The organism is uncultured Desulfovibrio sp. (assembly GCF_944324525.1).
In the GTDB taxonomy this organism is placed as follows: domain Bacteria; phylum Desulfobacterota; class Desulfovibrionia; order Desulfovibrionales; family Desulfovibrionaceae; genus Desulfovibrio.
In genome coordinates, this window is record NZ_CALUWS010000019.1 from 1 (window position 1) to 50,470 (window position 50,470).

The window sequence follows — 50,470 nt, forward strand, 5'->3', positions numbered from 1 at the left end:
AAGGGGAACCCCTCCGCCGGCGCGGGAGGGGTTCCCCTTCCCCCCAAGCCCCCCATCCCTTCCCCAGCGCGCTTTTATCAGGGGAAAATGCAGGGACGCGGGACGCATCGCCTTCCAGGGCAGGCGGGATATGTACAGCTTATGTTATTTTATATATTGAAATAATTAGTAAAATTTGAGTTGGCAGGCCCCGGGCGACGCAGGAGCCTTACAGGCATCGACAGCAACACGAGGGGGTTCCCCTTCCCCCCAAACAAAAGCAGATAGCCTCGCAGGCCCTAAGCCGTCTCGCCGCCGCTGTGGAGCAGGTGGACGGCAAGCTGGGTATCGTGCCCGCGCAGGCCGAGCTTGCGCCGGATGTTGCGGCGATGGGTCTGCACGGTCTCCGGCGAGATGTTGAGCAGCCCGGCGATCTCCTTGGAGCTGTGGCCCGCCCGCACCAGCCGGCAGACCTTCAGCTCCGCCAGGGTCAGCTTGTCCAGACCGTCCCGCGCCCGGTCGTCGCCGTCGATCAGGGGCAGCAGGCTGCCGCGCACGAGCTGGATCATGGATCGGCGCGCGGCGGCATCCGGTTCCCTGCCGATCTGTTCGAGGGCGGGCAGCAGCACGCGGCGGATATGGGAGGAAAGCTCGTCGCGGCGGCTGTCCCGCTCGGCATGGATGGTGGACAGCACCGTACGGAGCGTGATGTCCAGTTCTTCCTGGCGGCGTTTCTCTTCCGTCAGGGCGGCGGCATGGCGGCCTATGGCCTCTTCCATCATTTCCCGTTGCAGCACCTGCGGCGTGATGTTGGTCAGCAGCACGAGGTATTCCCCGGCGCTGGCAAGGCTGACCCCGCCCAGCGAGGCGATGGACAGGCGAAAGAACAGGCCGTCCCCGAACGGGCTGACCTCCACGGTCTGCCCGATGGGATAGTAGCGGAAAAATTCCTCCGGACTTTCACCCTCAAGGCCCAGGGCCTCCCAAACGGGCTTGCCCTCGATGCCTTCTCCGGCGTATTGACGCAACGAGCGGTTGGTGGTGGAGATGCGGCAGTTCTCGTCCATCACCAGCACGCCGTCGGACGTGGTGTTGAAAATGTTCTCGAAGCGGCATTTCTCCAGCGTGAGCAGGCGCAGCAGCTCATCCTGCGGCGGGAGGGCCGACGGATGCACGGACTGCCGGGCGGCGGCGGTCTCCCGCAGGCCGGCTTCCGTCCAGAGCACTTCAAAGGCATGGGCATGCAGGCGCAGGAACTCCGTCGCCGCCGGGATATGATCCGCGGGGATGCCGGGACAGAGCCGCGGCAGCAGGGCAAGCGCATCTTCCAGCGCCATGATGAAGGTCTTGAAGCAGCCCAGGTACATGGCCACGGTGACGCCGCGGCGGCAATGGCGCAAGCCGGACTCCAGCAGCGCGTCGGCCCAGCCGCCGGCATTCTCGCGCAGGGTCTCGAAGGTGGGGGGCTGCTCCGCGGCGGCATGCCGCAGCACAGGGTCCAGAAAGGCCCGGCAGGCGGCCACGCAGTCGTCACGCCGGGCCGTGGTGAAGGAAAGATAGCCCGCTGCCTGCATGCTCAGGGTCCAGAATTCCAGGAAGCTGTCCATGCAGACGTCGAAACGGGCCAGTACGGCGGCGGCCTTCCGGCGGGTCTGGGGCTGCGGCACGAAGAGGCCGGAAAAGGCTTCGGAAGACGAAAGATGGCGTCGGCGTGCGGAAGAGGCCTGCGGCATGGCGGATTTTCCAAAAAAGAGTGAGGGAGGTTACGAATGCGTTGTGCACGAACACTGCTGTGCTTGTTTCTTCTTTTTCCCTGGCCTGTCAAGGCCGCGGGTCTGGACGAGGCCCGTTCGGCCGCCGAAGCCGTCCAGGGCACGCGGGCCAGCCTGCCCGCCGAAGCCCGCTGCGGCGAGACCGTACGCCTCACGGCGGAACAGCCGCCCCTGCCCGGCGGCACGGCCTATGCCGGGGTGCAGGTGAGCTGGACGCAGCGGCCGGAAGGCAGGGAACCGGATGTCCTGCCCGGCTTCCCGGAGAGCGACATTTGTTTCCATGTGCCGGGGCGCTATGTCTGTACGGTCTCCGTGGGCTACGTCAGCAAGGGGACCTGCGCCGGGGCCGTCTGGCATGAACGCGGCACGCATACGCTGGAAATACAGGTGCTGCCCGCATCCGCTCCCGCGGAGACGCCTTCCCGCTAGGAGCTGTTTCTAAAAAAGCTGGACATCTTAAATGACTCCTGCTTTCCTGTTTGTCATGAGCAGACATGACATTTCAGATGAAAAGTGGGCGGTCATCGGTCCTATGCTGGAAAAGAAAAAGACTGAAACCAGAGGACGGAAGCGTAAAGATGACCGCCTCATGTTCAATGGTATTTTGTGGATTTTGAAAACTGGAGCACCCTGGAGGGATTTACCTGCGGAATTCGGACCATGGAATACTGTTCATAAACGGTTTCTCGAATGGACGAGACTCGAAGTCTGGGATGATATTTTACGCATGCTGTCCATAAAAGCTGATCGGGATGCCCTCATTATTGATGCGACCTTTGTCAAGGTGCATCAGCACGCCACCGGCGCAAAAGGGGGCACTTCCGACAGGAAATCGGACGTACAAAGGGCGGACTGACAAGCAAAATTCATGCGGTTGTTGACGCTCTTGGAAATCCTTTGCGCATATATCTCACGGCGGGCAACGTAAACGATACGGTACCCGTTGGGGGACTCCTTGCGAATTTGTCCGCGGACAAGCTCCTTGCGGATCGAGCTTATGACAGTGATGCAGTGCTGGAGCAGGCTCGACAACAAAAGATGGAAGTAGTTATTCCCTCCCGAAAGTGCAGACGTCAACAGCGGGAGTATGATGCCCATGTGTACAAGGAACGTCATCTAGTTGAATGTTTTTTTGCAAAGCTCAAGTCATTTCGACGCATTGCAACCCGCTATGACAAATTGGCCGCGACATTCCGGGCAAACGTCATGTTAGCGGCCTGTCTGGTTTGGCTGCAATAAACTTTTTAGAAACAGCCCCTAGGGCCTGTTAACACTATTCGTTACTTGTTTGGGGGGAAGGGGAACCCCTCGCGTTGCTGCCGATGCCCGTAACTTCCTGCGTCGCCTAACAGGCACGGCCTGCGGCCGCCTTTCGGTCGCGCTCTGCTGTCGATGTCCGTAAGGCTCCTTCGTCGCCTAACGGACACGGCCCTCCGGGCCGCCTTTCGGTCGCCGCCGGCGCGGGAGGGCCCAGCCTTTTCGCAGCGGAGCGAGAAAAGGCGTTCTCGCCATCCTTCCCCCAAAGCCCCCCATCCCCTCCCCAGCGCGCTTTTATCAGGCGCAGTGAGAGCGTTCGGGGCGACCCGCATCCAAAACACGCGGCGCGTGTGCGGCTGTTTTTCTTTATCTCTTGAAATAATGTGTAAAATCGTGTCGGCAGACAGACACGGGGCCGTCAGGCGGCTATTTGCCTGAAAAGCCGTGGCCGGCCGAGGAGAGATGCCGCTCCACGGCATTGCGTGCGGCAAGCAGGCAGGCGCGCACCAGCCGTTCCTTGTCCTCATCCAGCCGAAAGGCGGGCATGGAGACGCTGACGGCCGCGTCGACCTGTCCGTCCAGACGGATGGGCAGGGCGAAACAGCGCAGATGTTCGTGGGATTCGTCCACGTCCAGCGCGAACTCTCCCATATGGATGCGGGCCAGCTGCCCGCAAAATTCGTCCATGTCCCGGATGCTGCTCGGCGTCAGCGCGGGGAGCCCGTCCGGGTAGAGGCTCTCCACTTCCTGCCGGGTGCAGTCGCAGAGCAGGGCCTTGCCGATGGCCGTGCAGCTGGCGGGCAGGCTCTTGCCCACGCTGGAGACGAGGCGCAGCGGTTCCGGCGAATCTATCTTGGCGATATAAAAGACGTTGCTGCCTTCGCGTATGCCGAGCTGGCAGGTCTCCGAACAGCGGTCCACCACGCGCTGCATCTCCTGCATGGTCAGGGAATAGATGTCGGTGGTGGCAAAGGCGGCGGAGAGCAGCAGGGTCCTCGCGCCCAGCGTGTAGACCATGTTCTTGCGGTTGCAATCCAGATAGCCGCGGGCGCAGAGCGTGCGCAAAAAGGGCGTCAGGCTGCTGGCCGGGGCATCCACGCTGCGGGACAGCTCGGTCAGCGTCAGGCCGCCGTCACGCTGGGCAAGGGTTTCCAGGATGTCCAGCACGCGGCTGGTGGGGCGGTGCGGCTCGTGAGTCATGCTTTCCTCGACATGGCGTGGCGTTTTCTGCGGCGGGTCTGGCCGTCCTTTTTCCACATGCTTTCCTGCTCCTGCCGCGGCCTGCCGGGGGACCATGCCCGTCCGGCAGCGGCGCGATTCCACCAGATCCCTTTCTTCCGTCTTTCCCTCTGGAACCATTCAGCTTTTTGCGGACGGCAGGCATATCTGTCCTGACCCTAGCATGCTCCGCGGGCAAGCTCAAGGACTGAGGCGCGGCAGCGGGAACGCCTTGGCAGGCAGCGGTCCGGCCCATGTCTCGACCTGTCGGCATATGTTTCTGATATACAAAACGACTATGGGTAAACAAAGAAATAGCCGCTCCCGCCAGCACGCAAAAGGTGCCGTCCTTACGTGGCGAAGAAGCTTGTTTGCTGAAAATACTGGATTTCTCATCAAGGTGTGCGCTGATTTTCTCTTATAATATATTTTAATAAATGAATAAAAAATATCACCCCCATGCCTTGACAAGAAGGGTGGAGATTGCGTATGTGGAAATTATGGTTCGAATATAAGTATTCGTTTCGAATATACGAAAAGGAGAAGATTCATGAGCACTACCAAATTCGCGGGCATCATGCCCCCCATGTCCACGTTTTTCGATGCTGAAGGCACGTTTGACCGCAAGGCCACGGCCGCTCTCATGGACCGCCTCATGGAGGCCGGCGTGCAGGGCGTGCTCATCCTGGGCAGCGCCGGGGAATTCTTCAGCATGAACATGGCCCAGCGTAAGGAAGTGGCCGAGTTCTGCCTGCGCCACATCGACGGGCGCATCACCACCCTGGTGGGCACGGGCGCCTGCGGCACGCAGGAGACCATCGAACTTTCCCGCCACGCCGCCGAACACGGAGCCGATGCGGTCATGGTCATCAATCCCTACTACTCGCCCATGAGCGACGACTGCCTTTTTGCCCACTACAGCGCCGTGGCCGACGCCTGCCCCTGCCCGGTCATGCTCTACAACTTCCCGGCCATGACCAAGCAGGATCTGTCCGTGGAGCTCATCGCCCGCCTGGCGGAGCATCCCAACATCCGCGGCCTCAAGGACAGCGTGGCCGAGGTGGCCCACACCCGCCGCGTCATCCTGGAAGTGGGCACGAAGCATCCCGACTTCGCGGTCTTTTCCGGCTTTGACGAGCATGTGCTGAACAACCTTGCCCTGGGCGGCGCGGGCGGCATCCCCGGCACGGCCAACTTCGCGCCGCAGTTCATCTGCGGGTTGTACAAGGCCTTCCGCGAAGGCGACTTCGCGCGGGCCCACGAGCTGCACCGCGTGGTGGCGGCGCTCTCCAACGTGTACGCCATCGAGACCCCCTATTTCGGCACCCTCAAGGAAGCGGCCCGCCTCTGCGGCCTGCCCGACCTGCCCACCCACGTGCTGCGTCCCTCGCAGCCCCTGAGCGAGCAGGGCAAGGCGAAGCTGCGGGCCCTGCTGGAGTCCTGCGGCCTGCTGTAAGAGCTTTCTTCCTTCCCCCCGTCACCACGAGAGGTGAACCATGAATGCCAATGTCTCTTCTTCCGCCGAACCCACGCGCATCCGCTGGAAGATCTTCGGCGTGCTGTTCCTTCTGGTCGTGGTCAACATGATCGACCGGGCCTCCATTTCCATCGCCATGCCCACCATCGCGCAGGAGCTGAACCTGAGCGGGGTCATGCAAGGGCTGGTGCTCAGCGGCTTTTTCTGGACATACGCCCTGATGCAGATCCCCAGCGGCCTCATTGCCGACAAGTTCGGCCCGCGTTCGACCGTCTCCATCTCCACCGTGCTGTGGGGCGCTTCGCAGGCCCTGCTGGGCCTGTGCCACAACGGCATCGCCCTCATCGGCGCACGCCTGCTGCTGGGGGCCAGCGAGGCCCCGGTCTTCCCGGCGGGGGCCCGGCTCAACGCCATCTGGCTCAACAAGAAGGAGCGGGCGCGCGGCGCGGTGCTCATGGATGCCGGCGGGCCTTTCGGGGCGGCGCTGGGCGGCATCCTGGTGGCGGAGATGATCCTGTTCTTCGCCTCCTGGCGCATAACCTTCATCATCGCCGGGGTGGCCACCATCCTGCTCGGCTTCCTCGCGCATTACATCATCCGCGATGACCCGACCCATGACCCGATGGTCAATGAGGCGGAACTGTCCATCATCCGCGAGGGACAGAACGACGGCCCGGCCGTGCAGGCGGAAGGGGAGAGCGGTTCCCTCCTCCACCTCATGTCGCTGCGTTCGCTGGCGGGCATGCTGGTGGGCCGCTGCGCCTGGGCCATGATGTTCTTCGGCCTGCTGACCTGGGGACCCAGCTTCCTGGCCAGTGCGCTGAATCTTGACCTGAAGTCCGTGGGCTTCGCCACGATGATCATCTTCTGCGCCGGGGGCGTGGGCAGCCTGTGCGGCGGCTTTTTGTGCGACAGGCTGGTCAGCGGCGGCATGAGCCGCGCCCGCTCCTGCAAGCTGCTGCTCACCATCTCCGGCCTGCTGACGCTGGGGGCCTTTGCGGCCCTGCCCTATGTGCCGGACGTGACCTCCTCGATCATCCTGCTGTCCTGCGCGTCCTTCGTGCTCATGTGGGGCAGCATGTACTGGAGTTTCCCGCCCATGCTGGCCCCGCGTTCGCGTGTGGCGACCGTGGGCGGCATGATGAACATGGCCGGCAGCGTGGGCGGCATCTGCATCCCGCTCATCGTGGGCTGGATCCTCGACCTCACCGGCGGCTCCTTTGACCCGGTGCTGCACTTCTTTGCCGCCTGCGCCGTGGTGTTCGTCATCATGACCAATATCATCGACCTGCGTAACGCCCGCTGACGGCTGCGCGGCGGCCGCCCGCGGACGGCGCTCCGCAGCGGCCGCCGCCCCTTCGGCGATCCTCAGGAGGTATCCCCATGCAACTGGAAGCCCTGCACCTTTACGACGGCCCCGTCATCGACGCGCACCATCATTTCTGGGACCCCATCAAGAACGATCACCCCTGGCTCAAGCCCGACGTGCTCATCCCCTTCCGTTACGGCGACTATACGGCCATCAAGCGTCCCTACTATCCGGCGGACTACTTTCAGGATACCGGGGACATCAACGTGGTGGAGACCTGCTACATGGAGACCGAATGGAATCCGGCGGACCCCACGGGCGAGAGCGACTTCATCACCTCGGTTGCCCGCGAGACGGGCTATCCCAACGCGGTGGTGGGGCAGGCCTGGCTGCACCATGCGGATGTGGAGGACGTGCTGCGCGCCCAGAGCGCCTATACCCTCATGCGCAGCGTGCGCCACAAGCCCGGCGGCCCCGCCTCGCCCGAAGAGGTGGGGAGCTGCCGCACCCTCATGAGCGACGACGCCTGGCGCAAGGGCTACGAGCTGCTGGAGAAGTACGGCCTCATGTTCGACTTGCAGACCCCGTGGTGGAACCTGCCTGAAGCCGTCTCCCTGGCCTGCGATTTCCCGGACACGACCATCATCCTCAACCATACGGGCCTGCCCGCCCAGCGTTCGCACGAGGGGCTGGCTGGCTGGCACAAGCACATGGCGGCTCTGGCCGAATGCGAGAACGTGATGGTAAAGGTGTCGGGCATCGGCCTGAAGGACGTGCCGTGGACGGTGGAGAGCAACGGCTGGATCATCTCCGAAGTGCTGGCCATGTTCGGGCCTGACCGCATCATGTTCGCCAGCAATTTCCCGGTGGACAGCCTGTGCGGCAGCTTCCCGGACATCTTCCACGGCTTCATGACGGTCTGCGCCATGAAGGGGTATTCCTACGCGGCGCAGCGCAAGATGTTCCACGACAACTGCAAACGCGTCTACCGCACCATCGCGCCGGAAGACCTCAAGGGAAAGATCGTAAAATAGGGGCCGCGGCGGCCCCGGAGGACCAAGCATGAGCAATGCCATCATCATCAGCCCCGCCGACGACGTGGCCGTGGCCATCGAGCCCATCGCGGCCGGTGAGGCCGTGGATTACGGCCCGGCGCAGGCCGAGGCCTTCTGCGCGCGGGAGGACATCCCCATCTACCACAAGGTCGCCGTGCGCGATCTGGCTGCCGGGCAGAAGATCTGCAAGTACGGCGAACATATCGGCGAGGCCCTGTACGACATCGCGCGCGGCAGTCATGTGCACGTGCACAATGTGGGCAGCGTGCGCGAAGATCTGGACAACAAATAGGGGCGGGACATGCAAACCTTTCTTGGATACAAGCGCCCGGACGGGCGCGTGGGCATCCGCAATCATGTGCTCATCCTGCCTGCCAGCGTCTGCGCTTCGGATACGGCGCGCATCGTGGCCGGGCAGGTGGAAGGGGCGGTCACCTTCAACAATCAGAACGGCTGCTCGCAGGTGGCCCCCGACCAGCAGCTGACCATGGACGTCATGGCCGGGTATGCGGCCAATCCCAACGTCTACGGTACGGTGGTCATCTCGCTGGGCTGCGAGAACTGCCAGATGGATCTGGTGGTGGAGGCCATCCGGCAGCGTACCTGCAAACCGATGGAGACCTTCATCATCCAGCAGGAGGGCGGCACGCTCAAGACCATCGAGAAGGCCGTGCGCGCGGCCCGCGCCATGCAGCAGGAGGCCGGGCTCATCCAGCGGGAGGCCTTCCCCCTGTCCGAGCTCATCGTGGGCACCGAATGCGGCGGCAGCGACCCCACCAGCGGGCTGGCGGCCAATCCGCTCATCGGCGAGCTGTCCGACAGGATAGTGGACGCCGGCGGGACGGCCATCCTCAGCGAGACCACGGAATTCATCGGGGCCGAGCACATCCTTGCCCGGCGCGCTGCCACGCCGCAGGTGCGGGAGCGCATCCTCGACATCGTGCACCGCTACGAGAAGGCCCTGCGTCTGGTGGGCGAAGAAGTGCGCGAGGGCAATCCCTCGCCCGGCAACAAGGCCGGCGGCATCACCACGCTGGAGGAGAAAAGCCTCGGCTGCATCCACAAGGGCGGTCACCGGCCGGTCATGGCCGTGTACGATTACGCCAAGCAGATCGACACCCGCGGGCTCGTCATCATGGACACGCCCGGCAACGATCCTTCCTCGGTGGCGGGCATGGTCGCCGGGGGCTGCCAGCTCGTGGTCTTCAGTACCGGGCGCGGCACGCCCACGGGCAATCCCATCGTGCCGGTCATCAAGGTGACGGGTAACCGGCAGACCTATGCCGCCATGCTCGACAATATGGACTTTGACGCCAGCCCCGTCATCTATGAACCGGGCTGCATGGACAGGCTGGCCGGGGAGTTCCTCGACCTGGCCGTCGCCACGGCCAACGGCCGCAAGACCAAGGCCGAAGCGCTGGGCTTTACGGAAATGGCCATCGCCCGCGTGTGCAACTACGTTTAACCCGCTATCCCGCAGGAGCGTTCCATGAAACCCATCCTTGGCATCTTTCTGGGCGAGGCCGCCGGCATCGGGCCGGAAGTCATCGCCCGCCTCGTGGCCAACGGCACCGTGCAGAAATATTGCCGCCCGCTGCTCATCGGCGACAGCCGCGTCCTCAAGCTCGGGCAGCGCATCGCCGGGGTCGATTTCCCCGTCAGCATCATCTCGGACGCCGCGGCGGCGAACTGGGACGGGCCGGTGCCCTTCCTGGATCTGAAGAACTTCGATCCCGACGGGCTCGTCATGGGGCAGGTCGATACCGCTTCCGGCAAGGCCACCGGGGACTCGCTCATCGAAAGCATGAAGCTGCTCAAGGCCGGCAGCATCGACGGCTTCGTCTTCGGCCCCCTCAACAAGGAGGCCTTCAAGAAGGGCGGCCATCACGTGGAGGACGAGCATGCCCTCTTTGCCCAGTGCCTGGACTGGCTGGACAAGCCGCGCGGCCTGCTCAACGTGCTGGAGGACCTCTGGGTGTTCCGCGTGACCGGGCACATCCCCTTCAAGGACATCTCCGCCCACATCACGCGGGAGAGCGTGGGGCGGGCCATCCGCCTCTCCTATGACACGCTGCGCATGGCCGGTTACGACGATCCGCGCATCGCCGTGGCGGCCCTCAATCCGCACGCCGGGGACGGCGGCACCTGCGGCATGGAAGAGATCGACGTGCTCATCCCCACCATCCAGGAGATGCGTGCCCAGGGCATGAACGTCATCGGGCCCGTGCCCGCCGACACCATCTTCATGCACGCCTTCAACAAGGAATACGATACGGTGGTGACGCTCTACCATGACCAGGGCCAGATCGCCACCAAGCTCAAAGCCTTCGATGTGGGCGTCACCGTGTCCGGCGGCATGCCCTACGCCATCACCACCCCCGAACACGGCACCGCCTTCGACATCGCCGGCAAGGGCATCGCCAAGACGCTTGCCACGGAAGAAGCCATCCGCATCGCCGCCCGCATGGCGGCGACCCGCCACGCGGGATAGCGGGACACGCCATGCCTCCTCTTCCCCCCCCCGCAAACGGGAGGCCTGCCGCTCACGCTGCGGCGGCCTCCCGTTTCGCTTGCGCGGGCCGGGTCTTCCGCGCCTAGCACATTTTACGGCCTGTCATTTCGCGGAAAAACGCGGTTTTCCGCTTGGTTTGGGCCTGGCGGCGCTGTAGCGCCGGCACGCATCTTGCCTTTTTCAAAGACAAAATGCTCTGTTGACAGCACCGCAAAGCATGGCTATTTTGCCAAATATGAATGAGGTGAACGCACGTCCCCATCGGGAGTACATCGCCGAGCAGGCTAAGATCTTCAAGGCGCTGGGGCATCCCAGCCGTCTGCTCATGGTGCAGGCCCTGCGCGACGGGGAAAAATGCGTCTGCGATCTGCAAACGCTCATCGGGGCGGACATGTCCACCGTGTCGCGCCATCTGGCGGTATTGCGGGAGGCGGGCGTGGTGCGCAGCGAAAAGCGCGGCACCAACATCTATTATGCTCTGGCCCTGAGCTGTCTGGATACCTTTCTGCACTGCACAGGTACGCTCATTGCGGAGCGCATCCGCGAAAAGGCGTCCCTGTTGGGGGGCGGAGAGCGGGCGTCGTAGCCGTCCGACCGGCGGGGGAGGGCAGTCCGGCCGTTCCCTCGCGTGTGCGCCGGCCGCCTGTCGTTGCTGCGACAGGCATTTTTTGAACACTGTTATTTGGCTTTTTTGCCAATAAGAAAATTAAGGAGAACATCATGCAAGGTCCTTGCTGCTGTCAGTCGGGGAAGGACAAGCCGCAGTCGGCACCGCAGGGAAATGCCGGGCCGCTGCGCGAGCTGACGCCGCTGCGGCCGCAACCGGTGGACCGCCTGCGCTATTTCGGGACGGGTGCGCTCGTCTTTGCGGTCTGGACGGGCTGCTATCTGGCCATCGAACCGCTGGCCCGGCTGTTGACGCAAGCCGTGCCCGGCCTGAGCGAGCGGGCGGCGGCCGCGCTGGAGTTCTTCCTCTACGATACGGCCAAGATCCTGCTCCTGCTGCTGCTCATGGTCTACGTCATCGGCTGGCTGCGGGCCGGGCTGCACGTGGAGCGGGTGCGGGACTTCCTGGCGGGCAGGCGGCGCGTGCTGGGCTATGTGCTGGGCGCGGGGTTTGGGGCCATCACGCCGTTCTGTTCCTGTTCCAGCATCCCGCTGTTTCTGGGCTTCACCACGTCGGGCATACCGGTGGGCATCACGCTGGCCTTCCTCATCACCTCGCCGCTGATCAACGAGATCGCCGTGGTCCTGCTCTGGGGGCTGCTGGGCTGGAAGCTCACGCTTGTCTATGTGCTGGCCGGACTGGGGGCGGGCATCATCGGCGGCTGGTTCATGGACGTGCTGCGCGCGGAGCGCTGGTTGCAGGACTACCTGAAGGAAAGCATCGCCTCCGGCGCGGCGCAGCAGCCCATCGGGACGGCGCAACGGAAGATCGGTCTGCGTGAGCGCCACCTCTTTGCCGGCGGGGAAACGCGCTCCATCTTCCGGCGCGTCTGGCGCTGGGTCATCATCGGGGTGGGGCTGGGGGCCCTGCTGCACGGCTATGTGCCGGAAGCCTGGTTCGCCGAGCATCTGGGCGCGGGCCAGTGGTGGTCGGTCCCGGCTGCGGTGGCCGTGGGCATCCCGCTCTACACCAACGTCACGGGCATCGTGCCCGTCATGGAAAGCCTGCTGCTCAAGGGCCTGCCCGTGGGCACCACGCTGGCCTTCTGCATGAGCGCCGTGGCGGCCAGCCTGCCGGAAGTGCTCATGCTGCGGCAGGTCATGCGCGGCAAGCTGCTGGCGCTCTTCCTGGGGACGCTGCTGGTGCTCTTCTCCCTGCTGGGCTGGCTGCTCAACGCGGTGCAGGGCTGGCTGCTGTAGAGCCTGCTGGCTCTATTGACTGCTTGTTTGGGGGGAAGGGGAGCCCATCCCTTCCCCAGCGCGCTTTTACTGTGGGAAGAGTCAGGGACACGAGGCCCGCTCTCAAAGGCAAGCGGAGAAATCGCGTTTTTCCCGCGAAGCGTTTCAAACTGAAAATGCGCTAATATACGACAAGGAGAAAGTTCATGGACATCAAGGTGCTGGGGCCGGGCTGTGCCCGCTGCCATGAAACGGAAGAACTGGTGCGGGCCGTGGTGGCGGAAACGGGCTGCGCGGCCGAAGTGGAAAAGGTGACGGATTTTCGGGAGATGCTGCGGCTGGGCGTCATGGCCACGCCCGCCGTGCTGGTGGACGGCAGGGTCATGTGTTCGGGGCGCGTGCCCACGCGGGAGGAAGTGCGCGACTGGCTGGCCGGGGCCGGGCAGGCATAGTCCGCCGCGTCCTCACGACGGGGGTCGCCGCATGCGAAGGAAAGTCCGGTGTGTCGCCGCCGTACCTCGTGATGTCATGGGGCGGGGGAGCGGAAGCGTGGGAGAGGGACCCTTTTCACACTCGGGAAAGGGGTCTCTCCCGCATAAAGCACGCCGCGACCGTCAGGCTCAGGCCCGTTCGATGCGGAATTCCACTTTGTCCGCGCAATCCGGGCACTGGAAGGGGCCGTGATTGATGACGCCCTTGCGGGCCGCGTACACGAAGGGGAAGATGGCGTTCATGGCCATCATGCAGATATTGGCGCTCTCGTCCTTGGCGATGAGCGGCCCGTCAAAGACGACGGAATCGCCCGCCGAGTAGAGCGGACAGGAGGAGGACTGGACCGTGAGGCGGATCTTGATTTCTTCCATGAGAGTCTTCCTTTCGGCAAAGAGGGTGAGCGAAGACGGACAGCCGCCCGCCGACCCGTACGGCAGGGGCTGATGCGCGTACCGTCGGGAGAGTAGTCCTGACGGTACGCGGCGTCAAATGCCGTCGTGCGCCTCGTCCTGTTCCGGGGCAAAGACGAGCCGAACGGCAAAGCCCAACGGCGAACCGCTGTGAGCGGATGCTTCCTGATCCGGCCCGAAATGCAGCGAAAAGCCATGAAGCCGGGCGATGCGGCACATGATGGAGCAGCCCAATCCGCTGCCGCGTTCCGTCTGTCCCGGCGGACGGAAAAAGCGTTCGCCCACGCGGGCAAACTGCTCCGGCGGCAGGGAGGGGCCGCTGTTGGCGATGGTCAGCGCGGCGGAGGTCAGGTCGATACGGATGCTGCCGCCCTGCGGGGTGTAGCGGACGGCATTGTCCAGCGCATTGCGCAGCAGCAGCCGCAGGAGCGGAAGATACCCGGTGAGGCCGCAGGGCGTGGACAGGATGGAGCGGCTGACGGCAAGATCTTTTTCGTCCAGGCGGTCACAATGCCCGGCCAGCGCCTCGTCCAGCAGGGAAGGCCAGTCCACGGGCTCACGCGTCAGGCCGCCGCTGTCGGGCGGAGCGTCGCCGAAGGCCTCCAGACGGGAGAGGGCAAGGAGCTGTTCGGCAAGGCGTCCGCAGCGGTCGATGGCCTGCAGCATGGCCGCTACGGCTTCATGCCGGGCCGGGGCGTCGTCGTCCAGCAGGGCGATGACCTCGGCCTGGATGCGCAGCCCGGCCAGCGGCGTGCGCAGTTCATGGGCAGCATCGGCCACGAAGGCGCGTTCCCGGTCAAGCAGTGCCGCCGTGCGCCTGAAAAGATCATTCTGGGCTTCCACCAGCGGCCGCAGTTCGGCGGGCGTGCGGGACAGTCTCAGGGGGGCGGCATCCTTCGGGGAGCGGCGGGCAAGGCGCTGCGTCAGCTCGCGGAAGGGAGCTGTCTCCCGCTGGAGCAGCCAGAAGAGTCCCAGCAGGCAGACGGGCAGAAAAGGCAGCCAGGGGAGCGCCTGCCGCCAGAGCAGGGAGAGAGCCATGTTCCGCCGGTAGGCGAGGTCCTGCCCCACCATCACGATCCGTTCCCCGTCCGGCGCGCTGAGCCAGACTTCGCGCCGGACAGCCCCATTTTTGCCTGCCGGGCGGTTGACGAAGCCTCGCCGCAGGGGCGTGGCGGTCAGGCGCTCGCCCGGGCCGCCATCGCGCAGCAGGCAATTGCCCTCCCCGTCATAGACGGCGAAGGAGAGCGCCTTCTTGCTCTGGCGGCCGCGGGCCTTCTTGCCGCCAAAGGGCAGCGCCTCGCGTGGCGAGGGCAGGACGGCGGGGCCGCCATTACCGGCTGTGTCGGCCCTGGAGAGGGGGGACGATGCACGAACGTCGCTGTGCATGGAAAGCAGCGTCCGGGCGTAGAGGAGCTGTTGGGTGTCGAAAAAGGTATCCAGATTCCGGCGGTGGACGGAAAAGGAGATCAGCAGCATCACGGCCCAGACGACCAGCAGGAACAGGCCGAACAGCAGACCGAAGCGCAGGCGCAGGCTGCCGTCCCGCAGGGAAAGGCGCCTCATGCCTCCTCTCCCAGCATATAGCCGACGCCGTGGACCGTCCTGATGGAGTCCCGGCCCAGCTTGCGGCGAATGGCATGCACATGCACTTCCACGGCATTGCTGCTGATTTCTTCTCCCCAGGGATAGAGACTGTCTTCGATTTGTCGCCGGGTAAGCGCCTGCCCCCGGTGCAGCAGGAGGAGCTCCAGCAGCGCAAGGGCGCGGGGCGGCAGGGAGATCTCTTCGCCGTCGCGGAAAAGGCGGCGGCTGGCCGTATCCAGACTGAGGCCGCCGTGGACGAGACAGGCCGCTGTCCGGCCGTGGCGGCGGCGGATCAGGGCCTGCAGGCGGGCCGCCAGCTCTTCCAGCGCGAAGGGCTTGCCGAGGTAGTCGTCCGCGCCGTTGTGGAAGCCTGCAAGACGCTGATCCAGCGCGTCCCGGGCAGTGAGGATGAGCACAGGCACGTCCAGCCCCCGCCGTCGCCAGCGGCGCAGGATATCCAGCCCGTCCAGTCCGGGCAGGGAAAGATCCAGCACCACCGCGTCATAAGGAGCGGCGGACAGGGCGTCCAGCCCTTCCTGACCGTCACGGAACCAGTCCATGCTGAAGTTGAGCCGCGTCAGACCGGCCCGGATGCCGCTGCCGATGATGGCATCATCTTCCACAAGCAGAATGCGCATGCCTCGCCTCCTTCTTCGGCCGCGCCGCCGTTCCCCCGGCGGCGCGGCACGGCCGGGCTACCGCCGGACGACACGCCGGATGTCGATGAAGCTATGTTCCCAGTGACGGCGTACCTTGCCGTAGAGCAGCACCGTGTCTTCGGCGGAAACCTGCACGCCCTGCCAGGCCTTCTGGCCGATGCGCACGTCGGCATTGCCGCTGGCGTCGGTGAAGATGTATTCCTTTTCTCCCACCCGACGGCTGATGTTGCCCCGCAGTACGACCCAGGCGCCGTCACCGCGCGTCAGGGCGTCCCGCGCCGGGAGGACGGTCTCGTCCGTGAGAGCGTAGCCGCCCATATCCAGCGGGCGGGGCGCGGGCGCGACGGCAAAGGACTCGTGAGGCGCTCCGTCCTTGTCCTTCTTCGCCTGCACGGGCTGGCAGTCGAGCAGCAGGGCGGCGGCCAGCAGCAGGGCCAGCGGCAGGACGGGCAGCGGGCGGCCGGTGCGGGACGGGCGGGACTGACGGGCGGACGTGGTGGATGTGGTGTTCATGGGGACCTCCGATATGCTGGTTTGCGCGGGGGGAACATCCCTGCCCGCAGATCCAGAACACCACAGGCAGCTTAAGAAAAGCTTACGGGTCGCCGGGCGGGAAAAATTTTTTCCGTCCGGCGTACAGGTGGCGGACGGCGTGCCGTCCATTCCGTCAGCACGGTTTGACGGCCCGCAGGGCGAACATGGGCACAGGATTGAACGAACCGTCCCGTACGGCAAAGACGCGTCCGCTGAGTCCCCTGTCGCAGATGCAGGCGGCAAAACCGATGCGCTCCAGCGTTTCCTTGTCCCACTGCGGGCGGCATTCCCGACTGAGCGGCAGTTCCTGCCGGATATGTTCGCCTTCGCGCAGCAGGTCGGGATCGATGCCGGCATGGGCGTGCCGCCCCGCCGTCCCGGCCTGTTCGGTAAAGTCGGCGGACCCGTAGTCGGCGTCGAAATTGAGCAGGCTGCCGCCCCGCCGCAGCACGCGCCACCACTCCCGGTAGGCGGCGCAGGGATCGACCAGCGTCCAGGTGACGTTGCGCGCCACGATGCAGTCGAACGAGGCGTCGGGGAAGTCCAGTCGCTGGGCGTCCATAGGCAGGAAGTCGACGCTGCGGCCGTCCTGCCGGGCCAGGACGCGCGCCTCATCCAGCATGGGCAGGCAGCTGTCCACGCCAGTCGCCTCGCAGCCGTGGCGAGCCAGCAGGATGGCCAGAAAGCCCGCGCCGGTCCCCACATCCAGTACGCGCAGCGGCTTTTTGTCATCCGGGGCAGGCAGGTAAGGGGCGATCTCCGCCCACCAGCGTTCGGCCTTGTCGCTGTGCAGCTCCTGCTGGCGGACCTGCCCGAAGCCGGCGGCTCGGTGGGACCAGTATTGCCGGATGCGGGCGTCGAGACGGAGGGAAGGGGTGGCTGTTTCCGTGGTGCGGGGACGTGTCATGGCTGTTCTTCCTGTGTCGGTAGGGGGGAAACGTGCGGCCGGGCGGAGAGCTCAAGGCGCAGGGAGGCGTCCAGCAGATGCCGCAGCCGGGGGGAGGCCGCGTGCAGTTCCGTCAGGGCGCGGTCGTCGGTCAGACGGCCCTGATGCAGCACCGCCAGTCTGTCGCAAAGCAGCGCGGCCGCCTGGATGTCATGGGTGATGAAGATCTGGGTCATTTGGCCCCGAAGGCCCTTGAGCAGGCGCAACACCTCCGCCTGGGCGGAAGCGTCCAGCGCGCTCACGGCCTCGTCGAAAATGAGCAGGTCGGGCCGGCAGGCCAGCGCCCGCGCGATGCAGACGCGTTGCAGCTGTCCGCCGCTCAGCTGATGCGGCAGGCAGGCGGCCAGGCGGGGCGAGAGCTCCACGCGCTCCAGGAGCCCGGCCACGGCATCCGGCCCGGCGGGGCTGTCCGGCACGGTGCCGCAGCCCTCGGCGATGATCTGTCCGACGGTCAGGCCCAGATTGACGGACTGCGCGTAGTCCTGAAAAACGACGCTCATCCTGCCCCGGCGTTGGCGTCGCCACGCGGCGAGGGGCTGCCCGTCCAGAAGGATGTCTCCCGCATCCGGTCGTTCCAGCCCCAGCAGCAGGCGGGCAAGGGTGCTCTTGCCGCTGCCGCTTTCTCCCAGCAGGCCCAGGGTGACGCCTTTCTCCAGACGGAAACTGATGTCGTGCAGCACGGCCCGGCGGCCGCGTGCGCCGAAGAAGCCGCTCCGCGCGGGATAGCTTTTGCCGAGGCCCCGCACCTGCAGGAAGGGGACGCCGGAAGCGGGAGCCGCGGGCGCTGCCGGGGACGGCGTGCTTCCGTCGCGCGGGCCGCATGCCTGATGGGCCTGCGGCGCGGCCTCGGCCGTCTGTCCGTCCGCCATATGCCGGTCAAGGGCTTGCGTCAGCAGCCGCCGCGTGCGGATGAGGCGTTGCGTACAGGCGTGGCGCGGGGCCCGCAGCACATGGGCCGCATCCCCCTGCTCCACACAGACGCCCCCCTGCATGACGAGCAGCCGGTCGGCAAGCTGCTGCACCACGGCCAGATCATGGGACACGACGATGAGGCCCAGACGGCGTTCCGCCTTCAGATGGGCAAGCAGGCGCACGATGTCCCGCCGGTTGGGCGCATCAAGGGAGGAGGTCGGCTCGTCGGCGATGATGAGGCGGGACCCCAGCCCCAGACTGAGGCCGATCAGGCAGCGTTGCAGCGTGCCGCCGGAAAGCTGGTGGGGGTGGCGTTGCAGCACGCCGGCGGGCAGGTTGAGCTGCCGCAGCACCTCCTCCGCCAGCTCGTCGGCCTGTCCCGCCGTGAGGGAGCGCTTTTCCCGCCAGGTCTCCCGCCATTGCGCGCCGATGGTGAGGAGGGGATCGAAGGCGCTGCCGGCCTGCTGGAAAACGGCGCTGATGCCCGTGCCGCGCAGACGGCGGGCCAGCGGCGCGGCGGCGCGCAGCATGTCGGTTCCCGCGAACAGAGCTTCTCCATCCGCGGCGAGCTCCGGCGGCAGCAGCCCCAGGAGCGCCCGGCAGAGCAGGGTCTTGCCGCTGCCGCTCTCGCCCACGATGCCCAGACACCGCCCTTCGCGCAGCGTAAAGCTCACGTCCGTCACCAGCGCTTTGCCGGAGGCCCGTTCCCGGATGCTCAGACGGTGCAGGGCGGCGAGAGGAGAAGCTGCGCGAGCGTCCATACGGCTACCGTGTGCGGGAGGTACGCCGGGGGGACAGGGCGTCCCGCAGGCTGTCGCCCAGCAGGTTGCAGGCCGCCGTCACCAGGAGGACGGCAAGGCCGGGGGGCAGCATCTGCCAGGGATGCAGGGTCATGACGTTGCGGGCCTCGCTCAACATGGCCCCCCATTCCGGCGTGGGCGGCTGCACGTTCAGGCCGAGGAAGGAAAGGGCGGACAGGAGCAGGATGACCGAGCCGGAGTCCAGCGTGGCCAGCACGGCGATCTCTCCGGCCGCGCGGGGCAGCAGATGCCGCCGGATGATGGCGGGCGCGGCGTAGCCCGCGACGCGGGCGAAGCATACATAGGGCATGTCGGCGTACTGCCGGGTGATGGTGTGGATCATGCGGGCGTACCAGGGCCATTTGGCCAGGATGCAGGCCAGGAAGACATGTTCCGGCGCGGGGCCGAGCAGGCCGACCAGGGCGAGGATCAGCACTTCGGCCGGTCCAGTCCGCCCAGCGGCAGCAGGTCCCAGTGGACGGCGAACAGCCAGATAAGCAGCAGCCCGGCCCAGTAGGCCGGTACGGACGTGCCCAGCAGGATCAGCCCCCGCAGCAGGAGGTCCGGCAGCTTCCCCGCCCCGCAGGCGCTCAACATGGCTGCCGGAACGCTGCACAAAAGGACGATGCAGGCCGCCGTCCCCGCCAGCAGCAGGGTGGGGGGCAGGGCGGCGGCCAGTTCTCCCGTCACGGCCTTTCCGTCGGTATGGCTGGCGCCCAGGTTCCCCTGCAGGGCCTGTCCCAGCCAGTGCAGGTAACGCTCGAGGAAAGGGCGGTCGAGCCCGAGTCGGGCTCGCGTCTCGGCCAGCAGTTCCGGCGTGGGGCGCATGCCGTTGACCCGGATGGCCACCTCCGCCGAATCGCCCGGGCTGAGCTGGATGACGGCAAAGGAAAGGAAGCTGATGCACAGCAGCAGGGGCACGGCGCGCAGCAGCCTGCCCGCAAGGACGGCGAACAGGCGCGCGAGAGCAGCCGGTCGGCCGGACTCAGAACGCCATCTTCTCAAAGGGGATCTCGTACTGGGAGAGGCCGAATTCCACGCCCTTCAGGGCTTTGGCGTATACGGCCTTGGTCCGGGAGGTGGTGAGGGGGAGGTAGATGGCCTCGTCGTGGACGTAGGTCAGGATATCCCGGTATATGGCGCGGCGCGCGCTCTCGTCCGTCTCCGCCATGAGGCGGGTGATCGCCGCGTCCAGCCAGGACTTGCGTTCCAGCCCCGTCTGGGCCTGATAGTCCCCGTGGGCGGGGACGCGCCAGGAGGAAAGATAGGACTGCGGAGCATAGGGCGTGCCCCAGGAAAGGGAATACTGCATGTCGAAGTCGCCGCGCTTCTGACGGTCAAGGAAAGCCTGCTTTTCCTCGCCGATGATGCGCATCTCCACGCCGATCTGTTTCAGGTTCGCCTGGGCGAATTCGCTGATGGTGCGTTCCTGCGCATTGTCGGCATTGTAGAAGAGGCGCACCACCGCCCTCTCGCCATCCTTGTACCGCCAGCCGTCAGGCGCGAGCGTCCAGCCCGCGGCATCCAGCAGGGCGGCGGCCTTTTCCGGGTCATGGTCGCGCCGTTCCAGCGGCACGTCGCAGTAGGGAACGCCGGGATCCAGCAGCGTATGGGCGACGGATTCGGAACCGTTGAGCACGCCTTCGGCGATGCCGGCCTTGTCCACGGCATATTGCAGGGCGCGGCGCACGGCGCGCTCCCGCGTGAAGGGCTGATGCGCGTTGAGCAGGAGGGCGCGTGAGGCGATGGGCCGGCTGAGCGCCGTGGCGTAGCGGCCGTCACGTTGCAGGGCCGCAAAGGCGTCAAGGTTGAGCATGTCGCCGTCAGCGCCGAAAACGAGGTCTATCTCTCCCTTCTGCAGGGCCATGAGGATGGACTGATGGTCGGGGATGACCTTCCAGCGCACGGCGTCCAGGCGGGGTCTCGTCCCCCAGTACTGCGGATTGGCGGTAAAGAGGGCGTACTGATCTTTCCGGTGTTCCGTCAGTATCCACGGCCCGGTGCCGATGAGGCCCGTCACGCCGTCCTTCGTCTGGCCGTCGGTGAAGCATTTGGGCGAGAGGAAGCGGAACGGCCGCAGCAACCCCAGCTCCGTGAGCGTCGGGTAGTAGGGATGTCTGAGCACGAGGCGGCAGGTGTGGTCGTCCACCACTTCGCAGGCTTCAAGAGCATTGGTGAGGTCGAGGCATGGCGGGAGCGGTTGGCCATGATGGCGTCCATGTTCAGCTTCACGACCTGGGCGGTGAAGGGCTCGCCGTCGGAAAAGCGCACGTCCCGGCGCAAATGGAAGGTGTAGACCGTGCCGTCGGCCGAGATCTCCCAGCGTTCCGCGAGCCACGGCCTGATCCCTTCGCGGGTGTTGACGACCAGCGGCTCGAAGACCATGCCCTGGGCCGCCATCTCGCCGCCGTAGAGGTGCGGATGGATGTTGCGTATATCCTTGGTGCTGGCATAGACCAGCTCGCGGCGCCGGGCGGCGTCCGCATCCGGGCCGTCGTCCGGCTGTTCGTTCGCTTCGCAGCCTGCCGCGATCAGGGACAGGATGAAAATGATGAGCAAGGCGGGCAGATGGCGCATGCGCTTTCCTCATGAGGACGTTTCCGGGAGCGGTCCCGCTACCGGGGATGTGGGCGTGTCATGAGGTGATAGCACGTTTTGTCAAAAGATGCCACCCTGCGGGCGACCCTGTCCGCGCGCCGGGACTGCGGCCGGAAAATGCCGGGCGCGCTGTCCGGCGGATGCCCGGCCGGGGTGGTTCCGATACGCAGCAAACAGGGGGCGGTCGTCTGATCAGGCCCGGTCAGGCCCGTTTCAGCTTGGCGATGAGCTCCATGAGGCGGCCGGACTGGGCGGCCACATCCTGCACGAGCTGCGCCGACTGCCGCATGGTGACCACCGCGTCGGCGGAGACCTGATTGATGTCCGACAGGGAGTGATTGATGGCGTCGGAGGTGGCCGACTGCCGCTCGGCCGCCGTGGCGATGGTGCGGATCTGTTCGGCGGTGCTGTCGGCCATTTCCACGATCTCAACCAGCGCCGTGCCGGATTCGTTGACGAGCCGGGTGGCGTCCTCGATGGAGCTTACCGCCAGCTCCATCTGCTTTTCACTTTCCTGTGTGGATGCCTGGATGGCGCTGATGCTCTTGCCCACTTCGCCGGTGGAGGCCATGGTCTTTTCGGCCAGCTTGCGCACTTCGTCGGCCACCACGGCAAAGCCGCGCCCGGCTTCCCCGGCGCGGGCGGCCTCGATGGCGGCATTGAGGGCCAGCAGATTGGTCTGGTCGGCGATGTCCGAGATGACGCCCATAACCGTGCCGATGTCGCGGGCGCTGGCGGCGAGGTTGGCCATGTCGTCCTTGAGCTTGAGGGACTGTTCCCGCACGCCCTGCATGCCGCTGATGGCAAGCTGGCTCAGGCGTGCGCCGTTTTCCGCCCGCTCGCGGGTCTCGGCGGAGACTTCCGAGGTCTTGCCGGCATTCTGCGCCACGTCGATGACCGAGGCGTTCATCTGTTCCATGGCGTGGGCCGTTTCGGTGATGCGTCCCGCCTGCTGGCGTGCGCCGTCCTCCGAATGGGCCACCTGTTCCCGCAGCGAGCGGGTGGCGGCATCGATGGCCGCGGCGATGCCCTCGAGCTGCCCGGCCGCGGCCAGCATGCCTTCGGCCTTGGCCCGTTCGGCATCGGCCTTGGCCTGCTCCGCCACCTGTACGGCGTCACGGGCCCGCTGGGACTCTTCCTGCGCCCGCAGGCTGTCCTGCTCGGACTGGCGCAGCATCTTGCGCAGGGAGCCGATCATGACGCCGAGCGACGCGCAGAGCGCGCCCAGCTCATGCCGCATGTGCGAGGGGGGCGGCGTTTCCGTATCGCCGCCGGAGACCCTGTCGGCATAGGCGATGAGCTGGCGGATGGGGCGGGTGATGGAGAGGATGACGAGCACGAGCACGATGCTGATGAGCACGATGACCGCCGCGATGATGACGCAGAGCTCCACCAGCGTGGACGACGCCTCGGCCTGCACAAGTCCCATGCGGTTTTCAAAGGCCTCGAATTCCACGTCCCGGATCTTGTTCAGTCCGTCGATGATGGCGGTCATGTTCTTCCAGAACTGATCGGCGTTGACGCCGAACTGTCCGGACGCCGCCCGCGCGATGACGTTTTGCAGGGCGGTCTCGGCCTCCTTCCAGTAGGCGGAGGCGCGCAGGCCGTCCAGGATGGCCCGTGAATCGCCGGTCAGCGTCAGCAGGCCCGAATCGAGGTGGATCTCCATGCCGGAGCGCAGCGCCATAACGCGGTCGAGCGTGGCGGGATCCAGCGGCTTGCCGGCCGTGATCAGCGCCGTCAGCGTCCCGCGCAGCAGGCCGGCGCTCTCCTTGACGTCTTCCAGCAGCAGCAGCGAGGTGAAGGTGGTACGCATGCCGTCGCCCATGTCCCGCAGGTCGGGGAGCGCGCCGGCGAGCGCAAGCTGACCGCGGACGATGCGCGAATACGCTTGCAGCACTTCGGCCGATGCGGCCTTGGCGTCCACCAGGCGGCGCGCATCGGCGATCTTGCCGCTCAGGGCCGCAAGATCCCGCCCCTGAGCGGGCGTGAGCAGCACAGGCGCCCGTAGTTCCGCCAGACGTTCCAGCGCGGTATCGGTGTTTTTCCGCTGGGTGGCGATGACGGCCTTGTCCCCGGTGGTCAGATAGACGTTGGAAAGGCCGCGTTCCTTTTGCGTTTCGTTGACCAGACCCGACAGGCCGCGGAACAGGGCGATATTGTTGCCCACTTCGGAGAGGGCGTCCCGCTTTTCCAGCCAGACGAGAGCATACAGGATGCTGATGACAAGAAAGGCCAGCATGGGGATGCTGCTCAGCAGCAGAAGCTTGTGGGAGATCTTCATGGTCGTTCCGCGTCTTTTTCCCACCGCCGTATCGTAGCGCGGCAGAGAATACATGCGGCCTCCGTGGCTGGTTACGGCAGAGCTGGGACGCGGGGGTCCTTCCGTCCGCCGGTGTTGCAGGCAGTGTCCGTCCAAAATGTCATCCGTCGCACGGATTTTCCCGCTGAGGCATGCCGCGCTCACTGCGTTATGCGAAACAGCGCATGCGGAGAAGGGCATACGACGGTCTGTGTTGCGTATACGTGATTACTTACACAAAAAAAAGCCGTCCGACAAGCATATGCCCGGGTTCGGCATGTTCACCGCCGCCAGTCGAACACGCCGCTGCTTCCGTGCAACCTCTTCTTTTTACAGCACTACAATACATGCCCTCTCCTGTACCCGCACAGCGCACGGCGGCTTGTCATGGCAAAGGTTGTGACTGTATGAGATGAAAAAAGAGGGATGCCGTCCGCCGCCGTCCCGGCGCGAGCGGCAGGCCCGCAACGCCGTACGGCAGGGAGGCGCCATGCCACGGATAGCGACAAAAAACCACACATGCCGCACTGCCGCCGGGCTGCTGGGGGCTGTTTGTCTTGCCGTCCTGCTCCTGTCGGGGCTGGGGGCGGCGTGTCCGGCCCGGGCCGCGCAGGCCGCGGACACCTCTCTGGCGGGCGCGTTCGCCCGATTGCTCGAGGATCCGTCCCTCTCCACACGCCTGCAGGCCTGTTTCCTCGCGGCGGGGCTGCCGGAAGCGCCCGAGCTCGTGGATAGCCTGCGCCGCCGCAGCCGCGATGCCACCGATGCGACGGAGCGGATCGCCGTTTTGTACGCGCTGGCGACCACGACCCGCGACGCCGGGGACTGCGAGGCCTTTCTGGCCGCCTTCCCGGCCGAACCGCAGCTTTTTTTCGATTTGATGGAAGCGGAATGGGCGCTTGCCAGGGGCACGTTCAATACCGGTTTCGCGGACTTCCTGCTGTTGCTGGCCTACGAGCCGGCCACACGCCAAAAGGCGCTGCCCCATGTGGCGCGCACCGCCTGCAATATGCCCGGCGAACTGGAATCCATGGGGAGATATTGGAAAGATCCGCTGGTCGGCCCCTATGCCCGCAAGCACTACAAGAGCCTGCGGCTGGATGATTCCGGCCTGAAGTCCCTGCGGGATCTTCCCGAGCCGTCGACTTGCGCGGATACGCTGACGGCTTTCCTTCGCCACGGCAGCGAGGCGGAAAAAACGGCGGCCTGGCTGATGACGGGGAGCCGGATGGGCATGTCCGACCCCGCCTTGCACAAGGCGTGGAAAGCGTTTGGCGAGCGGGAGGAGGGGAAGCAGGACATCCACGCCTGTTTCCTTCTGAGTGACTGGCCGGATGACGAGGCGTTCGTGGCCCGGCTTGCGGCGGAACCGGAGCTGTTGCAAACCATCCTGCGTGCGGAGAAGGGGCTGTACCATCCGCCGCTGCAGGGCTTTCTCGAATCGTTATGGGATGCCCTTGAAGTCGATGAAGCCTGGCGAAGCGAGGGCATATACCGGGACAAGGAGGGGCCGGAAGACGAGGCAAAGCGGCGTGCCCGGCGGATCGCGGTCCTCAAGGCCCTGGCCCGCGTCGAACAGGACTGTCTCGAAGTCTATGACGGATGTCAGCTGGAACGATATATGCGGCAATTCGGCATAGCGGAAGACGCCGGCAGGGGAGAAGGGAAGGCCGGGCCGCATCCGTGATGCCCTGCGCGGCAGCTCCCGGCCATGACGGGACGGGGCCATGACGGGGCTGGTCATGACGGTTGCGGGCGTCGTCCGCCGCACGCGTTTTGCGCCGCCGGGACAGCGGCCGCCTGCGCCCCGGCGGGCCGTCCACTGGGAGCGCAGCCACGACATGACGCACAAAGCCCCCTTGCCGCATGACACGGCAGGGGGGCCCGGGACGGCAGGGCGGAGAGCGTCAGGCCACGGGCAGGGCGTTGAGATCGGCGCGGGCCTGCCGCCAGCGGGGGTAATGGCGGCCCAGCAGGGCGTAATAGCGCTCGTCGTGCCGGGGTTCGCGCAGGTGGCACAGCTCATGTGCCACCACATACTCCAGCAGGTCCTTGGGTTTTTTGACCAGTTCGGTATTGAAGCGCACATAGCCGCGATCCGGGGTGCAGCTGCCCCAGCGGGTTTTCATGCGCTGCACGAAAAAGGCGTTCACCGTCACGTCGAGGATGGCCTCCCACTGCCGGATGAGGGGCGGCAGCGCGGCGCGGAGCAGGCGCTTGTGCCATTCGTGCATGATCCGTTCCCGGCACTGGCGGTCGCTGCCCGGGCGCACGGTGAGCACGATCTCGTCATGGCGGAGTTCGATGCCGGGCCGGGCCGCCTGTTCCTCCACACGCAGCAGGTAGCGGCGGCCCCAGAGGTAATGCGTCTCGCGGGTCAGGTATTCCCGCGCGGATTCCCGCGGCTGCCGCCGGAACGCCTCCTGTTTGTCCCGTATCCAGCCCAGACGGCTGAGGACGAAGGCGCGGATGACCTCCGGCCGTTTTTCCAGCGGCGCGGAGATGAGCACCCGGCCGTCGGGAGGGTAGACCGCGATGTGGATGTGCTTGATGGCCTTGCGCCGCACAGGCAGGCACAGCTCGTCGATGCGGATATGTTCCCGCGCATCAGACATGGAAATCCCCTCCCTTGATCAGCTCGAACAGGGCAAGGGTGGCCGTTTCATCCTTTTGCAGGAAGGGATAGAGCAGGGCCTTGACCCTGTTTTCCCGTGCGTGGACGCCGCGCCAGGCGCTGGGAGCCTCCTTTTCCAGCGCCGCCTCCATGTCCAGCGCCAGCGTGGCGCGCGTTTCGGCATCTTCGGGGCAGACGAAGGTCCGCGCGGGCAGAGCGGGCAGATTGTGGAAGATGGTCGCGGCGAGCTTCCTGCCCTTCAGGCGGGCGGGCAGGGTGACGGCGGCGGCGCTGCCGGCGGCGATCTGCTGCGCCAGCTCTTCCATGCGCTTCAGGAAGGCCTCATAGGCCAGGGCGCCGCTGCGCTGCTGTTCGAGCAGATCGCCCAGCAGCCTGGACATGTCCTCGTAAAATCTGGGGTCGGTCTCCTTCTTGTCGTTGACGGCCTTGCGGAGGTTGTTGACGATGCCGTCCGCAACGGCACGAGGTGAAGTCTTTTCCAGCCATTTCCGGGCAATGGCCTCATGGATGCCGCTCCTGACGATGAGATCCAGCAGGGAAAAGTCGTCCAGACTGCCCTGTTCGTACGGGACGTCGGCCCGGATATACATGTCGATGAGGTGGCGCATGTCCCGTTCGTAGGCTTTGAGATCCAGCTCTTCCCCGGCGAACTTCTTCACGGCGTCGCGCAGCTCGCTGAACAGCCGGACGTCGGCCGCGATGGCGTGCGCCTCGGCGGGCGAATAGCCCGCGCACAGCAGGTCTTGCGCCATTTCGCCGTACACGCGGAGAAAACGCGCCGTCAGCTTGTACAGCTCGTCCCGCAGGGGGGCCGTGGCGGCAAGGGCTTCCGGGTCGGCGGCGTCGCCGCAGAAGAAGAGCAGCGCATCCTCCAGTTCGCGGGGCGGGCGCACATGTTCGTACAGCCTCTTCAGCTCCCGCCGCACCGCATCGAGTTCCCGCCGTCCTTCCCGCAGACGGTCCTTGAGCAGGATGTTGTCGCCGTCCGCGCCCGCGCCGGGCGAGGGCTCCAGCTCGTCGGCGCTGTAGACGGCCACGGATTCCTGTACGGAGGCGAATTGCTCCTTGTAGTCCACCACCTGGCCGTATTCCTTGTCCGCCCCGTCCAGACGGTTGGTGCGGGTGATGGCCTGGAACAGGGCATGATCCTTCAGGCGCTTGTCGAGATAGATGTAGCTGCACGAGGGCGCGTCAAAGCCCACCAGCAGCTTGCTGACCACGATGAGCAGGCGGCAGCGTCCCGGCTCCTCCCGAAAGCGCCGTTTCATCTCGGTTTCGTAACGTGCCGTGTCCGGCAGGTCCGCGCTCAGGACGTGGCGCGTGTAGGTCTCGTGCTTGTAGTGCTCCTCTCCCTGTTCCGGCTCGCGGGAAATGTCCACCTGTGTCGGATCGTAGGAGGTGATCAGGCCGCATTTGCCCTGAAGCGGGGTGTCGCTCTCAAAGAGACGGAAATAGCGGCAGGCGTCATAGATGGAATCCGCCACCAGCATGGCCGTGCCCCGGCCGCCGGCAAGGCGGGGCTTGAGGTCGAAGTCCATGCAGATGTCTTCCACGATGCGCTGCATCCGCCCGCGGGAGGTCCGAAGGCGTTCCAGGGTGCCCCAGCGGCGGCGCAGGAGCGCCTTCTGATAGTCGGACAGGCCCGCCGTCCTGGCGGCGAACCAGGCGTCCACCTTTTGCGGGGAGGTCAGTTCCTGCGGCACGGTGCGGGCCTCGTACTTCAGGTCGAGCACCACCCCGTCGGCCACGGCTTCGGGGAACTTGTAGGTATGGATATAGGTGCCGAAGACCGCGCGGGTGGATCGGGCATCCGCTTTCAGCAGGGGAGTGCCGGTAAAGCCGATGAAAACGGCGTTGGGCAGCCACCGCTTCATCTGTGCGTGGAAATCGCCGCTCTGGGTGCGGTGGCATTCGTCCACCAGCACATAAAACTCGCCGTGCACCTCGGGCGGCACTTCCCTGCCGAGATCGAACTTGTGGATGAGGGCGCAGAGCAGGCGCGGGGCGGGAGCCTGCAATTTTTCCCGAAACGTCTGCCGGCTGGTGACGGCGCTCTCTTTGGCATTCAGTCCGGCCGCGCCTGACCGGCTCATGACGCGGCGTATCTGGTCATCCAGTTCGGTACGGTCCGTGACGATGAGCACCCGTGCGGCGGGCCTGTGCTCCAGTATCCACTTGACGAGCATGACCATGAGGAGGCTTTTCCCCGAGCCCTGCGTATGCCAGATGACGCCGCCCTCCTTGCGGAGGAGGCGCTCCTGCGCGGCCTTGAGGGCCAGATACTGGTGCGGGCGCGGGACCTTTTTGACGCCGCCGTCGTAGAGGATGCCGTCCCGCAGCAGATCCAGCAGGGTCTCCCGGTCGCAGAGCCGGGCCAGCGGGCCGTCCAGATGGCAGCCGGGCGCGGGCGCGGCCGGGGCCGCCTCCTTCCAGCGCACATAGAACTGCTCTTCCGTGCCGCAGGTGCCGTAATACAGGCCCTCCACATCGTTGCCGGCAAGGAGAAGCTGAGAGGCCACAAAAAAATAGGGATTGGCGCGCTGGTTGCTGATGAGCTGGCGGATGCCGTCGCCCACCGTGACCGAGGCCCGCTTGAGCTCGATGACGCCCACGGCAAAGCCGTTGAGGTAGAGCACGAGATCCGGACGGCGCACGTCGCCGCCCTCGCGCAGCGTCACCTCCTCGGCCAGGGCAAAGTCGTTGTTTTCCGGCGTGTCCCAGTCCACCAGCCGCACGGTCTCATGCGGCTTGCCGGGGCCGGCGGACACGATGACGCCGTAGCGCAGCAGTTGGTAGACCCCGGCATTGGCCTCGTAGAGGGTATGGCCGAGCACGGGCAGGGCCTGATCGATGCGGAGGCGCGCCGCCGCCACCAGTTCCGGCGCGACGCCCCGCCGCCGCAGGAAGGCCTCCAGCAGTTCGTACTCCACGGCGCGGTTCTTCTCGCGCCGGCTCCAGTCGCCAAGATAGGCATAGCCCATTTTCTGGAACAGACGGATGACGCGATCTTGCGTTTCCCGTTCGCTGCGTGCGCTATTGGCCATGTTGTCCTCCCGCGCCGGCAAGGCGCGTCCTGCCCGTGAGCAACTCCCGCATCATGCCCTGCTTGACGGCCCGCAGCTTGTCGCGCCGGGCCTCCAGCGCCGCCAGCTCGGCGTCCATGTCGGACAGGACGGCGGCAATGGCGCGTTGTTCGTCAAAGGATGGGGGAAACTCCAGAAAAAGACCGGAAAGACTTGTCTTACTAATGGAAGAGACCTTGATTCCAGTCACATAGGCTGCCAGTTGTCCATGAAATTTTTCGCTATTGATAAGGTAGCCGAGAATTCCCTTAGCAAACCGTATTTTCGGTCTGCATAAAAATGTATGTTGACCGGAAAGGACTTTTCCATCGATGTTAATAACTTCAACAGCTTTTCCGACTGTAGAATCTTCTGCCGTGTTGGCAATCACCACATCGCCATTTTGTAGAAAACACTTTTGGGGATAATTCTTTTCCGACAGTATCTTATTGATAAAGGGGAGTTTGTCTTTGGAAATGTCGATAATAAATGAAAATTTTGTTAAAATGTCTCCGTAATGGATATTCCTGATGCAGCCTCTTTGTACAAACTGTGAACGAGAATAGGGATTTGTAGGAAGAAATTCAAATATCTCTCCAAAAAATTTCTTTATCCACGGTTCTTGAAAACCCGGCAGACGCGTTTTCCCCGTCAAAAGCTGCTGCATGGCGGCCAGCTTGATGTTGCGCTTTTTGGCTATGAGGCGTTCCTGCGCATCCAGCAGGGCGTCCACATCCGACAGGGCGGCGGCAATGGCGTGTTGCTCGGGAAGGCTCTTGGGCAGGCAGAGCAAAATTTCCCCCAACTTACGGGGACTGATTTCCAAAAAAGTTGAACCGGATGCCTGTTTGAGAAGTTCCTTTTTGAATATTGTCAGTAAATAGTAAATAAATTCATTGTCAATATCATCATTTATAATAAGATTTTTAAAGCCCTGGTTTGTTGTCGCAGGTAACAGGAGAATAGACTTAAGACCAATCGAAGCGCGCGTTGTCAGAAGTATTGTGCCGACGGGAAGCAGTTTTGCAGAGCTTTTTTTCAGGCCGTCATCTGAAATTTTTTTATTGCTTGTTGAAACGTATTTCTTTTCATCATTAATTTCAGATGGCGTAAACCAAGAAATATTGCCATCCCAATAGGCAGAAATAGCGGTTGAGGGGGTTCCTCCGCCTACGATTCGTGCAATGGAAAAAAGTGGCCTGACCTCCCAATCCTCAGGGAGGACGCCCAGTTCCGTCATGGTGTAGCCGGGTCTCAGTTCCATGTCAGCCCCATGTTGCGGAGGTGTTCGGCCACACGGGCGGAGAGCGTTTCCACCTCCCGCTCCAGCGCGGGGAGGGGGGTCGCGTAGCGGTCGGCCAGCTGGTGCAGGCGGCTTTCCGTCCACTGCACGAGGCGGTCCAGCTCGTCGGCAAGAGCGCGGCGCAGCACCGGCAGCCATTTGTCATGCACGAGCATGTCCCGCAGCGTGGTCTCGTCCAGACGCGGATACTGGGCGAGGGTCTTACTTTCCAGTTCGGTCTCCGCATCCTTGATCTGTTTCTTCAGCCTGGCCATGCGCTCGTCAAGGCGCAGCCACCGCGCGAGGACGTCCGCCTCCTCATCCCGGCCCGCCTGTTCTTTGATGTCCGCCAGCAGGGCCTTGACCGGCTTTTTGGCGATCTTCTCCAGCTCGAAAAAGATGCCGTCCTCTCCGCCGTTTTCCTCCTCCAGACTTTCCAGCTCCTGCCGGGCGTTTTCCAGTTCGCCCCGCAGCGTCTCAAGAGCGGCGGCCTCCGCGGCAAAGAAGCGCCGCACCACATACTCGCCGGGCAGGAGGTCGCAGCGCCAGACGCGTTTTTCCCGCTTGCCGCTTTTGACCGTCTCCCATACCGGTTCCGCCTTCCAGCCGTCGTCACTGATCTGGTAAAAGTCGTCCTGCATGGTATCGGCCCAGTATTCCATAAGGCGCTGGTAGACGGCATAGGCATCCACCAGCGGCACGGGCCGGAAGGCCGCCAGCAGGGACTCGGCAAGCCCGGCGATGAGCTCCCGCGGCCGGTCCCCGCGGGCAAAGCCGCACATGCGCGGCTCCGCCTCGCTCTGCCATTGCCGCAGGGCCGTTTCCGCCGTTTCCGTCAGCCGCATGAATCCCGCATCCTGCCGGATGGTCTCCCCCAGCGCGTCCGGCGGCACGGCAAGGGTGGACCTGTCCGTGCCCGGCAGCGGGGCAACGAGGCGGGCGCGCAGATGGGGCAGGGCTTCCCATACCGTATGCAGGGCCGCAAGGTCGCTGTTCGGGATGCCGCCGTTGAGGTGGGCGTCCAGATGGTGGATGTCCTCGTCCGTGTCGCTGTCGATATAGCGGGGCAGGTTGAGATTGCAGGCGTTCCGCTCGGAAGCGATCTCCTCCAGCGGCACCATGCGGGCGTAGCCGGGCACGTCCCGCATCGCCGCAAAGACGCTGACGATCTTGTGGATGTCGCGTTCCCGCAGGCGGTTCTTGTTGCCGTCCTTCATGAAGTCCCGCGAGGCGTCCAGCATGAAGATGCCCCGGCGGGCCTGCGCGTTCTCCTTGTCCAGAACGAGGATGCAGGCCGGGATGCCCGTGCCGTAAAACAGGTTGGGCGGCAGGCCGATGATGCCCTTCAGGATGCCGGAACGCACGAGCCCCTCGCGGATGACGGCCTCCGCATTGCCGCGAAACAGCACGCCGTGCGGCAGGATGCAGGCGCCCTTGCCGGTATCTTTCAACGAATGGATGATATGCAGCAGGTAGGCGTAATCCCCCTGCTTTTCCGGCGGTACGCCCCAGCTGAAACGGTGGTAGGGGTCGTTTTCCCTCTCCACGCCGATGGCCCATTGCTTGTCCGAAAAGGGCGGATTGGCCACCACGAAGTCGTAGGTGCGCAGGCGGCCCTCATCCGTGAAGCGCGGATTGGCCAGCGTGTTGCCCCCGGCGATGACCGCATCGGCCACCCCGTGCAGCAGCATGTTCATGCGGGCAAGACCCACCGTGCTCACGTCCTTTTCCTGTCCCTCGAGCGTGATGTCCCGCCCGGCCTCGGCCGCCACCTTGAGCAGCAGCGAGCCGGAGCCGCATGTGGGGTCGTAGGCGCTGGTCGATTTGGTGACCGCTTCCGGGCGGATGCCGATGACACGGGCTATGACGCGGCTCACCTCCGAAGGCGTGTAGAATTGCCCCTTGCTCTTGCCGCTCTCCGTGGCGAAGTGCCGCATCAGGTACTCGTAGGCGTCGCCGAGCAGGTCGTCGTTTTCCGCGCGGTTACGGGAAAAATCGAGGCGCTTGTCCTCGAAGATGGCGATCAGCGCCGTGAGGCGATCCACCATCTCCTTGCCTTCGCCTAGACGGGACGCGTCGTTGAAATCGGGAAAGTCCGTGCGGGCCAGGCCGTTGTTGGCCTCGATGAGCGGCTGGATGATGTGCTTGTTGATGCAGTCCCCGATGTCCGCCTTGCCCTTGAGGCGGCACATGTCCGCAAAGCTCGCCCCCTGCGGCACCTTGAACGCGGCAAACGGCCCGGCATCGGCAAACTTGTCCGACACGTACTTGATGAAGAGCATGAACAGCACATAGTCCTTGTACAGACTGGCGTCCATGCCGCCGCGCAGCGTGTCGCAACTTGCCCAGATGGATGCGTATATCTCCGATTTCTTGACGGCCATGTCGTCCCCCTGCCGCGAGAAAAAAACGAATCGCGAAAAAAAGAGAATATAGAGATTTTGCCGGCAAAAGTCGATGACCCCCGTATGCGTCCGCCGCCGTGCCGCCTGGGCACGCACCTTCCCTTGCGGAGAACGGGGAGCGGAGGCGGCAGTCCTGCCAAAAGAGACGGAAGGACACTCACCGCCGGAGACGAAACAAGGACTCGCGGCATCATCCGCAAGTCCTTGTTTCATTGCGCTGCTTCACGCAAAAAGTGGGGACAAAATGGGGACAACGTTTCGGGAGCGCACACGCTGGGCTATCAATGGCATCAGCTGGAAGAAGGCAGCCGGGTACGAGAACATCCCACACGCAAGCACGGCAGCAAGCCTGACCTGTATTTTGCCATCCGCTGTCAGAAGGACGGCAAGCGGCAGGGAGAGTCTCTGGACTGGACATCGCAGGGCATGACCCTGCACAAGGCCCGTCTGGCGCTGGCTCAGCTTCGGGAAGCGGCGCGCACCGGCAATGGAGCCACGCGACTCCGGGAACAGCGGCAGAAAGGGGCTTGTGCACTTCTGCCGGAGCAATGAGGGGACGGGCCGCATGATACGGCGATCCGCTCCCGATGCGGACAGTCAGCTGCGCGAGGTCATCAGGTTCGCCGGCTATCTTGCCAAGGTGCAGGGCAAGGAGAGACTGGCCAAAGGCAGCAGGGTTTCCTCCGCCTCCCACGGTTTCAGTGTCGCCGCGCCTTTTCCTGATATACGGAGGACAGCGACTGAGACGTCGTCTCTCGCCGGCAGCAGGGGAGGGCAGGGGAGATCATCATCTGTGGGAAGGCATCTGCAAACCGGCAAATACATGCGTAGTCGGGACTGTCCTTTTTCCCTTCTCTGGGGTACCCTGAAGGCAGGTTGTCCATCATGCCGATCCGCATCGTTCTTTCCCTCGGAGTGCCGTCATGTTGAAGCGATCCATCTGCCTCACCTGTCTTGCCGTCCTGCTGCTGACCGGCCCCTGCCTTGCCGGAGACAAGAGCGTAAGCGAACTGCGCCAGATCGTTCAGGCCGGCGGTTCCCTCATTCTGGATATGAGCAACCGCCGCTATTCGGTGACCGAACTGCTGACGCTTGCCGCCGCCCTGCGCGACAATGCCACCTTGACCATCAGGATGGACAGGGGCGGCGAACTCTCCACCGTGGACTGTCAGCGACTGAGCAAGAGCCGTCCGGGACAGATTCGTTTCTGGTTTTGAGGTGGCCGGGGCATGGACGCTCCGCCTGCTTCCTCATTGATGCGCGGGCGGGGTTGGATGACATCGCCTCGGCCAGCGTGCTCGATCTTGCACCGCGGCTGGTGCTGTTTTTTTGCGTTCATTGAAGAAAGCAGAAAATTTTCTGGCGAAAAAACGCGGTTTTTCCACTTGGTTTGGGCTGGGCGGCGCTGTACCGCCGCCTCGCGTTTTACCTTTTTCAAAGACAACATGCTCTAAAAAATGAGGATTTCGTGTCTTGTCGTCTTATTTCCGAAATCTGGAAAGATCGGGCCGTAGAGCGTACGGCAAGGAGAAGCACCCATGCCGAGCAAATATGATCAGGACAGCACGCCGGGCGTCAAACTGTTGCGGCTGTTCCGCAAGCTGCTGGCGGACGGCAGGCGGCACTACCAGAGCGATCTGGCTGCCGAATTCCAGTGTTCGCCACAAACCATCATGCGGCTGACCGCGGAAATAGAAAGCGTCATCGGCGCCAATCTGGAAACGGGGCTGGACTGCCGCCGGCGCTGGTACCGCATTGCCAGCAGCCATCCCAACCGCCTGGGATTGGAGTATGAGGAGCTGCGCTATCTGGCCGTCTGTCGGGACCTGGCGATGCCCGCCCTGCCGGAACCGGTACGCCGCCGCGTGGATGAGACGCTCCTCCAGCTTTCGCTGCATATGGCCGAACAGGGATTTTCCGATCAGCCGGATGTGCGGGAGCCGCGCTTCGGCTTTTATTCCAAGGGACGCATCGACTACACGCCGCATCAGGAAACGCTGGAGCAGCTTCTTTGTGCCATACGGAATCATGGCGTGTGCCGCCTGCTCTATAAAGCGTCGGGCAACAAGGCGAGCAAGGAGCATCTCTTTGCGCCGGGCAGGCTCGTCAGCATGAACCTGACCATATATGTGCTGGGGGCGCTGCTGACGGAGGAGGGGGCGGAGGTCCGGCACTACACGCATCTGGCTGTTCATCGCATACAGGAGATTTCCCGAACCAAGCTTGTCTACAGCGGGACGTTCCCGGACGCCGAGCAGGGGACGTTCGGCCTGCCGTGGCATGAACCGAGGGAATTCCATATCCGCTTCAAGGCCGGAAGAGCGGCGGATTATGTCTGTGAGCGCATCTGGGCGGACAGGCAGACCATCGAGACGCAGCCGGACGGAAGCGTCATCCTGCACATCACCACCCGCAGCGAGCCGGAACTCATGGCCTGGGTACGGAGCTTCGGGGAGGAAGCTTGTCTGCTTGGCAGGGAGTAGGGCGACCGGAAGGCGGTGCAGCGGCACGGGGCGGATGTTTTTCTCGAATGCGGGATACTGGATTCCATTTTCTGGAAACGAAGAGAGGTAATGGGAACCGCCAGCACTGCCCCGCTCCCGGCTTGCCCGATGCTGAGACCTTGCGTCATTTGGGGGATACGCTCACTCAGCAGGTTGCGGGGCACAAAAGAAAACGGAGGAAACCATGTTCGGAAACCGACTGATTCATCTTGGCGGGGCGGTCTGCCTTGTCCTTGTCCTGCTTGGCGCACACGTCCCCGCGCGAGCGGCAAGCAAAACGACCTGCCCGGAAAAGGTCATTGACGTCCAGACCGTCACGGGAACGTATCTGGGCTGGTTCGAGACGGAGGAAGGGCTCAATACCATCGGCATTCAGGTTCCCGGTGAAACGGAACCCGTGTATATCGGCGCATCGGAAGAAGAAGCCAGAAAATTTTTCGGCAATGGTACGGGGCAGCGGGTGTCCGTCACCTGGCAGGTGGAGCAGATGTGGATAGACGAAACACGGGAATGTCTGCGTCTGGAAATCCTGAAGGAAGGCCATCCGCTCGACGCAGCGGAACAAGGCTCCGCTGTGAAGGTGATCCCCGGACAATACAAGTACATGAGCACCCATGAAGATGCCTCGGGTGAGTTGCGGCTTTCCGCCCCGGATCCATCGGGAAAGTTTGCCGTTACCATCGAAACGATAAGCCCGCAACTGCATACCTGCGGCTTCAGCGGGTTCTGTACCCTCAAGGATGATATGCTGATCTGCCGAAACGCGCCGGAATACGACGATGCAGAGAATCCTGATGCCTACGTCGGCATCAAGGTTTTGCAGAGCGGTCTTGAGATCGTGCATGGAAGCTACGGCTGGTGTGGCGCAAAAGGATCAATGGTAGGCATCTATATGCTGAAATAGACGGAGCTCAGGTGGACAGTGTTGATTGCGGAAAGCAAATTTCCCGATTCTAGAGCGTTTCATCTTTGAAAAAGGTGAAACGCGAGGCGGCGGCACAGCGCCGCCCGGCCCAAAGTGAGCGGAAAAACCGCCTGAAAATGCTCTAGAAAAAAAACGGATAACCGTCAGAACAAGTCTGCGCGACTACCAATTTGAACGGCAAAAAGCCCCCTCCCTCGATCAGTTCACGCAGGGTAAGGGGGCCGTTTCATCCCCTTGCAGGAATGGAGCAGATAGAGCGTGCTCCTGTTTTCCCGTGCGGAGATCCATGCTGTGCTCTCTGTGTTCACGCCTTCTCCGGGTATTTTTCACAAATTTCATCCAAGGCGTCTTCATAAAGCTCTTCATTGTTTTTGTAGAGCTCAATCAGATTGGGAATCACTTCAGAAAGATAATTTCTAAAGAGGCGTATGCATATTTCTCCCACTGTCGCCATTTCACAAAACAAGGAATTATTTGCTTGTGACTTCATTGTAAAATCACATCCGCTACGTTCATATCCTCCCGGCTCCGCCAATTCGCGAAATGTGGAAAACGTTGCGTGTTCGTCAATTCCATCATCAAAAAATAAAAATTTCTTTTTATTTTTCGCAGTGAGACAGAAAATGCCTTCAGCAGTAATGATTACTTGTTCGCGGTCTCCATTAAGGAAGTCTGGATTTGCAATCAAGACAGTAACAAGGAGCTCATTTGTTGGTTCATCAGTACACACCCGATTACCCCACCAAAGTCCGTCTCCATTCTGATGCTCCAGGCTAGGATTGTAAATATGCTGCGTTCTAAACGTTGTGCTTGGAATACGATACCACCAAAGTGCGCCGGCGCCGGGGTACGAAAATTCAGAAAATGCTTTTGTATTGCAAGAGCAAATACCATATTGGGGTTGTTTTCTCCCACTCTCATATCCAGCTTCCAACGTATCGCCATATTTTTCCACAGAGTAAGGAAATGAAAATTTTTCCCGGCATACATCATACACCATTTTCCGCCATTTGTTGTAGCTTTCCATTACTCTTCTCCCAATTTGCTGTTTATATCCGATTCAAGCTCGGAAAGTCCCAGCTTTGCGGTTTCGCAAAGCCTACCTTCATCGTCCACGATGGTTATCCCGGCAAAGGCGTTTATCAGATCGCATACGGAACATGCGCGATACAGCTTTTCCTGCGTATCCAGGCCGGAGTTCTTGAGATCAGCACCGCGCAAATCCTGAATGGAGGGCAGCAGCTCCCGGGCGATTCCGTCAAGTCGGGCCAGAATCCTTTGGGAAAGTGCGGCCAGCCGGGCAATTTCCCTGAGCCGCTCATTTATGACTTCGAATTCCTTTTCTTTCACCCGCATTTTTTCAAGTTCGCTCATCGCCTCGGCGCAAAGCGTTTCGGACTTTGCCCCAAGCGAGATGCCGGTGATAAGAAGCGCGGGGAGGGCAATCAGGCCCGTGAGGGCCAATGCGCCTCCGGCCATCCCCAATCCTCCCGCCGCCAGTGTGCCGCCGCCGAGCCATGCCAAGGTGGCGTTTACCGCCGCCGCTCCGGAGAGAGAGCTTATGGCGGTTCCTGTTCCCGCTGTTCCCAGCAGCCCCGCCAGCGAATAGGCGCCAAAGCTTACCAGCGCTCCCGTTACGCCCCCCGCCGCCAGCCCCGTGGCCGTGCCACAGGCTATTGCGCTTGCCGTATCGCAGGCTTTTTCACATACCGCGGACGGCCTGATGGATGGTAACTGTTCTTTAGTCCCCTTGAATTCAACAGTTGCCCCCTCGGGTATTTGCAAGGCCTGCAGGGCATTGAGGAGCTGAGTGTACGTCCCCCCGTCCTTCTTGAACGTATCCCGTTTGAGCTTTCCCAGCTTGCGGAGCGCGACTCTGGCTTTTTCCCGTTCACCTGCACAGGCGCCCTCAATGGCACGCTGATAGTGCGGCAGACGCTCCGCTATCTTGCTTGCTTGTTGTATATTATCATAAATCGTGAATGGATTGAGCGTAACCATATTCCCTCACAAAGAGTCGAGCATTGCCCTGAACGCGGAAAAACTTTCATACCGCAATTTCGTATTGAGCGTCTTTGCCATCTGTTGCGCACCTTTTTCAAATTCTTCAAGGGAAGAATTTCGCTCCATCATTTCAAGGGCTTCATTGCTCTCCTGTTCTATTTTTGCAAAATAGTTTTCAAACGTGGTGAAAAGCTCAAATCTGTACTCCTCCCACTTGCGGCAGGCAGCACGTGCTCTGGCACGGGTTTCCTCATATCGCTCCCTGGCTGCCCGCGCTTTCCTGATGGCAAAAATGCTTTCGGTAAAGCATAGCGAACTCAGCGCACAGGCAATGGTCGCTCCCACGACGGCTCCCACCACGGGAACAGGCAAGAGTATCTGCCCCGCAGTTCCGCCCCAAACCCCGGCCAGAGCGGCAACACCTTTTTGCCCCAGTTCTTCCACCGCAGCGCCCGCATCGATCTCGCCTGCCGCCAATCGCGACAGCGTTTTTGCCACATCTACCGTAGCAGATGCGATCATTCCCGGCAGAGCGGTCCCGGCAAGGGAGCGCAGCACGGCTTTATCCGATTGCTGCATGGCCCCCTTTGCCACGCTTCCCACCGCCGCCCCTGCATATCCCATCAGTGCGGATTTTCCGGCATCTGCGGCTATGCCGGCTATGGCATCTTCAAACTCGATATTGCCTCTGTACACCTGCAGCAAATGGAGACCTGTCGAGACCGCCGCGCCGGCGACCAGCCCCGCGCAAGCGCCCTGCTTGCCCGCCTCATGGGCCACACGTCCCATTTCCAGAGCTGTTGCGAGTTCAGGATGCTCTCGCAGGAAGAGGGCATCCTCCGTGGTCATGCCGCTGTCGCGTATGTTTTTTTCCAGAGCATCAAAATTGTCCGCTTGCGCCCTGCATTTTTCCGCTTGTTCCGCCAGTCCCTTTTCTTCCAGCCGATCCGCTTTGATACGGAAATGGCGGCTTTGTTGTCGGCAATGCTCCTTTCCGCACTCCACCTGCTCACTGGGAAGGTCAAGCGGGATGCCTTGATAACGGGAAAAATCGTTCCTGCCCCCACCTTCCCCAAGTGCGATTTTATTCAGCAGGTTCTTGTAGTTCCCAACAAATTTCATTTGTGAGCCGGAATTTCCTACTACCTGCCCTCCACGAAGTTCGATGTGGTCGAAACGCTGATCATTATGCGGAAATCCGGGGGCATCATCCGTCCTCATGCTCCGTCTGGCACGCCCATCAATAATATTTCGCGCATTATCCCGGCTTACTTTATTGACTTCTGCGGAGAATCCCGCCTGCTGCTTGATATTCTGCTCTGCATAATCAGGGTTGACCCTGGAATTTGCAATATCTTTCAATCCCTTGAATCTACGAAGTGTTTGCTGATCGAATCCGGTGTACCCCTTGACGAATTCCGCATTTGCCGAACCATAGCGATCAACAATCTCCGCATTCTCGACAAGAGTCGCTGCAGTGCGAATTTTTTCGCAGTCGCCCTTGATGCTGTCATGTTCATCATTACACATATGACACACCGCCAATTCATGACCGGTCTTTATCGACCATCAATCCGGGATCTGGGCCGCCAAGAACTCAGGGGAAAGTATGCTGGTCAAACCCACCGTGTTCAGGAGTTTCCAGGCAGCCATTCTTCAAAATTTCCCACCCTGCGAGGCATGACAATCAGGCGAGACAGGAATCACCCGTGTGCTTGAGAACACAATTCAACCTCTTGTATCAATTAAGATTCTAGCGATTTTTTCACTTGGTGGAAAGTACGTAAAATTGATGCAACTGATGCTGTACGGCAGAACATCAGCACGACAATCAAAAAAAATTTGTTGTGCTGAAGTGGGTATAGCGGGCACTTACCCTCCGCCCACCTATCTCATACATACTCTTTAGTGATTTTTATGTCAATAATTGATTTTTATGCTGTTTTTTTTGAGGGGAAGTTCTCATGTACCCTTTTCCACCAGGAAAGGAGGACAGCAATATCCCGAAGCAAAGTACGACCCAGGATTCACCAGACGGGCACGACGTGGCGGCCGGCATTCCTCCCCGGCACAAGGCTGAAAGGCTGTCCGCCTGCCTCGGCAGCAGAAAGCCTGTCGGCCTGCACGGTATTCACAGCACAAGGACATCGTCGTTCTCCAGCATGGCGTCGCATCCTTTTTCGGTGGCATCACTCCTTCCACGGGCAAGGTCCACGGCACATCGTCAGTAGCGCAGCCCGTCCCTTTGCATCCCAGTGTAGACGCGCAATGCTCCATAATCCGGAAACGTCAAAAAAATTTTTTCAGGGGATGGTTCCGCATCAGCAACTCCCCCCCGCACAGCAGGCCGGATAACGAAGCGGCATACAAAACGCCCCCTTTCCGCACGGAACGGAAAGGGGGCGTTTCAGTTGGAAAAACAGTGGTCGACTATTTCCAGGGATATACAAGATCAGAGCAGACCCTGCCGGGCAGCCTCAGTCCAGACAAATGGGGAATATTTCTTGAGAAACCCCTCTGTTACCTCCCCTTCGCAATAGAACTGGTAATGCTTGGCACGCATTTCGTTATGGGCAGGACTATCCAGTTTCAGCCGGTCTATGCTTGCCTGAATCTTTTGTTGCAGAGAGGCAGGCAACTGCGGGTTGGGAAAAATATGCCCGCTTACAAGTTCCAGATAAAACCAACCATCCTCGATTTCAAAAGGATCGAGAATATCCGTGAAGTCCCTTTTGCGGCTGTTTATTGCGGAACAGGCCAGACGGTAATTGCGCCATTCGTACGCAAGATCAGGGCGCAAAGACTTGGGGAGAAAATGCTCTACGTGTCCAGTCCCTGTAGTTCTTTCAAAGAAAACGGCAAGATAGGCGCAAACTCCGTCATAGTTATGATACAGTTCATCTAGACAGGCCCGCCAGTAGGGAGGCAGTTCCGTCCCTGACGGCAGGGGAGCTGTGATGTCGATATGATGTTTCTCCAGCCAGCGCAGACCCTTTTGGCGAACTTGTGTATCGAAATCTTTCGGTTCTGGCTGCGGTATCACCGGAATCATGCCAGCCACCCCTTTTTTCCCGCCACAAAGCGCCAGCGGATCCAGAAAGGATCGGTGTCTGAAAGCACGCCGCGTAATTGCTGATCCAGCTTTTGCGCATCTTCCGGGCCGAAGCTTTCATTGCTCAATGCCTGTGTGGCCTCTTCCAGAACCTTTTCCGCTTCCCGAGGATAGCCGGACGGCAAATCAAAGGCTTCGCTGGTAAGCCAGTTGGAGACATTCCCCTGCCGCAGGAAGGGCCGCTGCGTCAGGAGGACTTTGCCGTCGTTGAGATCGAGGTCGAACCAGGCATCCTTCGCCGCATCGAACAGGGTTTCCACAGAGGCCATGATCAGCGGCGAATGCGTTGCAACGATGAGCTGCATTTCCCTGTCGGGACGTAACGTCTCCATGACCTGCATCAGGGCCGGTATGACCGTGCGCTGCCACTTGGGATGCAGATGCGCCTCCGCTTCATCTATCAGAAATACCGCCCGGCTTTCCGGCTCTTCCCCCGTCAATTCCCGGGCTTTCAAATGTTCCTCCCAGCACCAGACAAGAAAATAGGCCAGCGAAATGATGCGACGCATACCGGAAGACGCATGCAGCACGGGGACTTCCTGCCCATACGGCATACGCAGCGTCGGCATATCCCGCGCATCGTCAAGGCTGATGCGCGTCAATTTGCCGGGAACAAGTTTTTCCTCCCCGGAAGGCGACAGCACCGCAAGCACCGCCTCCAACGACGAAAAGGCTTGCCCCTTTTCCTTTTGCCAGCCTGCCCAGTCCCGGATCAGGCCGTTGCAGAGCCATGCGCCGTCCGAATTTTCAAGTCCGTTCCAGACTTCCTCAGGACTGAAAACATACGCCGGAGGACGCGCTTTTCCCTCCTCCCGCTTCGACTTCCAGTAATTGCGTGCCGGGTCCCATACCGCGAAACTGCCGTCCGCCATAGCGTAGAAAATCAGACCGGGATTGGCGGGACCCGCCTTTATGGGCCATTCCTGTTCGCGGGGCTTGAACGTGCTTTCGCTTTCTATGGGTTTGGATGCGGCGGAAAAACGGGCCTTGATAGTTGCCGGTTGTTTTTTGTCTGTGGGCAGGGCTGTCTTGCCTGCGGTCAGATGCGGATTGACCTCGGCCGGCCAGGTGCGTGTCATGGCCCACCAGAGAATATCGAGGAGAAAACTTTTTCCTAGTCCGTTGTCTCCGGTCAGCAGATTCAAGCGGCTGCCAAAGTCCAGCTCCATGCCGGGGACCGGTCCCACATTGGCTATGCCAAGATGCATTATCATGGCGGAAGCTCCTTTTCTTTCACATATCTGCCTTGGCGCACCGGAGACGCCGGGCCAGCGGGAATGCATTGCCGACGATTCTGCCCAGCGGGGCCTCCCGGAGTTCTATGTCCTTTTTTGAGAAATTTATCCAGCCCTTGCCCGCCGTACTGTTTCGGCGAGAAGCCCACCCCCCGATCAAGCAGCGAAGAGCGTCAACAGGCCCTAAAAAAGCGTATAAATAAAGGGGGCGATGACCGACGTCTGGGCGAAGAACAGCAGCACGCCAAGGGACAGCAGCAAAATGAGCAGCGGCAGGAGGAACCATTGTCCATGACGGGCAAAGTGCTGCAACACCTGGACGAGCGTCGCCAGCAGGCCTCTTCCGTTCGCGCCATCCTGCACGAGGGTGCGGGTCCGCTTGGGCTGCCAGCCGCAGATCCGGCCCGCTCCATCCTCCCAACGGACTGCCGGAACGTCGCTCCCGGCATGCGTCAACCGGGCCAGCGGGGTCAGCAGAACAAGATAGATGCAGGCCAGCAGAGCCGAAAAGACAAGATGCCCGAACTTGCCCATGACGCGCTGAAACAGGGCCGCCGGTCCGGCAAGGCACAAGGGACAGGCAATGCCCGCCAGCAGGATGAGCGCCCCGCCGAAACAGAACGTCAGATAGAATCCGTCGGAGTGCGTTTCCCCGATGAAATAGCCGAACCAGCCGTACAGCCCGGCGGCCGTGCCGATGATCTGGCCGAAGGCCGCGCTGCGGCGGACATCTTCCCGGAACAGGCGCATCCTGAGCGCCTGCATGTAAGCGTTTGAGCTAGTCAAGGCGAAACCTCCTCATCCAGTCGGCCCGTTCTTCGGGGCTCATCTCGCCGCAGCGCTGTTCTTCCCTCAGCAGCAGGCGATTGCCTACCACCAGCGCATCCATTTCCGTGACCATGAAGCAGCGGTAGGCATCCTCGCAGGTGCAGACGATGGGCTCGCTGCGCACATTGAAGGAGGTGTTGATGATGACGGGGCAGCCGGTGCGCTCCATGAAGCGGGAAAGCACCTTGTGCATGAAGGGATTGCGCTCCGCATCGATGGTTTGCAGCCGGGCCGAGTAGTCCACATGCGTCACGGCGGGGATCTCCGAACGGGGCACCTTGAGCAGGTCAATGCCCCAGAGCTGTCGTTCCTCTTCGCCCGGCTCTATCCGACGGTCTTCCCGTACCGGCGAGACCAGCAGCATATAGGGGCTCTCCTGCGTGGTCTCAAACCATTCGTCGCGGTATTCGTTCAGCACCATTGGCGCAAAGGGGCGAAAGCTTTCTCTGAACTTTATCTTCAGATTCATGTGCTCCTGCATTTTCGGGCTGCGGGCGTCGCCGAGAATGGAGCGGGCCCCCAGCGCTCTCGGCCCCCATTCCATGCGCCCGCGCGCCAGCCCCACGATGCGTCCTTCCGCGATCAGCTCCGCAATGCGTTCGGCCAGCGCCTCTTCGTCCAGTTCGGTCCATACAGCGCCAAGCTGCCGCAAGAGGGCATCATCTTCCGCATCGACGGGGCGGATGGCCGGGCCGAGGAAGGAACCCTGCATACTGTCGCCGGGCTGGGCCCGGCGGGTTTGCCCCTGCACCATGTGCCAGTGCCAGTAGGCCGCCCCCAGCGCGCCCCCGGCATCCCCGGAGGCCGGCTGCACCCAGATGCGGTCAAAGATCTTCCGCCGGGCCAGCAGACCGCAGGCCACCACGTTGAGCGCAACGCCCCCCGCCATGACCAGATGCCGCATGCCGGAAATGTCGCGGGCATGAGCGGCGGCCGCCAGTACGGCTTCCTCCGTCACCGCCTGGATGCTGGCGGCAATGTCCATCTCCCGCTGGGTGATCAGGCTTTCGGGCTTGCGGGGCGGGCCGTCGAACAATTCCTCAAAGGCGGGCGAGGTCATGGTCAGCCCGCCGATGAAGTTGAAATATTTTTGATTCAGCGTAAGGGCTCCCTTCTCGTCGATGTGCGCTATCTCGTCGAGGATGCGCTGCCTGTAGAGAGGTTTGCCGTAGGGAGCCAGGCCCATGAGCTTGTATTCCCCGCTGTTGATCTTGAATCCCGTGAAATAGGTGAAGGCAGAGTAGAGCAGGCCCAGCGAATTGGGGAAGCGCTGCTCTTCCCGCAGCTCGATATGATTGCCCTGTCCCACGCCGATGGTGGATGTGGCCCATTCCCCAACCCCGTCAAGGGTCAGGATGGCGGCCTCCTCGAAAGGCGAGGGAAAGAAGGCGCTGGCCGCGTGCGACAGATGGTGCTCGCAGAACTGGATGGGGCGCTCGATCCCCATTTCACGGCACATTTCCCGTTCCAGCCAGAGATTGCGCGACAGCCATTTGGGCATGGCCCGGAGAAAGAACGGCAGCCCGCGGGGCGCGGCATACAGCTGGCTCTGCATCAACCGGTCGAACTTCTCGAGGACATTCTCGTAAAAAACGATGTTGTCGACGTCGTCAAGGCGAATGCCGGCCTCGGCAAGGCAATAGGCAATGGCGTGATGGGGAAAGGAAGCGTCCCCCTTGATGCGCGTGAACCGTTCTTCCTGCGCGGCGGCAACGATCCGCCCATCCCGCAGCAGCGCGGCGGCGGCGTCATGATAGTAGGCGGAAATACCCAGGACCGTGGAACTCATGGGGCGGCACTCCCGGCAATTTCAAGTGTGGCCGTCATTTCGACGTCTTCATTCGCGGGGACGATGCGAAGGGAATTGACCCGTGCCCCCTGCGGCAGTTCAGGGACCCGGAAGCCGTCATCCTGCCGGCGGCAGGGGTACAGCGTGCCGTTGTCCAGCCCCCCGGCATCCGTCACGGACACCCAGACTTCCTCCGCCCGCGCATCGGGAGAGGTGATCGTCATCCCCGCGAGCGCCACCGGACGCTCAAAGGAAACGAGCACGTGCGGCTTGCCCACAGGCTGCACGCCCATTTCGCGAAACGGCGGCAGCTTCAGGCGCAGCGTATCCCCCTCCAGCCGGGCCTGGATCTTCCAGGGATACCAGTCATTGATGCGCGGCCCGGTCTTGCGGAGCACGCCCTTTTCGCCCAGCGCCTGCGGCGCATGCCCCTCAAGCCAGTCAACGACCTTTTGGGCATAGTAATGCGTGGCGCGGGGGCCCGGGTGTCCGTTGGCCGGATTGGCCGTCCAGCGGAAGGGATGGGCGGCGGCGTCTTCCCCCATGTCCCGCACATAGTCATCCAGCAGGTTCACAAGCGGGATGCCGCTCTCCTCGATCACGCGCATGGGCTTGTCATACAGCGGCGAGTAATAGGATCTGTCGGGCACTACCGGCAGACTGACCATGACGGCAGGCAGACGCAGCGCATCCAGCTGCCGCGCCAGTTCGGCGACCGTCTTCCGCCAGCGCGTGAAATTTTCGCCCTCCAGCAGCAGCTTCAGCCATTCTTCCGGCCCGTATTCCAGGCCGCTCCTGGCCAGCCGCTCCCGTTTCTTGCGCATGTATCTTGCCTGAAACTGCTCCACGAGCTCCGGCAGCCACCAGCGAAAGACATCATCCACAAAAAACATCCGATATACCTTGTAATTCTGCGGCCATACCCCCATATCCGGGTCATTGACCACATAGCCGAGGACAATGGCCTCCGCCTTCAGTCCGGCAAAGCGGGGATCCCGCAGCCAGGCCAGTTCTTCCTTTGTCTGCGCGCCGTTCCAGCCCAGAGCCAGGACCTCGACATCAGTATAGCCGCGCCGCTCGAGCTCCCGCTCGATCTGCCGCCACCAGACGTCGTTGATGTTGGCCAGACCGTCACCCCAGGAAAAGGAATCCGCAATGACCACAATGCGATGCGACTTGCCGCCCTGCATGGGCCGGATGCCGCCCGGCGTCGCCATGAGCGGGAATGTCTCATCCAGCCCGGCCAGTTTGGTCAGATTGTTCTGCTTGATGCGGGTATCTTCCTGCCCCCAGGAACGACTCATGAGCGAAGCGCCGCTCTGGTGGCGAAGCCAGAGCTCAGCGCAAAATGCCGTCCCCAGCAGAACGGCAAGCACCCCGACAAAAAACCGCAATGCGGCCGGGGGAAAAATCCGCCTTCCCCTGTGCGCCATGACGCCCCCTTTTCCCTGATAACGCTGAACCGGTATTTACGACTGCAAACGCCTCCTTGGGGGACGCTGCACAGCCTTTCCCTTTTCATTGGATATTTGGTTAAAATGTCAATAATTGGTTTTTATGCTGTTTTTTGGGGAGGGCTTCCCTTGTACCCTTTTCCATCAGGAAAGGAGGACAGTGTGGCCGAACAAAAAAAACAGCGGCTTGCAACCATTGTCGGAGCCAACATTACCGCACAGCGACGCCTCATGGGCTGGAACCAGGCCGAATTCGCCGAGCGGCTCGGCATCGGCGCGGACTCGTTGTCGCGCATAGAGCGAGGACTGGTAGCCCCGCGCTTTCCCCGTCTTGAACAGATGGCATCCTTGCTGGAATGTCCGGTCTACGAACTGTTCCAGACGCAGGAAGACCGCGAACGGGCGACGGAACGTCCTGCCGCCGCCGTTTCTTTCAGCAGCCTTGACCTCAGTACGCGCCGTGAAGTGATGCTTATGGCGGAAAAAATCATCCAGCTCATGCGCTCCTGATCCCTCCGACGGTGTGCAACTTCCGTCGCCGGAAATATCCCGCAACCAAACATGACCCCGGGTATGCCAAACGGATACGACGCAGCAGCCAGCATTCCCCCTGATACGAGATCGGGGGCTGTCCGCCTGCCCCGGTAGCCGGAACCCTGTCGGCCTGCGCGGTACTCACAACACAAGGACATCGTCGTTCTCCAGCATGGCGTTGAATCCTTCTTCGATGGCATCACTACTTTCGCGGACAAGGACCACGGCACATCGTCAGTGGCGCAGCTCGCCCCTCTGCATCCCGTTGTAGACGCGCAATGCTCCATAATCCGGAAACGTCAAAAAAATTTCAGGGACTGGTTCCATACCAGCGACTGCCCCCTGCACAGCAGGCCGGATAACGAAGCGGCATACACAACGCCCCCTTTCCGCACGGAACGGAAAGGGGGCGTTTCAGTTGGAAAAACAGGAGGTGACTTTTACCAAGGACAAACAAAATCAGAATAGCCTTTGCCGGGCAGTCTCTGTCCAGACAAAGGAAGAATATTTCTTGGGAAATTCATTCTTAACTGTTTTATGGTCGCTGTCAGCCTAACAAATCAAAAGACTATGTCCTTTTTGAACAATTGTTATGGACGTATCCATCTGCAACGGTAAAGAGAAAATATCTTTTCCCTTTCACCATTGACACGATAAGTCCATGTCGTATTATTGAAGAGAATTTTGGTATTTTTCTGTCTCTAAGGTGCCGGGTTATTGATAACACGCCATTTGAGACGAGACAGGCAAACACGGTGCCACACAGGTTTGAAAAGGAGTTTTTATGGCCAAAAATACCGGTGAAGGCTATCGAAAGGGTTCTGTTTGCGATCGTACACAGATTCAAAATCCCCGCACAGGAAACTGGACAAAGCGCGATACGGACAGCGGAAAGTTTATTGACGTCAAAAAAGATGGAGAACCATTCAAAGGCGTTGCCAAGGAAGAGGACGGCAGACGCAGTTAAGGTCCATCAATAGCGGCAGGGCAGGGGAGCCAAAGCGCTTTCCTGCCCTCCTTTTTCCGTTCCCCTCTCTTCTGCTTTTCCCCATTCCCTTTTCGGGCGTTTCCGGCTATGCTGACATGCCATCTTTTTTTCAGGGAGAACGCCCCATGACCTTTCAGGATATCCTTGCCAGGTACCGCGCCGTTTCCTTTTCCGAACGCGACAAGGGCGACCGTTTCGAGCGGCTCATGCAGGCGTTTCTGAAAACAGTGCCGTGGTATGCGGGCACGTTCCGGCATTGAAGAAAACAGAGAATTTTCATGAAGGATAGAGCGTTTTTTTTTAAAAAGGAAAAACGCAAGGCGGCGGCACAGCGCCGCCCGGCCAAAAGTGGGTGGAAAAACTGCGTTTTTTCGCGAAACGACAGGCCGTATGGTTTGAAGCGCAAAGCGTTTCAAACTGAAAATACGCTAGATCGCTTGGGAACTCCACGGTATCCCAACTTCCGGCAAGGTGAGAAGCAAATCCGGCCGTTCAGACGGAGAATACGCGAAAAATGGATATTCCCCAAGGCCAGCCGCATAACAGTCGTTGGACAGCAAAACGGTGAGGCGGAAGTTGCCTCACCGTTTTGCTGTCATTCAAATTCAGCGATGGTGAATTTGAGCTGCTGACTATTTTCTTTTACTATACGCTGGATCGAACTTGTAAAGCCGTCCTGACTGCTAGTTTCCGCCTGGATTTCCAGCGTAATGGAAACAGAGCTTCCAGAGCTTTCGTACAGATGCTGAATGACTTCATCAAAAATCTTTTGAGAGTCGGACTTGCCTATCAGCGGATCAAGGGCGACATTGCCGATGAATCTCCGCACGATCTTCTGAGATGCTGTCCCGCCGCCCCTTACGCTGTCGGGAACCGGCTTTCCCTGCCCGGAGGGCGTCATCGGGGCGGGGGGCGTTTCCTCACTTCCCGCCGCCTTCAGCGTATTTTCGTAATGTGCCGCATGTTCAGGCGCGATCAGCAAGAGGTCGGCATCCAGAACGACAAGGCTTGCCTTGCCGAAGATGAAGCCGAGGAATTTTTCCCCTTCCTGTCCCTGCGCAAGAGCAAAGAAATCACGGGACCCCGTGCCGTCGGTCAATGTCTGCGCAAAAACCCCCTTGTTGCTCAGGCGCGGCAGATATAGATAGCGGCACATTGCCTGCCAGACATCGAGAGCCTTTTGCTGTGATGCGCCGTTTTTCCAGAACCAGTTTTGCAGCTCGGTCCTGAGGTGGATAGGTGCCCAGCGTTCGATGACCAGCTCATTTTCACGCAATTGACGTTCGATCTCATCCATCAGGTTGGTCGCGCTGCTGGGGATGGAGAGCTTTTCCCACAGCGTTTCCGCCAGACTATTCTTGCCGCAATACGGCACCAGAAGCCATTTGAAGGCTTCCATGACGGAACATTTGGCGACTTTGAAGGCGTTTTCCGCGGCTTTCCGGGCGTTTTTGATCTGGAGCGTATCCAGCACCAGCCGTTCTTCCGTGCTGTCCGTGACGATGGACTGCCATGCCAGACAGGTCTTTACCTGATCCAGAAGGCGGCTCGTGGCATCGTATTCCGGCGCCAGAAAGATGAGTCGGTTACGGTTTTGCCGCGGCAGGTCTCCCCGCTGCTCCAGAATGGTGCGGGCTGCCGTCAGGGCATGGTTGTCCATGTTCTTGCTGTAGGCGTCACAAAGCGGCAGGACGACCAGCCGCAACTGCTCATCGTCCGGGATGTCGCCCGTGTTCGCAAAGATATGTCGCGCCCCGAACATGCCCTGCTTGAGGACGCCTTGCAGGCAGCTTTTGATGAAGGGCTGGACCTGATCCATGCCGTAACGTCCCTTGCGGTCTTCCATTTCCCGCCGCAGGTTGGGATGGACGTTGAACCAGTACCGTTCGTTTTCCGTGTTCAGGTAATACAACTTGTCCTGCAGGCGTTGCAGCGAATCATGGAACAGCGCAAGGGAGGCTGAGGGCAGCACGGCCCCTAGATGTAGAGTGTCAACACGTTGTTCACCCTCCGTTCAGACATGAAGCTGGAGGTTTTCTGCCAAGAGCCGAA

The 50,470-nt window shown here is 62.0% G+C and carries 42 protein-coding genes and 2 pseudogenes; 19 read left to right on the forward strand and 25 right to left on the reverse strand.

The genetic code is table 11. The features are described 5' to 3' along the window. Positions 1-278: 278 nt before the first annotated feature. A complete protein-coding gene (locus Q0K12_RS06425; protein WP_297261173.1) occupies positions 279-1,712 on the reverse strand; it encodes a LuxR C-terminal-related transcriptional regulator in 1,434 nt (477 codons plus the stop codon). A gap of 36 nt (positions 1,713-1,748) precedes the next feature. Here Q0K12_RS06425 and Q0K12_RS06430 point away from each other — a divergent pair, with 36 nt between their 5' ends. Both Q0K12_RS06430 and Q0K12_RS06435 read left to right on the forward strand, forming a co-directional pair. After that, on the forward strand, positions 1,749-2,180 hold the full coding sequence (locus tag Q0K12_RS06430) for a hypothetical protein (RefSeq protein ID WP_297261175.1): 432 nt from the start codon (positions 1,749-1,751) through the stop codon (positions 2,178-2,180). 103 nt (positions 2,181-2,283) lie between these two features. Beyond that, positions 2,284-2,990, forward strand: a pseudogene (locus Q0K12_RS06435) (IS5 family transposase). Positions 2,991-3,434: 444 nt separating this feature from the next. Here Q0K12_RS06435 and Q0K12_RS06440 read toward each other — a convergent pair. Then, a complete protein-coding gene (locus Q0K12_RS06440; RefSeq protein WP_297261177.1) occupies positions 3,435-4,208 on the reverse strand; it encodes an IclR family transcriptional regulator in 774 nt (257 codons plus the stop codon). A 568-nt stretch (positions 4,209-4,776) separates the two neighbouring features. Between Q0K12_RS06440 and Q0K12_RS06445 the strand changes: the two genes are divergently transcribed. The 9 genes from Q0K12_RS06445 (at position 4,777) to Q0K12_RS06485 (ending at position 12,876) form a co-directional block, all read left to right on the forward strand. Further along, positions 4,777-5,682: a dihydrodipicolinate synthase family protein gene (locus Q0K12_RS06445; protein ID WP_297261179.1), complete on the forward strand. Its 906-nt coding sequence runs from the start codon at positions 4,777-4,779 to the stop codon at positions 5,680-5,682. Positions 5,683-5,722: 40 nt separating this feature from the next. After that, positions 5,723-7,009 carry an MFS transporter gene (locus tag Q0K12_RS06450; RefSeq protein WP_297261182.1) on the forward strand — a complete coding sequence of 429 codons (1,287 nt, stop codon included), beginning with the start codon at positions 5,723-5,725 and terminating at the stop codon, positions 7,007-7,009. A 77-nt stretch (positions 7,010-7,086) separates the two neighbouring features. Further along, positions 7,087-8,046 (forward strand): amidohydrolase family protein, encoded by a 960-nt coding sequence (locus Q0K12_RS06455; protein WP_297261184.1) that lies wholly within the window; start codon positions 7,087-7,089, stop codon positions 8,044-8,046. 28 nt (positions 8,047-8,074) lie between these two features. After that, a complete protein-coding gene (locus tag Q0K12_RS06460; RefSeq protein ID WP_297261186.1) occupies positions 8,075-8,359 on the forward strand; it encodes a UxaA family hydrolase in 285 nt (94 codons plus the stop codon). Between the two features lie 9 nt (positions 8,360-8,368). Continuing rightward, positions 8,369-9,532 carry a UxaA family hydrolase gene (locus Q0K12_RS06465; protein ID WP_297261188.1) on the forward strand — a complete coding sequence of 388 codons (1,164 nt, stop codon included), beginning with the start codon at positions 8,369-8,371 and terminating at the stop codon, positions 9,530-9,532. Between the two features lie 24 nt (positions 9,533-9,556). Beyond that, positions 9,557-10,558 (forward strand): 4-hydroxythreonine-4-phosphate dehydrogenase PdxA, encoded by a 1,002-nt coding sequence (locus Q0K12_RS06470; RefSeq protein WP_297261191.1) that lies wholly within the window; start codon positions 9,557-9,559, stop codon positions 10,556-10,558. Between the two features lie 238 nt (positions 10,559-10,796). Further along, entirely contained in the window at positions 10,797-11,165 is a 369-nt protein-coding gene (locus Q0K12_RS06475) for a metalloregulator ArsR/SmtB family transcription factor (RefSeq protein ID WP_297261193.1), read from the forward strand. 134 nt (positions 11,166-11,299) lie between these two features. Continuing rightward, a complete protein-coding gene (locus tag Q0K12_RS06480) occupies positions 11,300-12,445 on the forward strand; it encodes a permease (protein WP_297261195.1) in 1,146 nt (381 codons plus the stop codon). Between the two features lie 185 nt (positions 12,446-12,630). Beyond that, complete coding sequence (locus Q0K12_RS06485) at positions 12,631-12,876, forward strand: thioredoxin family protein (protein WP_297261197.1); 246 nt, start codon at positions 12,631-12,633, stop codon at positions 12,874-12,876. Between the two features lie 168 nt (positions 12,877-13,044). Here Q0K12_RS06485 and Q0K12_RS06490 read toward each other — a convergent pair whose 3' ends face one another. The 10 genes and pseudogenes from Q0K12_RS06490 to Q0K12_RS06535 all read right to left on the reverse strand — a co-directional run bounded on the left by Q0K12_RS06490 (position 13,045) and on the right by Q0K12_RS06535 (position 23,697). Beyond that, a complete protein-coding gene (locus tag Q0K12_RS06490) occupies positions 13,045-13,287 on the reverse strand; it encodes a TIGR04076 family protein (protein ID WP_297261199.1) in 243 nt (80 codons plus the stop codon). Positions 13,288-13,401: 114 nt separating this feature from the next. Beyond that, a complete protein-coding gene (locus Q0K12_RS06495) occupies positions 13,402-14,889 on the reverse strand; it encodes an ATP-binding protein (protein ID WP_297261200.1) in 1,488 nt (495 codons plus the stop codon). Continuing rightward, positions 14,886-15,548: a response regulator gene (locus tag Q0K12_RS06500; RefSeq protein ID WP_297261202.1), complete on the reverse strand. Its 663-nt coding sequence runs from the start codon at positions 15,546-15,548 to the stop codon at positions 14,886-14,888. The genes Q0K12_RS06495 and Q0K12_RS06500 overlap by 4 nt, the downstream gene beginning before the upstream one ends. Positions 15,549-15,605: 57 nt before the next feature. Continuing rightward, positions 15,606-16,082, reverse strand: a complete 477-nt coding sequence (locus Q0K12_RS06505) for a NirD/YgiW/YdeI family stress tolerance protein (protein WP_297261204.1) — start codon at positions 16,080-16,082, stop codon at positions 15,606-15,608. Between the two features lie 154 nt (positions 16,083-16,236). Further along, the gene (locus tag Q0K12_RS06510) at positions 16,237-17,010 is read right to left on the reverse strand and encodes a class I SAM-dependent methyltransferase (RefSeq protein WP_297261206.1); all 774 of its coding nucleotides are present in this window, start codon (positions 17,008-17,010) and stop codon (positions 16,237-16,239) included. Further along, on the reverse strand, positions 17,007-18,722 hold the full coding sequence (locus tag Q0K12_RS06515; RefSeq protein WP_297261208.1) for an ABC transporter ATP-binding protein: 1,716 nt from the start codon (positions 18,720-18,722) through the stop codon (positions 17,007-17,009). Before Q0K12_RS06515 ends, Q0K12_RS06510 begins: the two co-directional genes overlap by 4 nt. Positions 18,723-18,726: 4 nt before the next feature. Further along, positions 18,727-19,197: an ABC transporter permease subunit gene (locus tag Q0K12_RS06520; RefSeq protein ID WP_297261210.1), complete on the reverse strand. Its 471-nt coding sequence runs from the start codon at positions 19,195-19,197 to the stop codon at positions 18,727-18,729. Next, positions 19,191-19,766, reverse strand: coding sequence for an ABC transporter permease (locus Q0K12_RS06525; protein ID WP_297261213.1), 576 nt, complete (start codon positions 19,764-19,766; stop codon positions 19,191-19,193). The genes Q0K12_RS06520 and Q0K12_RS06525 overlap by 7 nt, the downstream gene beginning before the upstream one ends. Beyond that, positions 19,747-21,338, reverse strand: a pseudogene (gene nikA, locus Q0K12_RS06530) (nickel ABC transporter substrate-binding protein). The gene Q0K12_RS06525 and the pseudogene nikA overlap by 20 nt, the downstream one beginning before the upstream one ends. A gap of 223 nt (positions 21,339-21,561) precedes the next feature. Then, positions 21,562-23,697, reverse strand: coding sequence for a methyl-accepting chemotaxis protein (locus tag Q0K12_RS06535; protein ID WP_297261215.1), 2,136 nt, complete (start codon positions 23,695-23,697; stop codon positions 21,562-21,564). A gap of 454 nt (positions 23,698-24,151) precedes the next feature. On the opposite strand from Q0K12_RS06535, the gene Q0K12_RS06540 reads away from it, so the two are divergent. Next, positions 24,152-25,348, forward strand: a complete 1,197-nt coding sequence (locus Q0K12_RS06540) for a hypothetical protein (RefSeq protein ID WP_297261217.1) — start codon at positions 24,152-24,154, stop codon at positions 25,346-25,348. Between the two features lie 220 nt (positions 25,349-25,568). Here the strand turns inward: Q0K12_RS06540 and Q0K12_RS06545 are convergent, their stop codons facing one another. From Q0K12_RS06545 to Q0K12_RS06560, 4 genes are read right to left on the reverse strand one after another with little or no spacing between them, the layout of a single operon-like run. After that, a complete protein-coding gene (locus Q0K12_RS06545) occupies positions 25,569-26,276 on the reverse strand; it encodes a SprT family zinc-dependent metalloprotease (RefSeq protein ID WP_297261220.1) in 708 nt (235 codons plus the stop codon). Then, on the reverse strand, positions 26,269-29,340 hold the full coding sequence (locus tag Q0K12_RS06550) for an HsdR family type I site-specific deoxyribonuclease (protein WP_297261222.1): 3,072 nt from the start codon (positions 29,338-29,340) through the stop codon (positions 26,269-26,271). Before Q0K12_RS06550 ends, Q0K12_RS06545 begins: the two co-directional genes overlap by 8 nt. Beyond that, complete coding sequence (locus tag Q0K12_RS06555) at positions 29,330-30,622, reverse strand: restriction endonuclease subunit S (RefSeq protein ID WP_297261224.1); 1,293 nt, start codon at positions 30,620-30,622, stop codon at positions 29,330-29,332. The genes Q0K12_RS06550 and Q0K12_RS06555 overlap by 11 nt, the downstream gene beginning before the upstream one ends. Beyond that, a complete protein-coding gene (locus Q0K12_RS06560) occupies positions 30,613-33,024 on the reverse strand; it encodes a class I SAM-dependent DNA methyltransferase (protein ID WP_297261226.1) in 2,412 nt (803 codons plus the stop codon). The genes Q0K12_RS06555 and Q0K12_RS06560 overlap by 10 nt, the downstream gene beginning before the upstream one ends. Before the next feature lie 225 nt (positions 33,025-33,249). On the opposite strand from Q0K12_RS06560, the gene Q0K12_RS06565 reads away from it, so the two are divergent. The 4 genes from Q0K12_RS06565 (at position 33,250) to Q0K12_RS06580 (ending at position 36,453) form a co-directional block, all read left to right on the forward strand. Next, on the forward strand, positions 33,250-33,597 hold the full coding sequence (locus tag Q0K12_RS06565) for a hypothetical protein (protein ID WP_297261228.1): 348 nt from the start codon (positions 33,250-33,252) through the stop codon (positions 33,595-33,597). A 371-nt stretch (positions 33,598-33,968) separates the two neighbouring features. Beyond that, the gene (locus tag Q0K12_RS06570) at positions 33,969-34,262 is read left to right on the forward strand and encodes a hypothetical protein (RefSeq protein ID WP_297261230.1); all 294 of its coding nucleotides are present in this window, start codon (positions 33,969-33,971) and stop codon (positions 34,260-34,262) included. Between the two features lie 321 nt (positions 34,263-34,583). Continuing rightward, entirely contained in the window at positions 34,584-35,528 is a 945-nt protein-coding gene (locus Q0K12_RS06575; RefSeq protein WP_297261233.1) for a WYL domain-containing protein, read from the forward strand. A 205-nt stretch (positions 35,529-35,733) separates the two neighbouring features. Then, positions 35,734-36,453, forward strand: coding sequence for a hypothetical protein (locus Q0K12_RS06580; protein ID WP_297261235.1), 720 nt, complete (start codon positions 35,734-35,736; stop codon positions 36,451-36,453). A 325-nt stretch (positions 36,454-36,778) separates the two neighbouring features. Here the strand turns inward: Q0K12_RS06580 and Q0K12_RS06585 are convergent, their stop codons facing one another. From Q0K12_RS06585 to Q0K12_RS06620, 8 genes are all read right to left on the reverse strand, one after another. Continuing rightward, positions 36,779-37,501 (reverse strand): hypothetical protein, encoded by a 723-nt coding sequence (locus Q0K12_RS06585; protein WP_297261237.1) that lies wholly within the window; start codon positions 37,499-37,501, stop codon positions 36,779-36,781. After that, positions 37,501-38,475, reverse strand: a complete 975-nt coding sequence (locus tag Q0K12_RS06590; RefSeq protein ID WP_297261239.1) for a hypothetical protein — start codon at positions 38,473-38,475, stop codon at positions 37,501-37,503. Before Q0K12_RS06590 ends, Q0K12_RS06585 begins: the two co-directional genes overlap by 1 nt. A 6-nt stretch (positions 38,476-38,481) precedes the next feature. Further along, positions 38,482-40,008, reverse strand: coding sequence for a hypothetical protein (locus tag Q0K12_RS06595; RefSeq protein ID WP_297261241.1), 1,527 nt, complete (start codon positions 40,006-40,008; stop codon positions 38,482-38,484). 922 nt (positions 40,009-40,930) lie between these two features. Continuing rightward, the gene (locus tag Q0K12_RS06600) at positions 40,931-41,530 is read right to left on the reverse strand and encodes a hypothetical protein (RefSeq protein ID WP_297261243.1); all 600 of its coding nucleotides are present in this window, start codon (positions 41,528-41,530) and stop codon (positions 40,931-40,933) included. Beyond that, on the reverse strand, positions 41,527-42,873 hold the full coding sequence (locus tag Q0K12_RS06605; protein ID WP_363315619.1) for an AAA family ATPase: 1,347 nt from the start codon (positions 42,871-42,873) through the stop codon (positions 41,527-41,529). Before Q0K12_RS06605 ends, Q0K12_RS06600 begins: the two co-directional genes overlap by 4 nt. 135 nt (positions 42,874-43,008) lie before the next feature. Then, positions 43,009-43,611 carry a DUF5989 family protein gene (locus tag Q0K12_RS06610; protein ID WP_297261245.1) on the reverse strand — a complete coding sequence of 201 codons (603 nt, stop codon included), beginning with the start codon at positions 43,609-43,611 and terminating at the stop codon, positions 43,009-43,011. After that, positions 43,604-45,442, reverse strand: coding sequence for a carbamoyltransferase (locus Q0K12_RS06615; RefSeq protein ID WP_297261247.1), 1,839 nt, complete (start codon positions 45,440-45,442; stop codon positions 43,604-43,606). Before Q0K12_RS06615 ends, Q0K12_RS06610 begins: the two co-directional genes overlap by 8 nt. Next, positions 45,439-46,746, reverse strand: a complete 1,308-nt coding sequence (locus tag Q0K12_RS06620) for a hypothetical protein (RefSeq protein WP_297261249.1) — start codon at positions 46,744-46,746, stop codon at positions 45,439-45,441. Before Q0K12_RS06620 ends, Q0K12_RS06615 begins: the two co-directional genes overlap by 4 nt. Positions 46,747-47,058: 312 nt before the next feature. On the opposite strand from Q0K12_RS06620, the gene Q0K12_RS06625 reads away from it, so the two are divergent. From Q0K12_RS06625 to Q0K12_RS06635, 3 genes are all read left to right on the forward strand, one after another. Beyond that, positions 47,059-47,406 carry a helix-turn-helix transcriptional regulator gene (locus Q0K12_RS06625; protein WP_297261251.1) on the forward strand — a complete coding sequence of 116 codons (348 nt, stop codon included), beginning with the start codon at positions 47,059-47,061 and terminating at the stop codon, positions 47,404-47,406. Positions 47,407-48,214: 808 nt separating this feature from the next. After that, a complete protein-coding gene (locus Q0K12_RS06630) occupies positions 48,215-48,397 on the forward strand; it encodes a hypothetical protein (RefSeq protein WP_297261253.1) in 183 nt (60 codons plus the stop codon). A 146-nt stretch (positions 48,398-48,543) separates the two neighbouring features. Further along, positions 48,544-48,678, forward strand: a complete 135-nt coding sequence (locus tag Q0K12_RS06635; RefSeq protein ID WP_297261255.1) for a hypothetical protein — start codon at positions 48,544-48,546, stop codon at positions 48,676-48,678. A 335-nt stretch (positions 48,679-49,013) separates the two neighbouring features. On the opposite strand, the gene Q0K12_RS06640 is transcribed toward Q0K12_RS06635, so the two are convergent. Beyond that, a complete protein-coding gene (locus Q0K12_RS06640) occupies positions 49,014-50,390 on the reverse strand; it encodes a hypothetical protein (RefSeq protein WP_297261257.1) in 1,377 nt (458 codons plus the stop codon). Positions 50,391-50,470: the final 80 nt, after the last annotated feature.

Bases quoted from the DNA above. Each gene is read 5' to 3' on its own strand.
- Q0K12_RS06575 (WP_297261233.1), top strand. From the start codon at position 34,584: ATGCCGAGCAAATATGATCAGGACAGCACGCCGGGCGTCAAACTGTTG.
- Q0K12_RS06440 (WP_297261177.1), bottom strand. From the start codon at position 4,208: ATGACTCACGAGCCGCACCGCCCCACCAGCCGCGTGCTGGACATCCTG.
- Q0K12_RS06615 (WP_297261247.1), bottom strand. From the start codon at position 45,442: ATGAGTTCCACGGTCCTGGGTATTTCCGCCTACTATCATGACGCCGCC.
- Q0K12_RS06505 (WP_297261204.1), bottom strand. From the start codon at position 16,082: ATGAACACCACATCCACCACGTCCGCCCGTCAGTCCCGCCCGTCCCGC.
- Q0K12_RS06595 (WP_297261241.1), bottom strand. From the start codon at position 40,008: ATGTGTAATGATGAACATGACAGCATCAAGGGCGACTGCGAAAAAATT.
- Q0K12_RS06500 (WP_297261202.1), bottom strand. From the start codon at position 15,548: ATGCGCATTCTGCTTGTGGAAGATGATGCCATCATCGGCAGCGGCATC.
- Q0K12_RS06605 (WP_363315619.1), bottom strand. From the start codon at position 42,873: ATGCATTCCCGCTGGCCCGGCGTCTCCGGTGCGCCAAGGCAGATATGT.
- Q0K12_RS06620 (WP_297261249.1), bottom strand. From the start codon at position 46,746: ATGAGTCGTTCCTGGGGGCAGGAAGATACCCGCATCAAGCAGAACAAT.
- Q0K12_RS06495 (WP_297261200.1), bottom strand. From the start codon at position 14,889: ATGAGGCGCCTTTCCCTGCGGGACGGCAGCCTGCGCCTGCGCTTCGGT.
- Q0K12_RS06585 (WP_297261237.1), bottom strand. From the start codon at position 37,501: ATGGAAAGCTACAACAAATGGCGGAAAATGGTGTATGATGTATGCCGG.
- Q0K12_RS06480 (WP_297261195.1), top strand. From the start codon at position 11,300: ATGCAAGGTCCTTGCTGCTGTCAGTCGGGGAAGGACAAGCCGCAGTCG.
- Q0K12_RS06555 (WP_297261224.1), bottom strand. From the start codon at position 30,622: ATGGAACTGAGACCCGGCTACACCATGACGGAACTGGGCGTCCTCCCT.
- Q0K12_RS06515 (WP_297261208.1), bottom strand. From the start codon at position 18,722: ATGGACGCTCGCGCAGCTTCTCCTCTCGCCGCCCTGCACCGTCTGAGC.
- Q0K12_RS06570 (WP_297261230.1), top strand. From the start codon at position 33,969: ATGTTGAAGCGATCCATCTGCCTCACCTGTCTTGCCGTCCTGCTGCTG.
- Q0K12_RS06475 (WP_297261193.1), top strand. From the start codon at position 10,797: ATGGCTATTTTGCCAAATATGAATGAGGTGAACGCACGTCCCCATCGG.
- Q0K12_RS06485 (WP_297261197.1), top strand. From the start codon at position 12,631: ATGGACATCAAGGTGCTGGGGCCGGGCTGTGCCCGCTGCCATGAAACG.
- Q0K12_RS06580 (WP_297261235.1), top strand. From the start codon at position 35,734: ATGTTCGGAAACCGACTGATTCATCTTGGCGGGGCGGTCTGCCTTGTC.
- Q0K12_RS06590 (WP_297261239.1), bottom strand. From the start codon at position 38,475: ATGGTTACGCTCAATCCATTCACGATTTATGATAATATACAACAAGCA.
- Q0K12_RS06560 (WP_297261226.1), bottom strand. From the start codon at position 33,024: ATGGCCGTCAAGAAATCGGAGATATACGCATCCATCTGGGCAAGTTGC.
- Q0K12_RS06460 (WP_297261186.1), top strand. From the start codon at position 8,075: ATGAGCAATGCCATCATCATCAGCCCCGCCGACGACGTGGCCGTGGCC.
- Q0K12_RS06450 (WP_297261182.1), top strand. From the start codon at position 5,723: ATGAATGCCAATGTCTCTTCTTCCGCCGAACCCACGCGCATCCGCTGG.
- Q0K12_RS06540 (WP_297261217.1), top strand. From the start codon at position 24,152: ATGCCACGGATAGCGACAAAAAACCACACATGCCGCACTGCCGCCGGG.
- Q0K12_RS06490 (WP_297261199.1), bottom strand. From the start codon at position 13,287: ATGGAAGAAATCAAGATCCGCCTCACGGTCCAGTCCTCCTCCTGTCCG.
- Q0K12_RS06465 (WP_297261188.1), top strand. From the start codon at position 8,369: ATGCAAACCTTTCTTGGATACAAGCGCCCGGACGGGCGCGTGGGCATC.
- Q0K12_RS06535 (WP_297261215.1), bottom strand. From the start codon at position 23,697: ATGTATTCTCTGCCGCGCTACGATACGGCGGTGGGAAAAAGACGCGGA.
- Q0K12_RS06550 (WP_297261222.1), bottom strand. From the start codon at position 29,340: ATGGCCAATAGCGCACGCAGCGAACGGGAAACGCAAGATCGCGTCATC.
- Q0K12_RS06545 (WP_297261220.1), bottom strand. From the start codon at position 26,276: ATGTCTGATGCGCGGGAACATATCCGCATCGACGAGCTGTGCCTGCCT.
- Q0K12_RS06600 (WP_297261243.1), bottom strand. From the start codon at position 41,530: ATGATTCCGGTGATACCGCAGCCAGAACCGAAAGATTTCGATACACAA.
- Q0K12_RS06445 (WP_297261179.1), top strand. From the start codon at position 4,777: ATGAGCACTACCAAATTCGCGGGCATCATGCCCCCCATGTCCACGTTT.
- Q0K12_RS06635 (WP_297261255.1), top strand. From the start codon at position 48,544: ATGACCTTTCAGGATATCCTTGCCAGGTACCGCGCCGTTTCCTTTTCC.
- Q0K12_RS06425 (WP_297261173.1), bottom strand. From the start codon at position 1,712: ATGCCGCAGGCCTCTTCCGCACGCCGACGCCATCTTTCGTCTTCCGAA.
- Q0K12_RS06455 (WP_297261184.1), top strand. From the start codon at position 7,087: ATGCAACTGGAAGCCCTGCACCTTTACGACGGCCCCGTCATCGACGCG.
- Q0K12_RS06510 (WP_297261206.1), bottom strand. From the start codon at position 17,010: ATGACACGTCCCCGCACCACGGAAACAGCCACCCCTTCCCTCCGTCTC.
- Q0K12_RS06630 (WP_297261253.1), top strand. From the start codon at position 48,215: ATGGCCAAAAATACCGGTGAAGGCTATCGAAAGGGTTCTGTTTGCGAT.
- Q0K12_RS06470 (WP_297261191.1), top strand. From the start codon at position 9,557: ATGAAACCCATCCTTGGCATCTTTCTGGGCGAGGCCGCCGGCATCGGG.
- Q0K12_RS06430 (WP_297261175.1), top strand. From the start codon at position 1,749: ATGCGTTGTGCACGAACACTGCTGTGCTTGTTTCTTCTTTTTCCCTGG.